Annotated in this window: 50 protein-coding genes, 1 rRNA gene and 1 riboswitch (1 of these 52 running past the window's edge); of the genes, 32 read left to right on the forward strand and 19 right to left on the reverse strand. The window is 37.2% G+C overall.

From position 1 onward, the window contains the following. The first annotated feature begins 32 nt into the window (after positions 1-32). The 4 genes from rrf (at position 33) to qseC (ending at position 2,985) form a co-directional block, all read left to right on the forward strand. Positions 33-148: ribosomal RNA gene (rrf, locus tag EV694_RS06830) — 5S ribosomal RNA — on the forward strand. A 256-nt stretch (positions 149-404) separates the two neighbouring features. Continuing rightward, the gene (locus tag EV694_RS06835; protein WP_132690876.1) at positions 405-824 is read left to right on the forward strand and encodes a YgiW/YdeI family stress tolerance OB fold protein; all 420 of its coding nucleotides are present in this window, start codon (positions 405-407) and stop codon (positions 822-824) included. A 126-nt stretch (positions 825-950) separates the two neighbouring features. Then, a complete protein-coding gene (locus tag EV694_RS06840) occupies positions 951-1,622 on the forward strand; it encodes a response regulator (RefSeq protein WP_132690878.1) in 672 nt (223 codons plus the stop codon). Beyond that, positions 1,606-2,985, forward strand: coding sequence for a quorum sensing histidine kinase QseC (qseC, locus tag EV694_RS06845; protein WP_207859802.1), 1,380 nt, complete (start codon positions 1,606-1,608; stop codon positions 2,983-2,985). Before EV694_RS06840 ends, qseC begins: the two co-directional genes overlap by 17 nt. 98 nt (positions 2,986-3,083) lie before the next feature. Here qseC and EV694_RS06850 read toward each other — a convergent pair whose 3' ends face one another. Beyond that, positions 3,084-4,004: an SPFH domain-containing protein gene (locus tag EV694_RS06850; RefSeq protein ID WP_132690882.1), complete on the reverse strand. Its 921-nt coding sequence runs from the start codon at positions 4,002-4,004 to the stop codon at positions 3,084-3,086. A 331-nt stretch (positions 4,005-4,335) separates the two neighbouring features. Here EV694_RS06850 and EV694_RS06855 point away from each other — a divergent pair, with 331 nt between their 5' ends. From EV694_RS06855 to EV694_RS06920, 14 genes are all read left to right on the forward strand, one after another. Beyond that, positions 4,336-4,566 carry a Flp family type IVb pilin gene (locus tag EV694_RS06855; protein WP_132690884.1) on the forward strand — a complete coding sequence of 77 codons (231 nt, stop codon included), beginning with the start codon at positions 4,336-4,338 and terminating at the stop codon, positions 4,564-4,566. 64 nt (positions 4,567-4,630) lie between these two features. Beyond that, the gene (locus tag EV694_RS06860) at positions 4,631-5,062 is read left to right on the forward strand and encodes an A24 family peptidase (protein ID WP_132690886.1); all 432 of its coding nucleotides are present in this window, start codon (positions 4,631-4,633) and stop codon (positions 5,060-5,062) included. A gap of 28 nt (positions 5,063-5,090) precedes the next feature. Continuing rightward, positions 5,091-5,849, forward strand: coding sequence for a flp operon protein C (locus EV694_RS06865; RefSeq protein WP_132690888.1), 759 nt, complete (start codon positions 5,091-5,093; stop codon positions 5,847-5,849). Positions 5,850-5,852: 3 nt separating this feature from the next. Beyond that, a complete protein-coding gene (locus EV694_RS06870) occupies positions 5,853-7,256 on the forward strand; it encodes a type II and III secretion system protein family protein (protein WP_132690890.1) in 1,404 nt (467 codons plus the stop codon). Further along, the gene (locus EV694_RS06875) at positions 7,253-7,750 is read left to right on the forward strand and encodes a hypothetical protein (RefSeq protein ID WP_132690892.1); all 498 of its coding nucleotides are present in this window, start codon (positions 7,253-7,255) and stop codon (positions 7,748-7,750) included. The genes EV694_RS06870 and EV694_RS06875 overlap by 4 nt, the downstream gene beginning before the upstream one ends. 12 nt (positions 7,751-7,762) lie before the next feature. Next, positions 7,763-8,884, forward strand: coding sequence for a CpaE/TadZ family protein (locus EV694_RS06880; protein ID WP_132690894.1), 1,122 nt, complete (start codon positions 7,763-7,765; stop codon positions 8,882-8,884). A 14-nt stretch (positions 8,885-8,898) separates the two neighbouring features. Continuing rightward, complete coding sequence (locus EV694_RS06885) at positions 8,899-10,176, forward strand: TadA family conjugal transfer-associated ATPase (protein ID WP_132690896.1); 1,278 nt, start codon at positions 8,899-8,901, stop codon at positions 10,174-10,176. Position 10,177: 1 nt separating this feature from the next. Then, complete coding sequence (locus EV694_RS06890) at positions 10,178-11,059, forward strand: type II secretion system F family protein (protein ID WP_132690898.1); 882 nt, start codon at positions 10,178-10,180, stop codon at positions 11,057-11,059. After that, positions 11,056-11,910, forward strand: a complete 855-nt coding sequence (locus EV694_RS06895) for a type II secretion system F family protein (protein WP_243646002.1) — start codon at positions 11,056-11,058, stop codon at positions 11,908-11,910. The genes EV694_RS06890 and EV694_RS06895 overlap by 4 nt, the downstream gene beginning before the upstream one ends. Continuing rightward, on the forward strand, positions 11,900-12,664 hold the full coding sequence (locus tag EV694_RS06900; protein WP_132690902.1) for a tetratricopeptide repeat protein: 765 nt from the start codon (positions 11,900-11,902) through the stop codon (positions 12,662-12,664). Before EV694_RS06895 ends, EV694_RS06900 begins: the two co-directional genes overlap by 11 nt. A gap of 7 nt (positions 12,665-12,671) precedes the next feature. After that, on the forward strand, positions 12,672-13,220 hold the full coding sequence (locus tag EV694_RS06905; protein WP_132690904.1) for a TadE/TadG family type IV pilus assembly protein: 549 nt from the start codon (positions 12,672-12,674) through the stop codon (positions 13,218-13,220). After that, positions 13,195-13,794, forward strand: coding sequence for a tight adherence pilus pseudopilin TadF (gene tadF / locus EV694_RS06910; protein ID WP_132690906.1), 600 nt, complete (start codon positions 13,195-13,197; stop codon positions 13,792-13,794). Before EV694_RS06905 ends, tadF begins: the two co-directional genes overlap by 26 nt. A gap of 10 nt (positions 13,795-13,804) precedes the next feature. Then, positions 13,805-15,391: a TadE/TadG family type IV pilus assembly protein gene (locus EV694_RS06915; protein WP_132690908.1), complete on the forward strand. Its 1,587-nt coding sequence runs from the start codon at positions 13,805-13,807 to the stop codon at positions 15,389-15,391. 440 nt (positions 15,392-15,831) lie between these two features. Next, complete coding sequence (locus tag EV694_RS06920; RefSeq protein ID WP_132690910.1) at positions 15,832-26,577, forward strand: YadA-like family protein; 10,746 nt, start codon at positions 15,832-15,834, stop codon at positions 26,575-26,577. Between the two features lie 122 nt (positions 26,578-26,699). Here EV694_RS06920 and pfkA read toward each other — a convergent pair whose 3' ends face one another. The 5 genes from pfkA to ung form a co-directional block, all read right to left on the reverse strand. Continuing rightward, complete coding sequence (gene pfkA / locus EV694_RS06925) at positions 26,700-27,665, reverse strand: 6-phosphofructokinase (protein WP_132690912.1); 966 nt, start codon at positions 27,663-27,665, stop codon at positions 26,700-26,702. 100 nt (positions 27,666-27,765) lie between these two features. After that, on the reverse strand, positions 27,766-28,662 hold the full coding sequence (locus EV694_RS06930) for a cation diffusion facilitator family transporter (protein ID WP_132691290.1): 897 nt from the start codon (positions 28,660-28,662) through the stop codon (positions 27,766-27,768). Beyond that, the gene (locus EV694_RS06935; RefSeq protein ID WP_132690914.1) at positions 28,659-29,219 is read right to left on the reverse strand and encodes a hypothetical protein; all 561 of its coding nucleotides are present in this window, start codon (positions 29,217-29,219) and stop codon (positions 28,659-28,661) included. The genes EV694_RS06930 and EV694_RS06935 overlap by 4 nt, the downstream gene beginning before the upstream one ends. A gap of 3 nt (positions 29,220-29,222) precedes the next feature. Next, a complete protein-coding gene (gene yaaA / locus EV694_RS06940; RefSeq protein WP_132690916.1) occupies positions 29,223-29,999 on the reverse strand; it encodes a peroxide stress protein YaaA in 777 nt (258 codons plus the stop codon). Between the two features lie 45 nt (positions 30,000-30,044). After that, a complete protein-coding gene (gene ung, locus EV694_RS06945; protein WP_132690918.1) occupies positions 30,045-30,722 on the reverse strand; it encodes a uracil-DNA glycosylase in 678 nt (225 codons plus the stop codon). A 309-nt stretch (positions 30,723-31,031) separates the two neighbouring features. On the opposite strand from ung, the gene grcA reads away from it, so the two are divergent. The 3 genes from grcA to EV694_RS06960 all read left to right on the forward strand — a co-directional run bounded on the left by grcA (position 31,032) and on the right by EV694_RS06960 (position 34,230). Beyond that, complete coding sequence (gene grcA / locus EV694_RS06950) at positions 31,032-31,415, forward strand: autonomous glycyl radical cofactor GrcA (RefSeq protein WP_132690920.1); 384 nt, start codon at positions 31,032-31,034, stop codon at positions 31,413-31,415. 347 nt (positions 31,416-31,762) lie between these two features. Then, positions 31,763-33,154, forward strand: coding sequence for a DASS family sodium-coupled anion symporter (locus EV694_RS06955; RefSeq protein ID WP_132690922.1), 1,392 nt, complete (start codon positions 31,763-31,765; stop codon positions 33,152-33,154). Between the two features lie 152 nt (positions 33,155-33,306). Continuing rightward, entirely contained in the window at positions 33,307-34,230 is a 924-nt protein-coding gene (locus EV694_RS06960) for a Dyp-type peroxidase (protein ID WP_132690924.1), read from the forward strand. A gap of 161 nt (positions 34,231-34,391) precedes the next feature. On the opposite strand, the gene EV694_RS06965 is transcribed toward EV694_RS06960, so the two are convergent. Then, positions 34,392-35,285, reverse strand: a complete 894-nt coding sequence (locus tag EV694_RS06965; RefSeq protein ID WP_132690926.1) for a LysR family transcriptional regulator — start codon at positions 35,283-35,285, stop codon at positions 34,392-34,394. A gap of 136 nt (positions 35,286-35,421) precedes the next feature. Here EV694_RS06965 and EV694_RS06970 point away from each other — a divergent pair, with 136 nt between their 5' ends. Beyond that, on the forward strand, positions 35,422-36,072 hold the full coding sequence (locus EV694_RS06970) for an NAD(P)-dependent oxidoreductase (RefSeq protein WP_132690928.1): 651 nt from the start codon (positions 35,422-35,424) through the stop codon (positions 36,070-36,072). Positions 36,073-36,252: 180 nt separating this feature from the next. Here EV694_RS06970 and purB read toward each other — a convergent pair whose 3' ends face one another. The 12 genes from purB to EV694_RS07030 form a co-directional block, all read right to left on the reverse strand. Continuing rightward, a complete protein-coding gene (purB, locus tag EV694_RS06975; RefSeq protein WP_132690931.1) occupies positions 36,253-37,620 on the reverse strand; it encodes an adenylosuccinate lyase in 1,368 nt (455 codons plus the stop codon). Positions 37,621-37,632: 12 nt separating this feature from the next. After that, complete coding sequence (gene hflD, locus EV694_RS06980; RefSeq protein WP_132690933.1) at positions 37,633-38,262, reverse strand: high frequency lysogenization protein HflD; 630 nt, start codon at positions 38,260-38,262, stop codon at positions 37,633-37,635. 120 nt (positions 38,263-38,382) lie between these two features. Next, complete coding sequence (gene mnmA / locus EV694_RS06985) at positions 38,383-39,534, reverse strand: tRNA 2-thiouridine(34) synthase MnmA (RefSeq protein WP_132690935.1); 1,152 nt, start codon at positions 39,532-39,534, stop codon at positions 38,383-38,385. A 64-nt stretch (positions 39,535-39,598) separates the two neighbouring features. Continuing rightward, positions 39,599-40,561 (reverse strand): lipopolysaccharide heptosyltransferase RfaC, encoded by a 963-nt coding sequence (gene rfaC, locus EV694_RS06990; protein ID WP_132690937.1) that lies wholly within the window; start codon positions 40,559-40,561, stop codon positions 39,599-39,601. Further along, the gene (gene waaF, locus EV694_RS06995; protein WP_132690939.1) at positions 40,558-41,613 is read right to left on the reverse strand and encodes a lipopolysaccharide heptosyltransferase II; all 1,056 of its coding nucleotides are present in this window, start codon (positions 41,611-41,613) and stop codon (positions 40,558-40,560) included. The genes rfaC and waaF overlap by 4 nt, the downstream gene beginning before the upstream one ends. Beyond that, a complete protein-coding gene (rfaD, locus tag EV694_RS07000) occupies positions 41,610-42,539 on the reverse strand; it encodes an ADP-glyceromanno-heptose 6-epimerase (protein WP_132690941.1) in 930 nt (309 codons plus the stop codon). Before rfaD ends, waaF begins: the two co-directional genes overlap by 4 nt. 39 nt (positions 42,540-42,578) lie before the next feature. Continuing rightward, a complete protein-coding gene (locus EV694_RS07005; protein ID WP_132690943.1) occupies positions 42,579-43,397 on the reverse strand; it encodes a Cof-type HAD-IIB family hydrolase in 819 nt (272 codons plus the stop codon). Positions 43,398-43,561: 164 nt separating this feature from the next. After that, positions 43,562-44,863 (reverse strand): MFS transporter, encoded by a 1,302-nt coding sequence (locus tag EV694_RS07010; protein WP_132690945.1) that lies wholly within the window; start codon positions 44,861-44,863, stop codon positions 43,562-43,564. Positions 44,864-44,869: 6 nt separating this feature from the next. Further along, positions 44,870-45,811 (reverse strand): ABC transporter substrate-binding protein, encoded by a 942-nt coding sequence (locus EV694_RS07015; RefSeq protein WP_132690947.1) that lies wholly within the window; start codon positions 45,809-45,811, stop codon positions 44,870-44,872. Between the two features lie 14 nt (positions 45,812-45,825). Then, positions 45,826-46,584, reverse strand: a complete 759-nt coding sequence (locus EV694_RS07020; RefSeq protein ID WP_132690949.1) for an ABC transporter permease — start codon at positions 46,582-46,584, stop codon at positions 45,826-45,828. Next, positions 46,581-47,294: an ABC transporter ATP-binding protein gene (locus EV694_RS07025; protein WP_132690951.1), complete on the reverse strand. Its 714-nt coding sequence runs from the start codon at positions 47,292-47,294 to the stop codon at positions 46,581-46,583. Before EV694_RS07025 ends, EV694_RS07020 begins: the two co-directional genes overlap by 4 nt. An 83-nt stretch (positions 47,295-47,377) precedes the next feature. Beyond that, a riboswitch (TPP riboswitch) is annotated at positions 47,378-47,475 on the reverse strand. A 323-nt stretch (positions 47,476-47,798) separates the two neighbouring features. Further along, entirely contained in the window at positions 47,799-48,437 is a 639-nt protein-coding gene (locus EV694_RS07030) for a TfoX/Sxy family DNA transformation protein (protein ID WP_132690953.1), read from the reverse strand. Positions 48,438-48,847: 410 nt separating this feature from the next. Here EV694_RS07030 and EV694_RS07035 point away from each other — a divergent pair, with 410 nt between their 5' ends. From EV694_RS07035 to lepA, 10 genes are all read left to right on the forward strand, one after another. Then, entirely contained in the window at positions 48,848-49,318 is a 471-nt protein-coding gene (locus EV694_RS07035; protein ID WP_132690955.1) for an FxsA family protein, read from the forward strand. 85 nt (positions 49,319-49,403) lie between these two features. Then, positions 49,404-49,694, forward strand: a complete 291-nt coding sequence (locus EV694_RS07040) for a co-chaperone GroES (protein ID WP_132690957.1) — start codon at positions 49,404-49,406, stop codon at positions 49,692-49,694. A gap of 31 nt (positions 49,695-49,725) precedes the next feature. Continuing rightward, complete coding sequence (gene groL, locus EV694_RS07045) at positions 49,726-51,369, forward strand: chaperonin GroEL (protein WP_132690959.1); 1,644 nt, start codon at positions 49,726-49,728, stop codon at positions 51,367-51,369. A gap of 130 nt (positions 51,370-51,499) precedes the next feature. Then, complete coding sequence (locus EV694_RS07050; RefSeq protein WP_132690961.1) at positions 51,500-52,282, forward strand: TatD family hydrolase; 783 nt, start codon at positions 51,500-51,502, stop codon at positions 52,280-52,282. A 40-nt stretch (positions 52,283-52,322) separates the two neighbouring features. Beyond that, on the forward strand, positions 52,323-52,853 hold the full coding sequence (locus EV694_RS07055; RefSeq protein ID WP_132691292.1) for a DUF1523 family protein: 531 nt from the start codon (positions 52,323-52,325) through the stop codon (positions 52,851-52,853). Between the two features lie 184 nt (positions 52,854-53,037). Beyond that, on the forward strand, positions 53,038-54,354 hold the full coding sequence (paeA, locus tag EV694_RS07060) for a polyamine export protein PaeA (protein ID WP_132690963.1): 1,317 nt from the start codon (positions 53,038-53,040) through the stop codon (positions 54,352-54,354). 110 nt (positions 54,355-54,464) lie between these two features. Beyond that, complete coding sequence (gene yihI / locus EV694_RS07065) at positions 54,465-55,022, forward strand: Der GTPase-activating protein YihI (RefSeq protein ID WP_132690965.1); 558 nt, start codon at positions 54,465-54,467, stop codon at positions 55,020-55,022. Between the two features lie 7 nt (positions 55,023-55,029). Continuing rightward, entirely contained in the window at positions 55,030-55,464 is a 435-nt protein-coding gene (locus EV694_RS07070) for a DUF2489 domain-containing protein (RefSeq protein ID WP_132690967.1), read from the forward strand. Positions 55,465-55,472: 8 nt separating this feature from the next. Further along, positions 55,473-56,864 carry an oxygen-independent coproporphyrinogen III oxidase gene (hemN, locus tag EV694_RS07075; RefSeq protein ID WP_132690969.1) on the forward strand — a complete coding sequence of 464 codons (1,392 nt, stop codon included), beginning with the start codon at positions 55,473-55,475 and terminating at the stop codon, positions 56,862-56,864. A 234-nt stretch (positions 56,865-57,098) separates the two neighbouring features. Then, positions 57,099-57,671, forward strand: the beginning of a protein-coding gene (gene lepA, locus EV694_RS07080; protein ID WP_132690971.1) for a translation elongation factor 4. The gene runs 1,224 nt beyond the window's last position; 573 of the gene's 1,797 nt are visible here — the first part of the coding sequence; the start codon lies at positions 57,099-57,101; its stop codon lies off the right edge, out of view.

Below are 57,671 nucleotides of genomic sequence, written 5' to 3' on the forward strand. Positions count from 1 at the left end.
TGAGAAGAGACGTCAATCATCGAAAGGATTATCTTGGCGGCGATAGTGCGGTGGTCCCACCTGACCCCATGCCGAACTCAGAAGTGAAACGCCGTAACGCCGATGGTAGTGTGGGGTCTCCCCATGTGAGAGTAGGTCACCGCCAGGTTATTAAATTGAAGAGACCCCTGTTGTTAGGCAACAAGGGTTTTTTGTTATTTAATTTATACTTTTTCATAAAAATCCTCAAAACTTACCGCACTTTGTTTAAGAATGTTCTGATAAATATTTCTACTTTAAATTGAAAAGACTATAAAATAGCGATTCTTTTCTATCCCTTAAGATTTCCTTAATATTTTTTTGTTTTAATAGGTGTCAACAAAGCAAGGGACTTTGTGTTTTAAACCATTATTAAAGGAGTTTTTATGAAGAAAGTAGTTTTAGCCTCATTATTAGCGTTATCCACTGCCACTGCAATGGCAAATGAAGCACCAAAAGGTGGTTTTCAAGATCCTGCTGCGCCAGCCGTAGCACATCATCATAAAGGTAAGGATTTTAGACAGGGTGGGTTTGTTAATACACAACAAGAAATCAGTAAAGTCTCAGATTCATCTAAATGGAAAGATGATCAATATATCTTATTAGAAGGTAATATTGTACGCCAAGTGGGTAAAGATGACTTTATGTTTAAAGACAACAGTGGAGAAATTGAAGTAGAAATTGAAAGACGTGCTTGGGCAGGTCAAACCATTACCCCTGAAGATAAAGTAAGACTTTATGCGGAAGTGGATAAATCTTGGAATAAAATTGAAGTTGAAGTTAATCGTGTAGAAAAAATTAAGTAATTCAACTTATTAATTCTTATTAAGGAAGATAGATGAAAATTTATCTTCCTTTTTTCTATACATTGAAATGATTAGAAAATGGCAATATGATAGCCATTTGATGATAAATAAGATTGAATAAAAAATATGCGTATTTTGTTAATTGAAGATGATCCTTTAATTGGTGATGGATTAAAACAAGGCTTAATTAAATCAGGCTTTTTAGTGGATTGGTTTCAGGACGGTAAAACAGGTTTTGAGGCGTTATCTCTCGCCCCTTATGATGTGGTGGTATTGGATTTAACTTTGCCAAAACTTGATGGTTTAGAAGTTTTACGAGGTTGGAGGAAAGCCAATCAAGATGTGCCAGTGTTAATTTTAACCGCAAGGGATACATTAGATGAGCGTGTGCAAGGCTTGCAAATTGGTGCAGATGATTATTTGTGTAAGCCCTTTGCTTTAGCAGAAGTTGTTGCCCGTTTGCAAGCACTAACTCGGCGACGTAATGGGCATATTAATCCCATTATTCAACATGGTTTACTTACCTTTGATCCGATGAAACGTAAAGTGTGGTTACAGCAACAGGAAATTCCTTTGACTTCACAAGAATATCGTTTATTGGCGTTATTTTTAAATCATAAGGAGCGGGTATTATCTCGTTCATTGATTGAAGAAAAATTGTATAGCTGGGACGATGAAGTAAGTAGTAATGCTTTAGAGGTGCATATTCATAACTTACGCAAAAAGTTGGGTAAACAAATAATTCGTACGGTGCATGGCGTGGGATATGCCTTAGGAAATTATGATGAAAAGAACTAGCTTAAGTTTTCGTTTAATTTGTTTATTATCCATAACGTCTCTTTGTATTTGGGCGATTTCAACCACGATTGCTTGGTTTCAGGTGCGTAAAGAGGTTAATGAAGTCTTTGATTCACAACAAATTTTATTTGCTCAGCGTTTGGCTTCAACGGATTTACGCAATTTATTCCTTGAGCGTCATCAACTTGGTGGCTTTCGTGAACAACGTGCTAGACGACCATTGAAACCATTAAAACGTGATGATGATGCCCTCGCTTTTGCTATTTTTACCCCAAACGGCGATATTTTGCTGAGTGATGGCGAAAATGGGAGTAATTTTATTTATGCACCTGCTCGTGGTTTTTCTGAAGCCCAGCTTGCCAATGATGATGATCTCTGGCGTATTTTCTGGTTACCTGTCGCCGATGGCAATAATCGCTTAATGATTGCGGTAGGGCAAGAGCTTGATTACCGAGAAGATTTAATTAATGAAATGGTTTTTGGACAAATGTGGGTTTGGATTGCAGGTTTACCTTTCTTACTCGCTGTTATTGTTGTGGTGATACGTAAAGAATTATCGCCTTTAAAACGTATGAGCAAAAATTTATTACAGCGTTCACCTGATGATCACCAAGCCTTGCCTACGGAACAACTTCCCTTAGAGGTTTTGCCATTAGTACAAAATTTAAATACTTTTTTCCACCGCACTTCAGCGATGTTATTGCGTGAACGCCGTTTTACTTCCGATGCCGCCCACGAATTGCGTAGCCCCTTATCCGCATTGCGTATTCAAACAGAATTAGCACAAATGGCTGGGGACGATGAAACTATGCGTCATCAAGCCTTACAAAATTTAACGCAAGGGATTGATCGGGCAAGCCAATTAATTGAGCAATTATTAACCTTATCACGTTTAGACAGTTTAACGCAGTTAGAGGAATTGCAAGATATTCATTGGAATTTATTATTGCAGTCTATTGTGGCTGATTTTTATTTTCCAGCTCAAAAACGCAAAATGGAAATGACCCTTACCATTGAACAACAGCCTGTAGTTAAACAAGGGCAACCTTTGCTTTTGTCCTTAATGTTAAGAAACCTTGTGGACAATGCTATTCGTTATTGCCCCGAGGGCAGTGAAATTCGCTTAATTTTGCAACAGAATGAAGTGATTGTGGAAGATAACGGCAATGGTGTGGCAGAAGAGGATTTAGAAAAACTCGGACAACGTTTTTATCGCCCAGCTGGGCAAAATGAAAAAGGCAGTGGCTTAGGCCTATCTATTGTTTATCGTATTGCCGAATTGCATCATTACCAAGTGCGGTTAGAAAATCGAAAAAATTCACGAGGAGAAATTGTAGGATTACGAACGAGGATCTTTTTATAGTCCCCTATTTTAAAGTGAGTCGTACTGCCTTATCTTGAAACAGCATACAAGCCCCTAAAGCAAATTTGCCTTAGGGGCTTTTAGCAAAAGAACTTCCCTTATTTTTTATCGCCTTTAAGCAATTCCGCAATGCCTGCCACAGAGCCAATTAAATTGCCTGCTTCCAATGGCATAAGCACGACTTTACTATTTTCCGCCCCACCAATTTCTTTTAATGCTTCGGTATATTTCTGAGCAATAAAGTAATTAATGGCTTTGGTATCTCCGCTAGCAATGGCTTCAGACACCATTTGAGTCGCTTTTGCTTCCGCCTCCGCGGCACGCTCACGAGCTTCTGCTTGCAAAAAGGCTTCTTGTCGCTCCCCTTCTGCTTTTAAAATGCGAGATTGTTTTTCGCCCTCAGCACGCAAAATTTCCGCTTGACGAACCCCCTCAGCCTCTAAAATATCCGCCCGTTTATTACGTTCGGCTTTCATTTGTGCATTCATCGCCGCAATCAGTTCTTGTGGTGGACGCACATCACGAATTTCAATACGTGTGACTTTCACACCCCAAGGATTGGTTGCTTCATCAACAATAGATAATAGACGGCTATTGATTGAATCACGTTGAGATAACATTTCATCAAGTTCCATAGAACCAAGTACGGTACGAATGTTAGTCATAGTGAGATTAATGATGGCTTGTTCTAAATGATTGACTTCATAAGCGGCATTGCGAGCATCAATCACTTGCACAAAACAAACCGCATCAATAGCCACATTGGCATTATCTTTTGAAATCACTTCTTGTGAAGGAATATCTAACACTTGCTCCATCATATTAATTTTGCGACCAACACGATCCACAAACGGCACCACAAAATTTAACCCTGGCGTAAGGGTTTTGGTATAACGCCCAAAACGCTCAATCGTCCAATGATAGCCCTGAGGCACCATTTTTAAGGCAGAAGCAAGAATGGCAATCACCAAAATAATAAAGAAAACCGAGACAATCGGCAATCCATCTAAGTAGCTCATAATATTTTCCTTGTAAATCAGATTGAAGGGAATTGGCAGTTTAGCATAGGTGGGGAGAATACACAGTAGATTTTGAAATTGATGGCTTTTTATAAGGTTTATCGGTAATTTACTGTAAATTTAAGAAAATTATAGAAAATAATGTCGGGGGGGGGGGGTATTTTTGTTTGATTTTATTTCTTATTTGTTTATTATTACGCCCGATTGTCGCTTATGTATACATATTTATGGTTATGTGCTTTTATGTAAATTTACATTTATCAATAAATTTAGTGAAGTATACATACAATCGTTTTATTCGTTAATTATTTTACATTAGGAGAATATTTCAATGTTTGGTTTAACAACAAAAGCATTTATTGCAGTTACAGAGGGTTTACGTCGTTTTAAAGAAGATAAACGTGGGGTTACTGCGATTGAGTATGGTTTAATTGCAGTATTAATTGCAGCGTTTATTATTGTTGTATTTAATTCAAATGAGGGTTTTATTGCAGCTTTAAAAGAAAAATTTGCAGGTTTAGCAACAGATATTAAAGGTGTAAAAACTCAAATCACTAAATAATAATTAATTTATAAGGTGTTTATATTACTATTTTTATATAAATACCTTAATTTTTATTATTACCATGGAAGATTCTATTTTTTCTATTAATTTTACCCTTATTATTTTATTATTAATTTATCTTTGTTATACGGATATACGCTATAGATTAATTAGTAATAAAATAATAGTAATTTTGTTTTTCCCTTTACTATTATTTTCTTGGTTACAATACCAACATATTTTTTTCTTCTCGGCAGCTATTGCGTTAGTAATAGGTTTTCTCTTATTTAGCCTAAATATATTAGGCGGTGGTGATGCTAAACTTATTGCAGTGCTAATGCTGGCTATCCCTTATTCAGGGATAATTTCTTTTTTGTTTTTTGTTTCTTTCACTGGATTGTTTGTTATCCTATTCGGTTGGATTTTTGCCAGAGAGTCAATAAAAAAGAATGGATTGCCTTATGGTGTCGCAATTAATGTTGGCTTTATCATAAATTATTGGTTTTTACATTAAATAAGTTAAATTACATTAAGGATAGAAAATGAATTATAGGCTACTATTTATTATTTCAATATTTATGTTGATTATCGGCTTTTTTGGCTTATTTATGATGCCGAGTAGTTCTAATAATCAACAAACTGATTTGTCAAGCGAAGTTGCAAAGACAGAAAACCAAAAAGAGAAAAAACGAATAACCATAGCAACATTGGTTAAAAATGTTAAAGCTGGAGAGCTACTTCAGGTTGAAGATTATCAGCTTTCAGATCAAGAAGTGGATATTGATGATCATCTTGTTGATTATGATGTTTCTGATTTAATTACCAATCAAGCTAATGGATTACAAGGTTATTTGGTTTCACAAAATATTCAAGCTTCATCATTATTACTTCCTAGCAGTTTAATTGCACCAACAGATCCTCGTTTTTTATCGCATAGCATTGATGCTAAAAAAGAAGTTGGATATAGAATTCCAGTAAGTTTAGACAATGCTTATATTTTAGATAGTTTACATAGTGGGCATTATGTCTCTATCTATGCTCAAAAATATGCCAGTGGGAATGAGACATTGAATCGTAAAGAGGCGGTTTTGCTTCAAAGTTCAGTTCAAGTATTAAATGTTGTGAAAGAAGCAGATAACAATGAAAAACAGGCTGGTTATATTGTTCTAAAATTAAACGGATTAGATGTCGTAAAACTTTATTCATTACCTGAAGATAGTATGTTATTTGTTTTACCAAACTCGAATAAATTATCAGATAAAAATCGTGGAATCTTTATTAGGAAATTAAGAGGTCAATAATCAATGTTAAATAAAATTTTTACTAAAAAATTAATATGTCTAGCATTTTGTGGTATTGCTATTTTTTATTCTAGCCTTGTTTCAGCAAGATCGGTTTACCTAGAAAAAGGACAAAGTAACATTGTAAATACATCGGCAAAAATTGATACCATTTTTATTTCAAATCCTGATGTGGCAGATTATGAAATTATTGATGATAATAGTTTTATCCTTTATGCCAAAGAGGAAGGGGTATCCGAAGTAACCGTCTTTGATCAAGAGGGGAATTCAATATTAGATGATACATTAAGCGTCAATGCTTTGATCAATAATATTAGTGATGCTAACCGACAAATTAAAGCAAGATTTCCTAATAGTAAATTGCAAGTAAAGAAAATTGGAAAGGCCTATGTGATCGAGGGAACCGCAAGCTCTAATGCTGAAAGTGAAGAGGTTCAACATATTGTTGGAGCTGCATTGGGTATTTCTCCAAAAGTAACTGAATTTAGCTTACAAAACTCAAGGGGAGCGGAAGAGCGAATTTCCTTTATGGATAAATATGAATATGAAGGTGTTATAAATAACAGTCATGTGGATGATAATATCCAAATCAATGTTAAATTGACTGTGGTTGAAGTTAATAAAGACTTTTCTGATTCATTAGGGATTAATTGGAGTAATTTATCGGGTAATTTGTTCAATAATATTGGTGCTTCAGCATCTGTGGTAGGGGGAGCTTTTGATGGTGTAACAGGCTCATTATCTATCATTAATGCAAATAATCTTAGACTTTTCATTAATGCCGTAAATAATCAACGTAATGCTAAAATTTTGGCAGAACCTAATGTGTCTATGTTATCAGGAGAAACTGCTGATATTTTGGTGGGGGGAGAAATTCCTTTCGCTCAAAGAGATAGAGAAGGCGCTGCAAGTATTATTTATAAAGATTTTGGTATTAAATTACTCGTAGGTGCCAAAGTTCAAAAGAACGATAGAATTAGATTAGTTTTATCACAAGAAGTTAGTAATATTGCTGGAAGTTATCAATATGACGGAGTAGGGCAAGTTCCTTATTTTAATACTCGGCGTTCTAAATCTACCTTTGAATTGGCTGATGGAGAAAGTTTTATTATTGGCGGATTATTTACTTCTAATGATATTGAACAACTAAATAAGATCCCACTTTTAGGGGATATTCCAATTATTGGTTCATTTTTCCGTAGTGCGAGTACCAGTAGAGATAAAAAAGAATTGGTTATTGTAGCAACGGTAAATTCTATTAAACCAGTTAATGAAGCCGATATTGTTTATCCTAATTTTCAACAAACAGGAACAATGGAACGTTTTTTCAATGTTACTCCATTAAAAGATGTTTATTATAAAACTTTAACAACGAATTTCCTTAAAAATGGTGGGTTTATACAATGAGAAATGTAATCGCTAGTAAAATTCCTTTATTTGTACTTACATTATTAATGAGTAGCTATGTATATTCTGCCTCTAAGGCACCTAATATCGATCAATATAATATCAATGGGACTAGCCAATTTCATTTAAAGTCTTCACGTTATGTATTATCAAGTACACAGGAAAATAATATTCAGGCATTTTTCTTAAAAGTTAAGAAATATGTCGGACAAGATAAGTCAAAAAATATTATCATTTATTGGACTACTCATAATGATAAAGTTATAGCGGAAAGATTAAAACGAGAGTTATTAAGTCAGCATATTTATGCGAATAACATAACCTTAAAACGTGTAGATAGACGTTTATCTTTTTATCCAATTTATGTGGATATAGAGCAATATCAAGGATCGGGTCGTGCTTGTAGAATGATTAGAATGAATCCTGAACCTAGCTATAGAGAGCAAATATCTTGTGCTGTGAATTATAACTCGAATATTCAATTAAAAAACTGAGGATAATTTTTTATGCTATTACTAGATAGTGATAAATTGAGTGTAAGCTCAGTAAGAAAGATCATTGTTTTATCAGATAATGAGGCTGTTCAAAATAAAGTATTGCAATTATTGAGAACAGAAGGATTAGAGAATATTGATATCATAAAAAGTAGTTTTTTAGATGAGAATGTGGTTCTTAGTGCAGAAGAAGCTATTGGTGTAATTATTGATATTCAAGATGAAAGCGATATAACCGTTATTTCTGAATCTATTAGCTCAATTGTTCCTCAAAATATGTGGTGTTGCGTAATAGGATTATCGGATTCTATACGTTTATCACAGCAATTATTAGAACAAGGTATCCTTTATTTTAATTCCGAATCACAGCTTCGTTTAATGGCGAATAAGATTCGCTCTACGGATATTTCTATTCCTTGTACAAGAAATACAACGAAAGTTTGTGTTTTAACTTGTAAAGGCGGTATTGGTGGAAGTTTTATTAGTTCTCATATTGCAGCAAATATTGCTTTAAATAAAAAAGTCCCAGTTTTACTTGCTCAAGGAAGTAATGGTTCACAAGATTTGGATCTCTTATTTGATAAGAAAATACAGGGCGATGTGGTTGAATATATGGATAACTTATTTCTTTTTAATGGGGATCCTAATCATTTGGCAGAAGATATTATTGAGAAATATAATTTCATTATTTACGATAAGCCGATTTTTAATATCAATAAAGATAACTTTTCTGAGTTTTTCACTTATAGTAATAACTTTGTTCTTATTGTTGAACGAAAAGTGGGATCGCTTCGAGTTGCTAAAAAGTTTTTAGAGCAATGCGAACGCGCCCGCCAGCTTAGTAATCAACCTATTAGGACCTTTATTTGTCTTTCTGATAGCCGATATGATTCATCTAAATTGATGGCAAAATCTGATATTGAATCTTTATTAAATCATCCTATAGATGCAATTATTCCATTTATTAAGCAACCTCAAAATAAAACAGTATTAGAGGTTAATTTGAATAAAGCTTCTAAACGTGAATTTCATCAATTATCAATGAAAGTCATTGGTATTTTATCTAGACAAATTAGAAAAAAAGACGATAAGAGCCTATTTAGAAGTATTTATCGTTGGATAATGAATAATTAATTTTATTTTTTATTATGTTAACTAAAGAAAAACAAGCTTATTTCAGAAATCAAATTTTAAGTAATATTGACGTTGAAAGGCTAGATCAAATTCAAAGTGAAAGAGATAAGCTAATTGGCGAACTGTTACAGTTAGTGCATAGGATTTCAGATATTAACAATCAATACATTACGGCGGTAGACGCACAATTTATCGCAGAGTTAATGTCTGATGAAATTTTAGGTTATGGACCATTAAGAGAATTAATGGAAGACGAATCCGTTAATGATATTTTAGTTAATGGACCCGATGATGTTTGGGTTGAAAGGGCCGGTATTTTAGAAAAAACAGATAAATATTTTATAAATAATGAGCAATTAACGGATATTGCTAAACGTTTAGTCGCAAGAGTGGGACGACGTATTGATGATGCAAGCCCTTTAGTTGATTCTCGCTTACCTGATGGTAGCCGATTGAATGTGGTTATAGCACCAATCGCCTTAGATGGAACTTCAATTTCTATCCGAAAATTTAGTAAGTCAAAGAAATCATTACAAGATCTTGTAAATTTTGGTTCTATGACGAGAGAAATGGCTAATTTCCTAATTATTGCTGCTCGTTCTCGGGTAAATATTATTGTATCTGGTGGGACAGGTTCAGGGAAAACAACATTATTAAATGCGTTATCTAACTATATTTCTCATCAAGAAAGGGTAATAACATTAGAGGATACCGCAGAGCTACATTTAAGCCAACCTCATGTTGTTAGATTAGAAACGCGTTTAGCAGGTGTAGAACATACTGGCGCGGTAACCATGCAGGATCTTGTGATTAATGCTCTTCGTATGCGTCCTGAAAGAATTATCGTAGGGGAATGTCGAGGAGCAGAAGCATTTCAAATGTTACAAGCAATGAATACAGGGCATGATGGTTCAATGTCTACTCTGCATGCGAATAGTCCTAGAGATGCTATTGCTCGCTTAGAAAGTATGGTTATGATGTCTAATTTATCATTACCATTAGATGCAATTCGCCGAAATATCGCTTCGGCTGTACATATTATCGTACAAGCATCTCGTTTAAATGATGGTTCTCGTAAAGTAATGAATATTACTGAAATTATGGGAATGGAGAATGGGCAAGTTGTACTACAGGATATATTTACATATCAACCAAGCCAGTATAGAGATAAAGAAGGTAAAATTTTAGGCGAGTTTACTTCTCATGGATTATTATCTCGATCTATTGTTTATCAGAATGCGCAAGTATTTAATTTAAGCTCTGAATTGCAAAGTATTTTTGGAGGGCGGTAGAATGATTTTATATTATTTGATAATTTCTTTTGGTATTTTATTATTGCTTTATGCTTTTAAAAGTATATTTACGCTACGTAAGAAAGTAATAGGAAATGATAAAACGTCATTTAGAATATCAGAAATTTTAAATACTATAAAATCCAATATTTCGTTATGGAAATATTATTTTATTGCGGGAAACTCTAAGAATTTATTTAGAAATATTATTTTAACTTTATGTGTTTTTTTAGTTTTATTCACAATAAATAACTTATATTTGCAAGTAAATAAAACTATTTTTTTGATTAGTGTTATTCTATTGTTTATTCTTATTATTTGGAAAATTGGGCAACATCGAAACAGAAAAATATTTGAAGCATATTTTCCAGAAGTGATCCAAATACTTAACTCATCAACATCCTCAGGGGCAGGATTATTACAAGCATTAGAACGATGTGGTAAAGACATTTCAGGACAGCTTGGTAAAGAGTTTAAATCTATTTATAAACGCCTTTCTTTGGGAGAAGATCCTGTTTCGGTTTTTAATGATAGTTATGTTAGATACCCTTATAAAGAATTTTATTTCTTTATTACTATAATTAAAATTAATTTAGATAAGGGTGGGCAAATGCGAGAAGTGATTAATCGATTAGGAAGGATGATCGCTGATAGTAAAAAAATGGAAAAGAAAAAGAAAGCGATGACTTCAGAGGCAAGAATATCTGCGATCATTGTAAGTTTATTTCCAGTAGTCTTTTTTATTTTTATGAAATTTATGATGCCAGAGAATTTTGATTTCATTATTAATGATGATAATGGTAGATATATACTTTATTACGTTTTAGGTAGTGAGTTATTAGGTATGTTAATTATTTGGTGGTTAATGAGGAAGACAACGTGATATTGAATACAATTTTAATTTATTTATTATGTTTTTCTCTTGGTATTTTAGTACTTTTTATTGCTTTTACAAGAAAGAAAACATTTGATAGAAATAAACAAGTTCTATCGGGTGAAAGACCAAAAGAACATAATATAGAAGATAATTCTAAGAAGAATAAGCAGCAGATTGAGTTAGAGTTATTAATTATCAATAATAATAAATTCTTAAAATTTTTAGGCTTATTAGATAAAAATGTTAAGTTAAAAATAATATTTACTTTATTAGTATCTTTTATTTATTATCTATTTAATCTTAGTGCTGATTCTACTAGTTTAATGCTTGCATTTTCTGTTATATTTATATTAATAGTTATTATACCTGGTATTTTAACAAATGTTATTATAAATAAGAAAATCAAAGGTATTATGGTTGATTTGCCAGGTTTTATTGATCTTGTTGCTGTTTGTATTCAAACGGGGGTAACTATTGATGCCGCTTTAAAAAGAATATCTATGGACTTTAAAACATTAAACCCAGATCTTACTTATGTGATGTTAAGAATATTGCGTAAGGGGGAAATTGCTGGATTACATTCAGCATTAGATGATTTGGTGATTTCTTTGCCAACAAGAGAAATTAGAATGTTTTGTAATACATTACAGCAAAGTTTAAACTTTGGTTCTTCTATTTATTCTAATTTAATTCAGCTTTCTGCTGATATAAGAGAACTTCAATTACTTACGATTGAAGAAAGGCTTGGAACGCTTTCTGCAAAGATGAGTATTCCATTGATTGTGTTTATTATGTTTCCAATTGTAATTTTAATTATTGCTCCTGGTATGATGAGGGTATTTCCAAATGTTTTCTAAATTGAAATTGACTAAAAAAGTATCTTTAATTGTTATAACAACTTTTCTTTCCGCTTGTACTTCTTTTAATTCTCCTGTAATGAGTAAAAGCGATTTTATTTCTAAAGAAAAGTTATATAACTCAACGCAAAATTATAACGCTTTAATTTCTCTATATAGAGATGAATTAAAGGTACAAGAAAATGACGCTATTCGTTATAAACTTGCGGAATCTTATTATAAAAATGGGGATAGTCGTTCTTCCTTATTATATTTAAAACCCTTACTTGGACAAGGAAACCTAGTTTCTGCTGACGCAGGAGTGCTTGAAATTAGAAATTTAATCCAGTTAAATGAATATAGAAAAGCTATTGAAGCCTCTGATAGATTAGTTATTCAATATCCTAACAATGCTGAAGTTTATAATTTAAAAGGCATAGCTTATGCGCAATTAGGTCAATTAGATGATGCTCAAGCGAATATTAATAAAGCAAGAGAGTTTTTCTTAAATGATGTTGTGGCAATTAATAATCTTGCTATGTTATATATTATCAATGGGGATTATTTGAGTGCAGTTAATTTGTTATTGCCACAATATATGAATGGGATAAAAGAATCAAGATTGGTTCATAATCTTGTTTTTGCTCTAGTGAAAAATGGAGATAAAAAGTATGCACTTGATATTATTAAGAAAGAAAGATTAAATACTTCACCAGAAAGTCTTGTAAATGCTTTAGAAAAAACAGAAAGAGTTTCAAATATTGTTGGAAGATAATATCTTTATGAATGTTACTTTAAATCATTTTTGGAAAAATAAGAAAGGTGTATCAAGTATTGAATTTACCTTGACTATTGGCGTTTTCTTATTTGTTGTGTTTTTAATTCTTGAATTAGCACGTATAGTTTTATTGTCAGCTTATTGGGATTTAGCTATTGCTGAAGGAGTAAGGATAACTAAAAATCAAAAAGCGGTTAATGGTAATTATGAAGAGCTATTTAAGAAAAACTTAATTGAACAAAGAAACAAATATGAAAATTATACATTAGCATATTTAGCAGAATCATCAGATAGTAAAATAGAAGTTAAAGTTGAATATGCGGATACCTTAAATGATTTAATTAATGGTAATTTTAGACAGCCAACTAAGGATAAAAATGGTAATTTAATTTCCCCGACAGGGAAAGAAGCGAGTATAGCAAGTTATACTGTGAATTATAATTATAAATTCTTATTACCTTTACCTATGTTGGCTGAGAATTGGGTTAATACATTATTTCAAAGAAAGATATTAATTGTGCAAGAATATGAAAGAACAGAGTATAAGTATTAAAATAAAACAAATTATTGTTAAACAAACAGGCTCTGTTTCAATAGAGTTTGTTTTTATGATAACGCTTTTAGTCTTTATGTTTGCTTTTATGGCTGATCTGGCGATAATGAGATCGACAATGGGAAAGCTAGATAATGCTTCTTATTCTTTGTCTAATATATTGAGAGAGCGAAAACAATTATTTTTAGGCGATGAACGTTTAGATCAGTTGAATCGTAAAGATTTTGATAACTTTAAGCGACTTGCTAATGAAGTTATTTTTCCTAACAATGAAAGTAGTAAAGTCTATGTAGTATTAGAATCTTTGACCTTTACAACGACATCATCTAAACCTATTGCTAATTATACAGTAATAGGGGATACACAATATTGCCAACCTTATAGAGAACTTAGTAAACAAGAACATCTTTCGCCTTATTCAGAAGGTTCAACAACGAATAAACCAAGAAAAGTGCCTTTATATCAAGTAACACTTTGTTTAGACGTGCCAAGTTTCTTTAAATCTATGGTATTGAATAATTCTCAATATGATGGAAATAAATTGCGTTCATCCTCGATTACTGTAGCAAGATAATGGGATAAGTATGATAACGTTAAAAAAATCTTTAATACTACGCGTAGTAACCTTTTATAAATGCCAGTCGGGTGTATATGGCATTATGATGGCAGTAATGAGTTTTGTGTTAATAGGCATCATTGCTTTAGCGGTAGATGGTTCTGGTATATTGCTTGATAAAGCAAGATTTGTTCAAGGTATGGAGCAAGCTGGGTTAGCTTTAGTTACAGAAAATAATCAGAATAGAAACGCTAATAATTCACATAGTGATGTGAGCCGACAAAGTGTGACTAAAAAAGATGAACAACAATTTGGTACTAAATTAGCCGCTCAGCAAGATAAAAGAAATCAAGAAATCATTCGTGGTTTAGTAAGAAGTTATTATCTTCCTAATACTTATTTGGCAAATGGCGAGGATGCCATTACTGATAGATACCAATATTATTGTGCAAGGGTTAGAAACAATAAGGGAGAATTGTTAAAGTCTGTGGCTTGTGAATTATCTGGAGATTTTGACCGCCCTTCTTGGATTTATTTGGGGAAAAATAAAGGCTTTTCTTTAACATTCGCAGAAACGGTAAATATTGATTCTGGCTCTATTTTTGTGCAAAAGGAAATTGGTGAGAAATATCCTATTGATATTATGTTGGTGACGGATTTGACTGGATCAATGGATGAATATATAAATGGCGTGAAGAAAATTACAAGTTTAAGAAATGTGGTTGGATCTATTTCTAATACAATATTAAATTCACCAGATCAAAGCCCTTATAACAGAATGGGATTTGTCGCTTTCTCTTTTGGGGCTCAACAAACACAAAACATTAGAAAATGTTATTTTCCTTATATTATTAATAAAGATAGGAATTCTGCACTTTGGGAGTATATGACTAAAACGATGGATAATAATACATCTGATTGGATATTGTCAGAATATATTATGGATTTTAATAAGTTAGTTAATTATTCTGCATCTATTAATAAGATTGATACTTTTGTTGGTAAAGATATTGAAGATTACCCTTCTTTTAATAAAGATGGTCGTTGCTTATATTATAATAGTAATAGGAATACAACTAGTTTTTGGTATACGCAAGGAAAAAATTCTAACTTAGTTAGAGATTTTAATGCATTAAGACCTGGAGGTGCTACATTGACCAGTTCTGGTCTTTTAATTGGAGCAAATTTATTAATGAATAAAAATGAAAATTATAAAGTTTCAACTAGTGAATTGGCTACTAATACTAAACGATTTTTAATAGTTTTATCTGATGGATTAGATCAAATTTCTGCTAGAGTAGAAAGTGCATATGGTATTAAATTAGAAGTTACTAATAAATTATTAAACTTAGGAGCTTGCGATAGAATACGACAACGTATAGATTCTTTACAGGATAATAAATACCCTAAGCAAGATACTGTGATTGCATTTGTTGCATTTGGTTATGAATTATCCATAGCTGATAGAGATTCTTACAACGCTTGGATTAAATGCGTTAAACAAGAAAATTACTATGAAGCAAAAAATGAAGCAGAGTTATTAGAAACTTTTCAGAATATTCTTGGTATTAATGAAGAAGTTGGTCGCTCGCTTAATCAAAGACCTAATTTCTAATTTAAACAATTATTAATAAATAGAACCTAGCACTTTATATTAAAGGCTAGGTTTTTTTATTTATTACTTATACTTATCTTATTTTAAAGGGAAGCGATAATCTTTAATATATTACTAACATTTCTTATTTTTTAGTTATTTTTATCAATAGGTTATTTCTATCAATATAGGGCTTTTTCACTATGTATCATATATTTTTTCTATTTTTTTGTCTTTTTTCTTAAAATGTCTATTTTGTTGATAGTTATTGGCTATTATTGCGGGGGGGGGGATTGTAAAAAAATAATATAAAAAATGTTGTGGTCCGACCTTTTTTCTATATAATTAACGCTTTCGTATTTATATATGAAATATTTGCTTTTTATTAAAGTGATAGCAGTAAATAAGGTTTATCTTTATTGGTTAAATTAATATAAATTAATCTCAGGGATTGAAAAATTATGAATAAAGTATTTAAAGTTATTTGGAATAAAACAACAAATTCTCCAGTCGTTACTTCAGAGCTTGCAAAAGGTAATGTTAAAGCGAGTAGCCAATCATCAGTACAACAAACAGTAAATACTCAATTAACTATTGGAAATCATCAATTTATTTTGTCCTCTATTACTGTTGCAATTATGATGTTTGCTTCAGTAAATAGTTATGCTGCCGTACAAATCGGTTCTACCTCTACTTCAGCAATTTCTTCTGAAAATGCAGCTGCTTCCTACGCAAATGGGAATTCTATTGCTATTGGTTCTGGTTCAGTTGCTAATGCTAGATCTAATACTTATACGCCAACTGCTCCAGCAACAGGAACTCAAACGGTTTTATCAGCAGTTGCTATTGGTGAGAAGGCTAATGCGACAGGGGCTCAAGCTTTGGCTTTAGGGGCTAATACCTTGGCAAATGGTGAAAATTCCATAGCCTTGGGGGCTAATAGTGCTTCTTCAACGAATTCCATTGCTATTGGTCGTGGTGCTAATGCAGATAATCAAAATGGTAGTGGTGGGACTATTAGTAATGCCCGTTCTATTGCTATTGGGGATTTATCCTATGCAGCCTCTAACCAATCCCTAGCGATTGGTAGTAGTACTAAAGCAAATGGAAGACAAGCGACTGCTATAGGGAATGATACCACTGCTGATGGTTATGCTTCAGTTGCTATTGGTGGCGATGATATGGAAGGCGTATCAGCAACAGCAAAAGCTTTATATGCATCTTACATTGGTTCTGCATTAATTGATACAACAAATAGTACAACAAGATATGTTGCTACTCATGCTAAGGGTGGGGCAAGCGTTGCTGTTGGGGTTGCAGCCCAAGCATTAGGTGAAATTTCTACCGCTGTTGGTGCTAAAGCTAAAGCTGATGGCGATATGGCTATGGCACTTGGTGTGGGATCTAATGCTACTGGACAGGCGGCTTTTGCTGCCGGTGTAAAAGCACAGGCATTGGCAAATAAATCAATGGCATTTGGTGTTAATGCTTTAGCAAATCAAGAAGGGGCTATTGCTTATGGTACAGATACTAAAGCAACGGGTTTAAATGCAGTGGTTTTAGGTGCGAGTAGTACTGCTAGTGGTCAAAATGCAATGGCGTTAGGGACAAATGCAATTTCAGCAAATCAAACTTCTATCGCAATAGGTGCAAATGCGCTTGCGCAATTAAGTTCTACTGCGACAAAACAAGAGGGAGAAACAGGATTAATTGCTATTGGTGAGAATTCCCAAGCCATTGGCGATTTAGCGATTGCTATTGGTAAACGTGCACAGGCAGCAGGTGCGTGGTCGTTAGCAACAGGACATACAGCACAAGCTACTGGTGAATCTTCCACTGCCTATGGTTATGCGGCTAAGGCAACGGCGAATAATGCTTCGGCTTTTGGTGCTTTGGCTAATGCTAATGGGATTTATTCTGTGGCATTTGGGCGTAGTGCCACAGCAAATGCAAATGGAACAACGGCAATTGGTTACAATACAAAAGCGACTTCCGCTGATTCTACAGTAATTGGTAGAGAGTCTGTTGTTACAGGAGCAAGAGCGGTGGCTATTGGTTACAAATCTAATGCTAATGCTGAAGATGCGTTAAGTATGGGATCAAATGCTATTGCTAATGCGATAAGCACTGTCGCTTTAAGTACTTCAGCTATTGCTAGCGGTGCTAATGCGATTGCTATTGGTAATAAAGCACAAGCCACTGGCACAAACGCCATTTCTATTGGTGTTGGTAATGTAGTGAGTGGCAATAATTCGGGAGCAATAGGTGATCCTACTACAATTACAGGTGATAACAGTTATAGTTTAGGGAATAATAATACGGTTAATGCTAGCAATGCGACTGTGGTGGGGAATACAAATACATTAAATACAGTGGCAGGCAATAGCCATGTCATCGGTAATAATAATACTGTCAATGCAGGTAGTTCTTATGTTTTGGCTAATAATGCTAATGTTGGAGCAGATAGTACAGGAAGTGCAGATTCAACAGGGAATATTGCTATTGGTACGAATGTAGTCACCAACTTAAGTAATGCAACAGCGATTGGTACCAATGCAAAAGCAGAAAATTCACAGGCAGTTGCAATAGGTACCGGAGCAAATGCTAATGCGATAAACTCAATGGCGTTAGGTTCTGCATCTTTGGCACAAGGAAATAGCGCAGTTGCGATTGGTAATGGCGCACAAGCAATCAGTAGTAATTCTTTTGCTGGTGGTAATGCCGCTTATGCTAATGGTAATAGTGCAACTGCTTTGGGATCTTTGGCAAATGCTAATGGGAAATCATCGACAGCGTTAGGGACCTCTGCGAGAGCAAGTAAAGAGCAGGCAACAGCGTTAGGTTCTACTGCTAATGCAAATGGGACATCCGCAACAGCGATTGGTGCTGGTGCAAATGCCTCGGCGGATAATGCAACAGCATTAGGGGTAAATGCTATTGCTTCACAAAGTAGTAACCTTGCATTAGGTAGCAGTGCAAATGCGTCAGGAAGTGTTTCTATTGCTGTGGGAAGTGCTGCGACAGCATCAGGGAATGCAGCAACTGTTGTAGGGCAAAATGCGAGTGGAGCAGGTGCATCTACTGTTGCAATAGGTTCTGCTGCTAATGCTTCAAAAAATAATGCGGTGGCTATAGGCTATGATGCAAAAGCATCAGACTCAAGTGCCGTGGCTTTAGGTTATGGTGCGAATGCAAGTAAAGCGCAAGCGACGGCATTAGGGACAATGGCTGTTGCTAGCGGGAGTTATTCTACCGCACTTGGTAATAATGCGATTAGTTCGGCTAAAGATGCTTTAGCTTTGGGATCTAATACTTCTGTTAGCGTAGAAAATAGTGTTGCTTTAGGGGCTAACTCATTAGCTACTAGTGCAGTTATAGGAACAAGCAGTGCTTCTATCAATGGAATTAGTTATGCTACTTTTGCAGGCGTAAAACCAGTAGGTACCGTTAGCGTGGGATCAGCTGGCAATGAGCGTACTATTACCAATGTTGCTGCAGGACGAGTGAGTGCCACCTCTACTGATGCCATTAATGGTAGCCAGTTATATTTAGTCGCAAATACGGCAGGCAATATTGCTAACAGCGTAAAAAATATTCTTGGTGGTAATGCAGTAGTGGGAAATGATGGCACTATTACTATGACGAATATTGGTGGAACAGGTCTGAATACCATTGATGGTGCTGTTGCTGCGGCAAAAACTGAGGTTATTGCTGGTCGCAATACCGTAGTAAATAGCGGAACAGGAGAAAATGGACAAACTGTTTATACTGTCAGTGCCAATACTGCCTCAGTGGCCGTTAACCCAGAGAGCCTAAAAGTCGGTAGCATATTAACAACCGATGACAAAGGCGTGGAAAATATTGAGTACAATTTAGATCTTTCTGATAGTACCAAAGATCGTTTAGCCAAGGCGGACAGTGCGATGCAAAGTATTGTGGCGAAAGTGAATGGTTCAGAGGTTAAATCTTTAGATCAAAATAATAATCAGCTTAACTTTGTCAATGGCACAGGTACAACAGCACAGGTTAAGGTGAATGAAAATGGTGTATCAGTACAATATGATGTGAATACGGCGACTTTATCTACTAATGAATCGGGTGTAGTGTCTTCTGATAAAGAAGGAAATACTTTTGCCACAGCAAAAAATGTCGCGGATAACATTAATAATGTAGCGAATGCTTTAACGACTAAAGGATTAACTTTTGCTGGAGATAGTGGTAGTAATGTTCAGCGTGATTTAGGCGAAATTTTAACCTTAAGGGGGGGGGTAACCGAGGATAGTACACTTACGGATAATAATATTGGTGTTATTGCCGATGGTGAAGATACGCTAACTATAAAATTAGCAAAAACTTTAACAGGCTTAACCAGTGTATCTGCGAATACCTTTGTTGCAGGTAATACAACTATTACGACAAATGGTGTAACCATTGGTAATGGAGAAAAACAAGTTAGCTTGACAAGCACAGGACTGAATAACGGTGGTAATCAAATTATTAATGTTGCTAGCGGTTTAGGAGATAATACTACATTAGCAGAAGCAGTTGGCGATACTTTAACCAATGCTGCGAATATTGGCGATTTACAAAATGCCATTAATGAGTCAACAACACGCTATTATAGTGTTAATGATAATGGTACACAGAAAGGAAACTATAATAACGATGGTGCAACGGGAGAAAATGCTTTAGCAGCAGGTGTAAATGCTCAGGCAGCGGGTAATAATGCTGTTGCAGTGGGAAATAATAGCCAAGCTAATTCCGAAAATGTGGTTTCTGTGGGATTAAATGCTGGGGAAAACTCCACAAACAATCAAGGCTCGGTAATGATTGGTAATAATGCGGGCAAAAACAGCTCCACCTCAGGAGAGCAAAATTATTCACAAAATGTATATATTGGGGAAAATGCCGGCTTAAGTGCGCAAGGTTATTGGAATACCTTTGTTGGAGATAGTAATACTGGCGCTAATACTGTGGGAAATATGAATGTTGCTTTAGGTGGTAAAGCTCTTTATGACATAAAAGGTAGTGAGAATACAGGATTAGGGGTTTATGCAGGGCAACATTCTACGGGAGATTATAATTCTTCCGTAGGAGCACAAGCGGGGCGTTATGTTAATGGCGATTATAATATTGCTTTTGGTTATGATGCAGGCTCAGTGATCTCTGGTAATGGCAATGTGAGTATTGGTAAAGGTGCTAATTCTAATACAGGGCAAGATCCTTTATCTGTGAATAATACTGTTGCGATAGGTAATGAGGCTAAAGCGACTAATGATAATGATGTGGCCTTAGGTGCAGACTCTCAAACTAAAACAGCAGAGGGGACGACAGAGGCAACCATAGGTTCTCTTACTTATGGTAATTTTGCAGGCTCTGTGCCGATAGCGACAGTGAGCGTGGGCTCGGAAGGTAATGAACGTACTATTACCAATGTCGCCGCTGGGCGTATAAGTGCGACTTCAACGGATGCGATTAATGGTAGTCAGTTATATTTAGTGGCGAATACAGCAAGTAATATTGCGACCAGTGTAGAAAATATTTTGGGTGGTAATGCAGAATTGGGAACTGATGGCACTATTACTATGACGAATATTGGTGGAACAGGTCTGAATACCATTGATAGTGCTGTTGCTGCGGCAAAAACTGAGGTTATTGCTGGTCGCAATACCGTAGTAAATAGCGGAACAGGAGAAAATGGACAAACTGTTTATACTGTCAGTGCCAATACTGCCTCAGTGACCGTTAACCCAGAGAGCCTAAAAGTCGGTAGCACATTAACAACCGATGAAAAAGGCGTGGAAAATATTGAGTACAATTTAGATCTTTCTGATAGTACCAAAGATCGTTTAGCCAAGGCGGACAGTGCGATGCAAAGTATTGTGGCGAAAGTAAATGGTTCAGAGGTTAAATCTTTAGATCAAAATAATAATCAGCTTAACTTTGTCAATGGCACAGGTACAACAGCACAGGTTAAGGCGGATGAAAATGGTGTATCAGTACAATATGATGTGAATACGGCGACTTTATCTACTGATGAATCGGGTGTAGTGTCTTCTGATAAAGAAGGAAATACTTTTGCCACAGCAAAAAATGTCGCAGATAGCATTAATAATGTAGCGAATGCTTTAACAAGCAAAGGATTAACTTTTGCTGGGGATAGTGGTAGTAATGTTCAGCGTGATTTAGGCGAAACCTTAAAAGTAGCAGGTGGCGTGACAGAGAATGATAAACTGACTGATGGGAATATTGGTGTTGTTGCTGATGGCGAAGATACGCTAACCATAAAATTAGCGAAAACCTTAACAGGCTTAACCAGTGTATATGCGAATAGCTTTGTTGCAGGTAATACAACTATTACGACAAATGGTGTAACCATTGGTAATGGAGAAAAACAAGTTAGCTTGACAAGCACAGGACTGAATAACGGCGGTAATCAAATTACTAATGTTGCTAGCGGTTTAGGAGATAATACTACATTAGCCAAAGCAACGGGCGATACATTAAATAATGCTGCTAATATTGGCGATTTGCAAAATGCGGTGTCTAATGTGACAGAAGCTGCTAAGGGCGGTGGTTTTATCTTGTCAGATGATAATAATGCCGAAGTTAAACAAGATTTAGGCAAAGCTATTCAGTTAACAGGAGAAAGTGGTGTTACAGTAACAGCAGATGTTGACAATAATAAACTGACCATCGGTTTAGATAACGAGGTTACAGTAGGTAATGATACTGAGGCTGGAACCATTACGGTCAAAGGTAATGCTAATACTTCAGGTGTGGTACTAAATGGTGCCGAGGGTTCAATTACCTTAAATAATGGCGATACGCAGTCAACCTTAAGCATTCGTGAGGGCGAAAGCAATTTAGCAGACGATGCGACAAATCGTATCCAATATACGCAAGCAGATGGCAGTGTAAGTGAAGTTGCAACCCTTGATGATGGCTTGAAGTTTAAAGGTAATCAAGGTGATACCATTCGTAAAGCCTTAAATGACACCTTAACCATTAAAGGTGGTTTAGCGAATGATGATGATGCTTCCTCAGAGAACTTGCGAGTAGATAGTGAGGATGATGCATTAGTGATTAAATTGGCAAATACCTTAACCAATTTAACCGCTGCGAACTTTGTTGATTCAGATGGCAACACCACAGAGATTACAGGCTCGTCAATCACCACATCTAACGCAGAGGGAGATGTGCTTGCGTTGCGTACCGCAGAAGGAACGGTTTTCTTTGGTGGTAACAATGACATAGTGAGCTTAACCAATAATGGACTAGATAACGGCGGTAATCAAATTACCAATGTAGCGAGTGGATTAGGAGATACCCCATTAGCCAATGCTAAAGGAGATACTTTAACCAATGCTGCGAATATTGGCGATTTACAAAATGCGGTAGCGAATGTGACAGAGGCTGCTAAGGGCGGTGGTTTTATCTTGTCAGATGATAGTAATACCGAAGTTAAACAAGACTTAGGCCAAGCTATTCAGTTAACGGGTAAAAGTGGTGTTACAGTAACAGCAGATGCTGACAATAATAAACTGACCATTGGTTTAGATAACGAGGTTACAGTAGGTAATGACACTGAGGCAGGGACTATTCGAGTCAAAGATGGTAACGGTACTGATGGTGTAGTATTAAATGGTGAACAAGGTAGTATTAGTTTAAGTCATGGTGAAACAAAATCTACATTAATGGTAGAAAAAGGAACGAACACCTTAAATAATGAAGAAACTAGTCGTATTATTTATACCCAAAATGATAATACCCCAGTAGAGGTAGCAACGCTGAATGATGGCTTGAAGTTTGCAGGTAATCAAGGCGAAACGATTAATAAAGCCTTAAATGACACCTTAACCATTAAAGGTGGTTTATCGAATGATGCTGATGCCTCCTCAGAGAACTTGCGTGTAGATAGTGAGGATGGTGCATTAGTGATTAAATTGGCAAATACCTTAACCAATTTAACCGCTGCAAACTTTGTTGATTCAGATGGCAACACCACAGAGATTACAGGCTCGTCAATCACCACATCTAACGCAGAGGGAGATGTGCTTGCGTTGCGTACCGCAGAAGGAACGGTTTTCTTTGGTGGTAACAATGACATAGTGAGCTTAACCAATAATGGACTAGATAACGGCGGTAATCAAATTACCAATGTAGCGAGTGGATTAGGAGATACCCCATTAGCCAATGCTAAAGGAGATACTTTAACCAATGCTGCGAATATTGGCGATTTGCAAAATGCGGTAGCGAATGTGACAGAGGCTGCTAAGGGCGGTGGTTTTATCTTGTCAGATGATAGTAAGACCGAAGTTAAACAAGACTTAGGCCAAGCTATTCAGTTAACAGGGGAAAGCGGCGTTACAGTAACAGCAGATGTTGACAATAATAAACTGACCATCGGTTTAGATAACGAGGTTACAGTAGGTAATGATACTGAGGCTGGAACCATTACGGTCAAAGGTAATGCTAATACTTCAGGTGTGGTACTAAATGGTGCCGAGGGTTCAATTACCTTAAATAATGGCGATACGCAGTCAACCTTAAGCATTCGTGAGGGCGAAAGCAATTTAGCAGGCGATGCTACAAATCGTATCCAATATACGCAAGCAGATGGCAGTGTAAGTGAAGTTGCAACCCTTGATGATGGCTTGAAGTTTAAAGGTAATCAAGGTGATACCATTCGTAAAGCCTTAAATGACACCTTAACCATTAAAGGTGGTTTAGCGAATGATGCTGATGCTTCCTCAGAGAACTTGCGAGTAGATAGTGAGGATGGTGCATTAGTGATTAAATTGGCAAATACCTTAACCAATTTAACCGCTGCAAACTTTGTTGATTCAGATGGCAACACCACAGAGATTACAGGCTCGTCAATCACCACATCTAACGCAGAGGGAGATGTGCTTGCGTTGCGTACCGCAGAAGGAACGGTTTTCTTTGGTGGTAACAATGACACAGTGAGCTTAACCAATAATGGACTAGATAACGGCGGTAATCAAATTACTAATGTTGCTAGTGGTTTAGGAGATAATACTACATTAGCCAAAGCAACTGGCGATACCTTAACCAATGCCGCTAATATTGGCGATTTGCAAAATGCGGTAGCGAATGTGACAGAGGCTGCTAAGGGCGGTGGTTTTATCTTGTCAGATGATAGTAAGACCGAAGTTAAACAAGACTTAGGCCAAGCTATTCAGTTAACAGGGGAAAGCGGCGTTACAGTAACAGCAGATGTTGACAATAATAAACTGACCATCGGTTTAGATAACGAGGTTACAGTAGGTAATGATACTGAGGCTGGAACCATTACGGTCAAAGGTAATGCTAATACTTCAGGTGTGGTACTAAATGGTGCCGAGGGTTCAATTACCTTAAATAATGGCGATACGCAGTCAACCTTAAGCATTCGTGAGGGCGAAAGCAATTTAGCAGACGATGCCACAAATCGTATCCAATATACGCAAGCAGATGGCAGTGTAAGTGAAGTTGCAACCCTTGATGATGGCTTGAAGTTTAAAGGTAATCAAGGCGAAACGATTGATAAAGCTTTAAATGAAACCTTAACCATTAAAGGTGGTTTAGCGAATGATGCTGATGCTTCCTCAGAGAACTTGCGTGTAGATAGTGAGGATGGTGAATTGGTACTAAAACTTGCGACTAACTTAACAGGTTTAACTAGTGCGAGTTTTAATGATGAATCAGGTAATAATACCACTATTACTGGCAACAATATTGTAATGACAGACAGTGAAAATAATATTGCCTATCGTTCAGCGACGGAAACTAGCTTTACTAACGCAAATGGTTCAACGGTAAGTTTATCTGCGGAAGGACTTAATAATGGCGGTGCGAAAATCACCAATGTCGCAGCAGGAACAGAAGATACTGATGCGGTAAACTTAAGCCAGTTAAAAGCTGCTCAAGCTGCCGCAACTACCAAGGTCATCGAAGGGGATAATATCCAAGTTAATGCCTTGCAAAATGATGATGGTAGCTATATCTATCAGGTTTCAACTACACCAGATCTGAATGTGAATACTGTAACTACAGGCGAGACTGTGATGAATTCTGAGGGAGTTAAGGTTGGCGAAAATGTCAGTTTAACTCAACAGGGATTAAAAGTAGATAAGATTGAAATTCAATCAGACGGTATAAATATGGCGGATAATAAAATTACTGGTGTCAAAAATGGCGATATTTCAGCGACAAGCACTGATGCGGTAAATGGTCGTCAGCTTAATAAAGTCTATAATTTTTCTGATGATATGATTACTTTATTAGGTGGCAATGCGACGATGAATGAGCAAGGTAATATTGCGATGAGTAATATTGGTGGTACTGGCTATGACAATATCAATGATGCCGTTGCGGCAGCGAAAACCGAAGTAAAAGCAGGTTCGTCTAATGTTAATGTAACAGCGGATAAAGGCGAGAATGGACAGGCTGTTTATACGGTAGATCTTGCCAGAGATATTGACGTTGATAGTGTAACCGCAGGTAACACCCTAATAAATAATAATGGTGTCACTATTGGTAATGTGAGTTTATCAGAAAATGGCTTAAACAATGGTGGTAAAAAACTAACCAATGTTGCAACAGGAACAGAAGATACTGATGCGGTAAATGTGGCTCAATTAAATAAAGCGGCAGCAGCGGCAACCACCAAGGTTACCCAAGGCGATAATATTGAGGTTACGGCAAGCACCAATCCAGACGGTAGTACCACTTACCAAGTTGCTACAGCAAAAGACGTTAACTTTACTTCTGTTACTGTGGGTAATGTGGCGATTAATGAGTCTGGTATTAATGCAGGTAATAATAAAATTACCAATGTTGCCGCAGGAGAGGTATCAGAAAACAGTACTGATGCTGTAAATGGTAGTCAATTACACGCAACAAATCAGCAGGTGAATAATAATACTAATGCAATTAATCATCTTGCCAATGATTTACATCGTACAGATCGTAAGCTACGTGCAGGTGTGGCTGGTGCAGTGGCCACCGCTGGTTTACCACAGGCTTATTTACCAGGTAAGAGTATGGTGGCTTTAGCTGGTGGTACTTATAGTGGAGAAAGTGCGATTGCGATTGGAGCGTCTAGAATTTCGGATAATGGTAAAGTGATTATCAAATTAACAGGAAGTTCTAATACGCGTGGTGATCTCAGCGGAAGTGTTGGGGTTGGCTATCAGTGGTAATTAGCTTATATTCTTAATTAAAAAACCTCACTTATGTGAGGTTTTTTTATAGGTGGATGTAATGGACAAAATAAAACCGCTCAAAAGAGCGGTCAGTTTTTGAATTATTTTTTGATTGATAATTAGAATAAACGCTCAGAAGTTTTTAATAAATCATATTTGAAAGGGCGTTTCATATTGTTTATGGCGTCAATAATATCATGATGAACCAGTTGGTCGTTTTGGATACCAACACAATAGCCTGCTTTACCTGCTAGCAGTAAATCTACGGCATAAACCCCCATACGAGAAGCAAGAATTCGGTCAAAGGCACAAGGGGAGCCACCACGTTGGATATGACCTAATACGGTGGCTCTTGTTTCGTGATGTACACGAGCTTCAATTTCTTTGGCTAATTCATTGACGTCAGTCATTAATTCTGTAATGGCGATAATGGCGTGGCGTTTGCCTTTTGCAATGCTAAGTTCAATTTGTTGAATAAGTTTTTCACGATCAAAAGGCGCTTCAGGGACGACAATATATTCACAGCCCCCTGCAATAGCTGCGGCTAAGGTGAGGTCGCCGCAATGTCTTCCCATAATTTCTACAATGGAAATACGTTGGTGTGAACTACAAGTATCACGTAAACGATCGATGGCAGACATAGCGGTTTCTAAGGCTGTTTGGTAGCCGATGGTGTAATCCGTACCTGCAACATCATTATCGATGGTGCCCGGAATACCAATACAAGGAAAGCCATGTTCTTCGGTAAGCAATTTTGCTCCCATATAAGAACCGTCTCCGCCAATAACAACAAGGGCATCAATACCATGTTGGCGTAAATTCTCCGCACATTTTGCCCGCACTTCAGGGTTTTTAAATTCTGGGAAACGGGCTGAACCTAAGAAAGTGCCACCACGGTTAATCACATCAGAAACGCTAAAACGGGTAAGTTGTTTAATTTTGTTGTTGTATAAACCTTGGTAGCCATCATAGATACCAAAAACGTCTAATCCTTCGGAAAGTGCGGCACGGACAACGCCACGAATAGCGGCGTTCATACCAGGTGCATCACCACCACTGGTTAATACTGCAATAGTTTTTATCATAAGATCATTCCTTGTTAAATTTAAATGAAACCGTGATTCAATAAGTATAAATAAATTTTCTAATAGGCGTATTCTAACAAAATTTATTGCGTTTGTTATGTCAAATTTTATGTTGTTGTTCCGCTTGCACTACACTTGTTGGTTCTTGATGAATCATAATATCTGCTTGACCAAAGGCTTGGGCAAGTTGTTGTTCAATATGATCGGTAATATTATGCGCCTCAAGTAGCGAAAGTTCATCGGCTAATTCAAGGTGTAATTGGATAAAACGTACTGATCCTGCTCGTCTTGTACGAATATCATGTAAACCAATCACTCTTTTGTCAGCTAAGGCAATCTGTTTGATTTGCTCAATTTCTTGTGTGGGCAATGCCACATCCAATAATAATTGGGTAGATTCTATCAAAATTTTGACCGCACTTAATAAAATGTATAGGGCGATGATAATGGCAACAATACCGTCAATATAAATAAAGCCCGTAAAACTTAATGCGAATGAGCATAAGATCGCAATATTCATAAATAAATCCGTTTGGTAATGCAAACGGTCAGCTTTTATCGCAGGGCTATCGGTGATTTTTATGACTTTTGCTTGGTAAGTGATAAGTAATAAGGTTACAAGAATTGAAAATAGGGTAACTATGATACCGATTTCACTATTGGCAAGCGGTTGTGGCGAACTTAGGCGTTGTATGCCTTGTAATAAAATAAAAATGGCGGAGCCTGAGATAAATGCACTTTGGGCTAAGGAGGCGAGAGATTCCGCCTTGCCATGCCCAAAAGAATGGTTGTGATCCGCAGGCATTAAGGCAAAGCGTAAGATGACTAAATTCATTAACGAAGCCACCAAATCCAATAAGGAATCTGTGATAGAAGCCAGCATACTGACGGAGTCAGTTAGCCACCAAGCAATCCCTTTGACGATAATCAACATAATTGCTGTGATTACCGCCAGTATTGAGGCACGTTTGACGTAATGAGAATAATTTTGTGTCATTGCTGACATTTCCATTGCCAAGGTAAGGCTTGCAGATGGCGTAATTCTTTATTTATCGCATATTTTTTAAAATAAGAACGTAATTTTTGTTCGTTCATATTATGCAATTTTTGGGTTTTTTCCAGTTTTAAGGAATATTGATATTGGATAAAGCCACAATTCTCTACATTTTTTCCTTTGGCAATATCAATTTGCCAATTTGGATTTTGTTGAGTAGGAGCATAAATAACATAATTATATAAAAAGCCTTGTTGTTCGTAGGTGCTAAAATCAGTAATGGATTGATTAGCATAGGCTTTTTTTCTTAGGGCAATACGTTCATCGAAGCTACGCTGTTGATCGCGATCTAATAATATTTCAATGGCGGTATCCCAGTTAGTCGGGCTTTTTCCCTGCCCCACATAAAGGTAACGCACCACAGATCCGAGATCATTTTGGCTGATAAGATAATAATTTTTATTATTGTAATCAATGGATTGTGGTGCGACTAATTGTGTTGGTGGCGTTAATTGAGCACAGCCAGTGAGCAATAACAGGAGTAGTAAAATTTTTTTCATACTTTATTCACTTATATCACGTTTAAACACAAATTCAGTTTGACTTGATTGTGTGGCATCAAACCAATATCCACCGAGATCAAAATCTTTTAATTGCTCAATGTCGGTTAAACGATTTTGAATGATATAGCGACACATTAATCCGCGTGCTTTTTTGGCATAAAAGCTAATCACTTTGTATTTGCCATTTTTATTGTCTAAAAAAACAGGTTTAATAATTTTAGCCCTTAATAAATCAGGTTTAACGGCTTTATAATATTCGCCAGAAGCAAGATTGACTAAAATATTATCCTGTTGTTGATCTAAATCCGCTTGAATAACTTGAGTGATTTGTTCCCCCCAAAAGGCGTAGAGATCTTTGCCTTGTTTATTCGCCAGTTTGGTTCCCATTTCAAGACGATAAGGTTGCATTAAGTCTAAAGGGCGGAGCAAACCATATAAGCCCGATAACATTCGGAGATGTTGTTGTGCAAAATTCACATCGTCCACCGATAAACTTTCTACATCAAGTCCAGTATAAACATCGCCCTTAAACGCATAAATCGCTGCCCGGGCATTTTGTAAATGATGTTCTGTTTGCCATTCTTCAAAACGTGCGGCATTAAGACCAGCTAATTTATCACTAATGTGCATTAGTGAAGCAATATCGGCAGGCGAAAGTTGGCGACAAATTTGGATAAGTTGCTCACTTTGCGGAATCAGTCGTGGTTGAGAAAAATTTAAATTTGGCACCGCACTTTGATAGTCTAAGGTTTTTGCGGGAGAAATAATGGCTAACATAATTTGTGTATCCTATTTATATTCTATTACTGAATGTTTTTGTCTTTATGATGTAATTTGTAAGGGTAATTGCCAGTTAATTGGCAGAATATGTTGCTGTTGTAAGTATTCATTCGCTTTGGAAAAATGTTTACAACCCCAAAAGCCACGATGGGCAGAAAGTGGCGAGGGATGTGGTGCGGTTAATACGCAATGTTTTTGACGATCAATAAATTGCCCTTTTTTTTGAGCATGGCTACCCCAAAGGAGAAAAACCAAATGTTCACGTTGTGAATTTAAACAAGCAATGACCTTATCTGTAAAGGTTTCCCAACCAAAATTGGCATGGGAATGAGCTTGACCACGTTCAACGGTTAAAACTGTATTAAGTAATAATACTCCCTGTTTTGCCCACTCAACCAAATAACCATGTGTAGGCACAGTAAATCCTGCAATATCGTTCGCTAATTCTTTATAAATATTGACTAAAGAGGGCGGTGGTTGAATACCGGGCTTTACGGAAAAGGCTAACCCATGAGCTTGGTTGGGGCCATGATAGGGATCTTGCCCTAAAATCACCACTTTAACTTGAGAAAACTCGGTGAGTTTAAAGGCGTTAAAAACATCAGCTTGTGGTGGATAGATGGTTTTTCCACTATTTCTCGCTTGTTGGACTTGCTGTAATATCCGTTGAAAGTAAGGTTGATTTTTTTCCTCACTAATGGCATCTTTCCAGGTTTTCATTTTTAGCCTCCAAGCAATAAAATAGAGCGGTTATTATAAAGAACCTGAATAGAAATTCCTAGCATTTAAACTTTTCTTTCCACAGATTATTTGTTAATAAAATGTATTAATTTGTATCTTTTGTGATAATAAGAAAAGATAGGAATCATATTTTTATTGATATAAATCAAATTTAAGGACGGTATTAGAAAAAGTTGATTTGTTATACAACAAAACCTTGTAAAATAATTTGAAAAGATAAAATCTTTTGATAAACTTAATTCGATAAAGGTTAATTAACAAACAATTTTTTATTATTTGGAGGACACAATGATTAAAGGTATTCAAATTACACAAGCGGCTAATGACAATTTATTAAATTCATTTTGGTTATTAGACAGCGAAAAAGGTGAAGCACGTTGTTTATGTGCAAAAGGCGATTATGCGGAAGATCAAGTGGTTGCGGTTAGTGAATTAGGTCAAATTGAATATCGTGAATTGCCAGTTGATGTTGCACCTACAGTAAAAGTTGAAGGTGGACAACATTTAAATGTGAATGTATTGCGTCGTGAAACCTTAGAAGACGCAGTAAACAACCCAGAAAAATACCCACAATTAACTATTCGTGTTTCTGGTTATGCTGTGCGTTTTAATTCTTTAACGCCAGAACAACAACGTGATGTGATTACACGTACTTTCACTGAAAGTTTATAAGATTTACATAAAGGGGAAGATGTCATCACTTAACCCTGTTCATCAACATTATTGCCCACTTATGTGATAACCTAAGTGGGCAATTTTTATTGTTGTCCTCCTTTAAAATAATACTGTATTGGCACATTGCCTTATTTTAAATTGAAACGACCATATTATTTATCTCACCTATTAATCCGCTTTTCTCCAAGTTTATTTGTTGGAAAAAATAACAAATTCATAAAAAATCTTTGCGGAATATCACATATTTGAAAAATTCATTTAAGCAAGAATTAACAATATAAAAAGTTCTTGCTATATTGCCTATGCCTGAAGGCTTTTTCTTTTTCGTGATTAAGGAATGTATTATGAGTTCAGTACCTATTCAAGAGAAAAAAGTGTTTGATAAAAATGCGATGATTTTTATTTTAGACGTGATGATTTTTCTCGTTTTATTAAATGTTTTACCTTTTGATCATAAAGTTAATCAAGGGTTAGCTTTATTGGTTTTTGTGGGAATTTTATGGCTTACAGAAGCCTTACACGTTACGATTACCGCCCTTTTAGTCCCTATTTTAGCCATTGCATTAGGTATGGTGGGTACCAAAGAGGCGTTAAGTGGATTTGCTGATCCCACTATTTTTCTATTTTTTGGTGGCTTTGCTTTAGCCACAGCCTTACATATTCAAAAACTCGATAAATTAATTGCTAATAAAATTATGGCAATGGCAAAAGGAAATTTATTGCTAGCCGTACTTTATTTATTTTTAGTTACCGCTTTTTTATCTATGTGGATGAGTAATACCGCAACGGCTGCAATGATGTTACCGCTCGCTATGGGGATTTTGAGCCAATTAGATCGTAAAGCGTATCACAATACCTATGTATTTGTGTTACTTGGGATCGCTTATAGTGCCAGTATTGGTGGAATGGGAACATTAGTGGGAAGCCCGCCAAATGCGATTGTTGCTTCTCAATTAGATCTTAGTTTTTCAGACTGGTTAAAATATGGCTTACCTATTATGCTGATTTTATTACCATTAATGATCGCCACCCTTTATATGGTCTTTAAACCTAAGCTCAACTTCCAGTTTGAACAACATTTTGAAAAAATTGAGTTAGATACTAAACGTATTATTACCTTAGCCATTTTTATTTTGATCGCATTATGCTGGATTTTTAGTTCCTCAGTGAACCCTGCGTTGTCTCATTTATTAGGATTAGAGAAAAATATTGCTAGCTTTGATAGCATTATTGCTTTATTTGCGGCAACCTTAGTTTGCATTACCAAAGTCGCTTCTTGGAAACAAATTCAAGAAAATACTGAGTGGGGCGTACTATTATTGTTTGGTGGTGGCTTAACCCTCAGTGAAGTATTAAGAAATTCAGGGGCAAGCAAAGTGATGGCTGATGGTATTGTCTTTTTAATTGAAGGAGGACATTTTTATCTTATCGGTTTAATTGTGGCTGCCTTTATTATCTTTTTAACTGAATTTACCTCTAATACAGCCAGTGCAGCTTTATTAGTCCCTATCTTTATTTCCATTGCTCAAGCATTAGGTATGCCAGAATTAGGGCTTGCATTAATTATTGGTTTAGGGGCTTCCTGTGCCTTTATGTTACCTGTCGCAACACCGCCTAATGCTATTGTATTTGGAACGGGAGAAGTTCAACAAAAAGAGATGGTTAGAGCTGGTGTTATACTAAATATTCTTTGTATCTTTGTTATTGCCACTTTCGCTTATATTTTCTGGTTTTAACCCATATAAAACGAGATTTCTTCAAAGATTAGCCCTAGCAATGCCTAGGGCTATTTTATAGTCGTGCCACTTTAAATTAAAACGGCGATAATAGAAAATGAAAATAAAGGTGTATAATAAACCCATTTTTAATCAATAATAATGAGGAAAATATGAATTTACACAGCCAAAATGTACTTGATGAACCAAATCATAATACCATTTTTATGGTATGGAATTTTAAACCAGAGATTGATGTGTCTAAACATTTCAAACGGTTATGCACCCTCATCATTAACCTTAACCATACTGCACAAATTCGTTTTCCTGATGCTCATGCCAGTGTTGTCATGGGAATAGGTTATGAGGCTTGGCAACAGTTGGATTTACCAACACCTTTACCAAAAGAATTTTCACCATTTAGAGCTATCAAAGGAAGTAAGCATACCGCAGTATCAACCAGAGGGGATTTACATTTTCATATTCGTAGTGATGAACAAAGTTTTTGTATTGATACTGCGGCGGTTATTACGGATTTATTGCAAGAGGTAGCAGATAGCGTGGAAGAAGTTCATGGCTTCCGTTACTGGGATGGACGCAGTATCCTCGGTTTTGTGGATGGCACAGAAAACCCACAAGGCGAAGATCGTAAACGTTTTGGTATGATTGGCGAGGAAGATCCTGTTTACCAAGGGGGAAGTTATTTATTTGTACAAAAATATCTCCATGATATGCAGGCTTGGCGAGCTTTGCCAGTGGAAGAACAAGAAAAAGTCATTGGACGCAGTAAAATTGATGATATTGAAATGGACGAAGACACCAAGCCAAGTAACTCTCATTCCGCATTAGCCAATATTGGCGATGACTTTAAGGTGATCCGCGATAATATGCCCTTTGGCAATGTTTCCAATAATGAAATGGGGACATATTTTATCGCTTATGCCAATTCATTTAGCACAGTACGCCGTATGCTATCTAATATGTTTATTGGTAGCCCAAAAGGGAATTATGATCGCATTTTAGATTTTAGTACCGCCAAAACAGGCACATTATTTTTTGTTCCAACCTTAGATATGTTAGGCGAGTTTGCTGAGTAGTAAGTGCGGTGGGTTTTTTTGAATAAATATAGGCTTGCTTTCTTTGCCTCAAAGAGAGTAAGCTCATTATGAAAAATATCATCGTCCCACGTTAAAATAATATCGCGCTGGCACGCCTTGTTTTTGAAGCGACTATAATTCAAAAAACGACCGCTCTTTTCTTAAGCGGTTTTTAATTGGGCAAAATATTGCTCTATTAGCTCACAAATAATACGCATTTTTTCCGATTGAATACGTTGTAAACGTACTAAATATAAGGGATAAAGGGGCAATTTCCATTCAGCACAAAGCTGAATTAAGTTTCCTTGTTGTAAGTGAGCCTGCACATCTAATTTAGGTTGCATAGACACACCAAAGCCATTTAGTGTGAGAGAACGGCTATTATATACACTATTACATTGCACGCGATAATTAGGTGTGATCGTAGTTTGTTGTTGTCCACGTTGAAAATGGATAGACATTTGCGATTGATGACGAAAATTGATCCAATCTAATGCAGCGAGTTCATCAAGATTGTTAGGTAAAGCCTGTTGAGCTAAATAATCAGGGCTTGCACATATTACCATTTCAATATCAAAGAGATGTTTAGCGATCATATTATTTTGCAAGCTATTTTTCCCTACGCGTAATGCAATATCAATACGTTGTTCAACTAAATCAATCAGTTTATCCTCAAAATATAAATTGAGATTCATCGCAGGATATTGAGCAAGAATTTTTTTAAAGGTTTGCATTAATAAGCTATCTACAAATCCCGTTACGCAAGCAATATTTAATTGCCCCATCGGCTTATGGCGTAAGGCATCAATGGCATTAATGGCATTATCCGCCTGCTGTTGCAAATGAGCAATATGTTGATAAAACACCTCTCCCGCTTCTGTCAGAGAAAGTTTTCTGGTTGTACGATGAAATAATTTTATTGCTAATTGTTGTTCTAATTTTTTAATGGCTTGAGTTACGGCAGGCGAGGTCATCATAAGTTGTTCCGCCGCTTTCGTCATTGAACCTGTTTCAACAACCTTAATAAAAATAAGCATATTTCTAAAATCATACATAGTGTATTACCTGCGATTATTAAGTTTTACTAACAAGTGTATTGAGCTTTCAAGTAATGATCAAGCTATTATTTCTTACTATAATATCAATCACTTACCACAACAGTTATAAATAACCCCAGAATAAGGAGTAAATATGAAAGTATTATTAATTGGTGGAACAGGTTACACAGGTAAAGCCGTCTGTGAGGAATTATTACAACGAGGACACCAAGTTATTCTTGTGACACGTCAACCAGAAAAAATTCAAACCACAGAACAATTACAAGCCATAAGTCTTCCATTAACAGATATTGCCAGCTTAACTCAGCAATTTGCTGAAGTTGATGTGGTGGTTAATGCGGCGGTACCTGATCGTCATTGTTCCGATTTTGTTGAACAAGTGTGGCAAATAGAACGAGCCTTAGTGGAAGCCGCTAAAATGACAAAAGTACGTTTATTCTTACTTGGCGGAGCAGGTAGTTTATATGTTGCTCCTCAAGTTCAGCTAGTGGATACGCCAGAATTTCCCGCTGAATTTAAACTTGAGGCAGAGTTATTTAAAGAGATTTTAGCTTGGTTAAAACAACAAAAGGACGTAAATTGGACAATGATTTCTCCACCTCCTGTTTACTTTAATGGCTCACCTTTTACACAACGCAAGGAACAATACCGCATTGCTAAGGACGAAGTGCTTATGCTAGACGGAGAACCAACAGGTATTAGTAACTTTGACTTAGCTATTGCCATTGTTGACGAGTTAGAGCAACCTAAATTTAGCCAACAACGTTTTACGGCGGGATATTAAAGTGCGGTCGGTTTTTTTATTATTTTTAAACTAATTAATCCTTTCCCTTAAATGTTAAGTAACAAAATACCCTTAGTCATTATTACTAAGGGTATTTTTTATACAGAGATGCCCATAAATGGAAACGGGCATAAAATATACACTTAAATCCTAAAATGTTCTAAGTGCAGATCTATGGCGTTACAGTTTTTCCACCAACTCAACCGCTGCACCGATATAGCTTGCTGGTGTGAGTTGTTGTAAGCGTGCTTTTTCCTCCTCAGGAATAGCGAGTTTGCTGATAAATTCTTGCATCGCTTGAGCATCTACACGTTTACCACGAGTGAGTTCTTTTAGTTTTTCATAAGGTTTTTCAATACCATAGCGACGCATTACGGTTTGAATTGGTTCAGCGAGGACTTCCCAGTTTTGATCGAGTTCATCGATAAGATGTTGTTGGTTGACTTCTAATTTGCTGATACCTTTGCGAGTGGCGGCGTAGGCGATTAAACAGTAACCTAAGCCTACGCCGAGATTGCGTAATACGGTTGAATCGGTGAGATCACGTTGCCAACGAGAAATTGGTAATTTACTGGCTAAATGGGAAAGAACGGCGTTAGCTAGCCCTAGGTTACCCTCGGAATTTTCAAAATCAATAGGATTGACTTTATGTGGCATGGTTGAAGAGCCAATTTCGCCTGCGATAGTGCGTTGTTTAAAATGGTTTAAAGCAATATATCCCCATAAATCGCGATCAAAGTCAATTATGATGGTATTAAAGCGAGCAATATTATCAAATAATTCGGCAATGTAATCATGAGGCTCAATTTGGGTGGTATAAGGGTTCCAAGTGAGTCCAAGACTTTCTACAAATTCTTGGCTGAATTTGTGCCAATCAATGTTTGGATAAGCGGATAAATGGGCATTATAGTTACCGACAGCCCCATTAATTTTGCCGAGAATTTCTGTTTGTTGTAATTGTTTGAATTGACGGCGTAAACGGTAAACCACATTTGCCATTTCTTTACCAATGGTAGAAGGGGAGGCTGGTTGTCCGTGGGTACGAGAAAGGAGAGGAACGGCTTTGTATTGTTGTGCTAATTCAGTAATTGCTTCGATAAGTTGTTGCCATTCAGGTAGAAGAACTTGCTCTCGAGCAGTTTTTAACATTAAGCCATGAGATAAGTTATTAATATCTTCTGATGTACAAGCAAAATGGATAAACTCACTGATGTTCGCTAATTCTGCGATATGTTCACTTTTTTCTTTTAGGAAATATTCTACTGCTTTCACATCGTGGTTTGTGGTGCGTTCAATATGTTTGATCCATTCCGCATCCGCTAAGCTGAAATTTTCGACAATTTGGTTGAGGTAATCGTTTGCTTGTGCGGATAAAGCTGGGACTTCTTGGATTTCTGCGGTTGAGGCTAACTTTTGTAACCAGCGTACCTCTACGGTAACTCTGAATTTTAATAAGCCAAATTCAGAAAAAATCCCTCGCAATGCGCTGGCTTTATCTTGATAACGTCCGTCAATAGGTGAAATTGCGGTTAGTGCGTTGAGTTGCATACTAGCTCCATATTAATAGTTAATCGATGATAAAAGTTGTTGTGCTTGATTGATAATTTTACGGCGTGAAAATAAAATTTGCCATTTGGTACCGCCTACTTGGCGCCATAATACCGCCGAACGAATTCCTGCGAGTAAGCAAGCACGAATTTTGTGTTGGATTAAAGGTTGTTGTAGATAAAGAGGGTTGCCTTTTACTTGAATTTTATTACCTAAAGGGCTAATAACCTCCACATAAATGGCGGCAAGACTGGCGAGCATTTGTTCATCAAATAAATCAAAGTAGGCAAGTTGGTTGGGAATGCGTTGGATTTTATGGGCTAATTCCGTTTTAGCTTGCTCTGATTTATTGAGTTTACTTTCTAACGCTAATAAGCTCATCCAATAACGGCTTACTTCTAAATCATTTTCGCCTTTTACCCCACCAAATTGTTCTAATAAGGTGGTTAAGCCTAATTCTAAATGTTCAATTTTATCGCCAAAAACCGCAAGGGTATGTGTTGGGGAGGTTTGTAATAGGCTTTGGATTGAATATTGTTGCGCCTCTTTCTCGGCATCGCCATAATGGGCGAATTGTTGTACCAATTTTGTGGCTTGACATAAGCCTGCGAGGGCAAGAGTAATATCGTAATAATTGGCCATGAATAAATCAACGTGATGAGGTTAATAAAGCTGACAGAAATATACCATTTCTCTATACAATTTAAAAGGCGATCAAAAAACAATCCTAATTTTGACCGCACTTTTCTGAGGAAGTGATGATTATTTCAAGGCTTGCTCAATAATTCCTCCCCCTAAACAGACTTCGCCTTGATAAAAGACAGCAGATTGTCCTGGAGTCACCGCCATTTGAGGTTCATCAAACATCACACTAATGCAATCTTGATTGATTGGCTCAATGGTGCAGGTGATATCTGTTTGACGATAGCGGGTTTTGACGCTACAGCGTAAAGGTTGTTGCAAGGCTTGGCGATCAACCCAGTGTAATTGTTGAGCAATCAAGCCTTTGGCATAGAGTCTTGGGTGGTTATGCCCTTGGGCAACAATGAGTTCATTATTGGCAAGATCTTTTTCTACCACATACCAAGCTTCATCGCCTGCATTTTTTAAGCCACCGATACCTAAGCCTTTGCGTTGTCCTAGGGTATGGTACATTAACCCATCGTGGCGACCAATGATCTCGCCGTCAACGGTGCGAATATCGCCCGGTTGAGCGGGCAAGAAACGGGCGAGAAAGTCTTTGAATTTACGTTCGCCAATAAAGCAAATGCCAGTGGAATCTTTTTTCTTGGCGGTCACTAAGTCAAGTTCTTCGGCAATTTGACGCACTATCGGCTTTTCTAATTCGCCAATAGGGAAAAGGCTTTGGGCGATTTGTTGGTGGCTTAGGGTATATAAAAAATAGCTTTGATCCTTGTTGCTGTCTAATCCACGTAATAATTGTGCTTTGCCTTGATGTTCGCCACGTCTTACATAATGCCCTGTGGCAATATAATCTGCTCCAAGATCCTCTGCGGCATAATCTAAAAAGGCTTTGAATTTAATTTCCTTATTACACAAAATATCAGGATTTGGGGTGCGTCCTGCTTTGTATTCATTTAAAAAATGTTCAAATACATTGTCCCAATATTCGGCGGCAAAATTGATTTTATGTAAGTGAATACCAAGTTTATCGCATACCGCTTGTGCATCGGCTAAATCCGCAGCGGCGGTGCAATAATCCGTATCATCATCTTCTTCCCAATTTTTCATAAACAAGCCTTCTACTTGGTAGCCTTGTTGTTGTAATAAATAAGCAGAAACGGAAGAATCAACGCCGCCAGACATACCGACAATCACTTTTTTAGCTTGATTAGCAAGGCGTTGCTGTTCACTGATTGGGGTTACATATTGTTGATAAGTTGTTGATTTCATAATAACTCTGTTGTTGTAAAAGTGCGGTCTATTTTTAACAAAATTCTCTTTGCAGATAGCTATATTAAGCAAATAACGCAAGTTGCTCAAGTTTTGTTATTACTTGTGAAACTTGAATATCCGCCATTGTGTTGCCTTGTAAATAATATTGTTGTTGTCCATAACAGCCGATAAGTTGGGGATCCGTTGCCCCATATAAACTAATATTGGGAACCGCTAATGTCGCAGTTAAATGGGCTAACCCCGTATCTACCGAAACCACTGCCCGAGCTTGAACAATAATTTGGGCTAATTGGCTTAAACTTGTTTTGGGCAAAACCTCTACTAAGGGAGCTTGTTGAGCGAGACGTTCCGCTCGGGCTTTTTCCTGTGGTGTGCCCCAAGGCAGTTTGACCTTAATGCCTCGTTGATTGAGTTGCTGAAATAATGCTGCCCAAGAAGATTCAAGCCAATGCTTATCCGCCCTAGTGGTGGCGTGAATTGCCACAACATAAGGCTCGGCAGGGGGATTTTGCGAGCCAAAATGGGAGAGAATACCATAATCTCCCTTTGTTGTCGGCAAAGGATAGCCTAAACTGGCAGCGAATAATTGCCTAATCCGCTCTACGGCGTGTTGTTGGTAATTAATGGCATAGGTATGATCATAAAATAAGCTCGCAAGAGGTTCACGAATAGAATGACGATCATAGCCATATTTACGCCCTTTTGCCCAATAAGTGGCGAATAACGCACTTTTTAATAGACCTTGCGCATCAATTACCGCATCATAATTTTGTTGCTGTAATTGCTGTTTATAGGCTCGCCATTGTTGCCAACTTTCGGCTTTAAAAAGCTGTTTCCGCCAACGGCGTAGCCCAATGGGAATAACCTGTTTTACTGCCGAATGCCAACTTGGGATCTCGCAAAAATTTTCCTCCACCACCCAATCTACCTGCAAATCTTTGATCGCCATTTGGGCGTCAGTTAATGCCGGTAGGCTGTGTAAAATATCGCCCATTGAGGAGGTTTTAATTAAACAAATTCTCATTGTGAAGATTGCTCGGCCAAAAGTGCGGTCAATTTTTGCAAAACTTTTTCAGGTTGAATATCAATTAAACTTTGATGATAACCTTCTTGGCTATCCTTGCCTTGCCGAATTTTGATTAAGCCACCTTCAATTAAGCGGATAATACAGGCGTTATCAGATAAAGGCGGTGTATATTGTGGACTGGTCGGCCCATAGCAAGCCACTAAGGGGCGTTGCAAAGCGGCGGCGATGTGCATTAAACCGCTGTCATTACTCACAATCGCACGACAATCCGCGATCAAATCCACCGCTTGATTTAAGCTCGTTTGCCCTGCTAAATTAATGCAGTAGGGCTGCAACTCAGGGGCAAGGCTGTTACGAATTTGTTCGCCAACGGCAAAATCTTTGGCAGAGCCAAATAGGCGGATACTATAATGCTGTGCAATTAATTGCTCGGCAAGTTTAGCATAATGATAATGCGGCCAACGTTTAGCTGGGCCAAATTCTGCCCCTGGGCAAAAACCAATAGCAGGGCGTGCTTCTGTCAGGGCTAATTGATGTTGAAAAGCCTGCTTCGTTTGAGCAATCTCTGTGGGATTGGTTTGCAAATAAGGGGTAGGAATGGTTAATTGCTGTGCTGTTGGAACTTGATTAGCCGGATAAGCCAACGCCACATAGCGTTGCACCATCATTGGATAATCTTGCTTATTACGGCGGAGATCATTGAGTACGCCATAACGGCTTTCCCCTTTCCAACCTCGACGTAACGGAATCTTGGCAAAATAAGGAATTAACGCAGACTTAAAAGAGTTCGGTAAGACGATTGCCATATCATATTGATTTCTCAATGATTTCCCAATGTGATAACGGGCTTTCAAGGCAAACTCGCCATGCCCAATGGGCATACTCATCGCCTGTCTGACTTCAGGCATACGTTGTAATAATGGCTTGCACCAATCAGGGGCAAGCACATCAATTTGACATTGCGGATATAATTGAGCCAAGCCTTGATAAAGGCTATGAGACATCATCATATCGCCCACCCAAGAAGGGCCAATAATTAAAATATTCATGATTTGCGATTTAACCATTGCATATATTCAGCCACACCTTGAGCCACGTTTTTGAAAGACTTATCGTAGCCTGCTTGGCGTAACTTGGTAAGGTTGGCTTGGGTATGTTCTTGATAGCGAGATTTTAAATGCTCAGGGAAAGGAATGGTTTCTATTTCCCCCTTGCCATGGTATTGGATTACCGCTTTAGCCACTTCTGCAAAGGACTCCGCATTGCCTGTACCACAATTATAAATCCCCGAAATACCCTTTTGCCACGCCCAAATGTTCACTTGTGCCACATCTTCCACATACACAAAATCCCGTAAAAAATGGCTTGAGCCAGCGAATAATTTCGGATTTTCGCCATTTAACATTTGCTTATTCAAATGAAAAGCCACACTCGCCATACTGCCTTTATGCTGTTCTCTCGGCCCATACACATTAAAATATTTAAAGCCACACACAGGGGATTTGACTTGAGGCAAAATGGCTCTTACATATTGATCAAATAAAAATTTAGAATAACCATACACATTTAAAGGCTGTTCAAATTCACGTTGCTCAATAAATTCAGTTTTATCGCCATAAGTAGCAGCACTAGAAGCATAAAGGAAAGGAATACGACGATCTAAACAGTAATGCAAAAGCTCTTTAGAATATTCATAGTTGTTTTGCATAATATATTTACCGTCCCATTCTGTGGTAGCTGAACAAGCCCCTTGATGGAAAATGGCATCAATTTCACCAAAGTCATCACCAGCAATAATTGACGCAATAAAATCTTCTTTATCACAATAATCCGCAATATCTAAGTCCACCAGATTAACGAATTTTGTGCCGTCTTTAAGATTATCTACCACTAAAATATCTTTACGCCCTAACTGGTTTAAGGCTTTCACAATATTGCTACCAATAAAACCTGCACCACCTGTTACAATAATCATCTTCTTTCTCCTTCATCAATTTGTTGCATTATTTTAGCATTAATAAATAGCAAAAGTCGCTCGAATATAACTGGCTACCGCCTCATCTTTATTTAAGCCAATTTGTTCTAGTTGCGGGCAAGCGGTTTTTAAACGAGGATCCGCATTAAGCATAATACAACCTTTGCCTACCAGACTTAGCATTTCCACATCGTTCATACCATCACCAAAGGCAATACAATCTTGCAGTTGATAATCTCGCTGGGTTAATAAATAAGAAAGTGCGGTGCCTTTTGACACATTTTTATTCATCACTTCTAAACATTGTGGCGTAGAAAAGGTAATCGCCGTCTGCTCGCCAAATTGCTGACGTAATCTTTGTTCTAGCGGGATCAAATCCGCAGGTTCTCGTCCAATAAAAAAGACTTTTTCCGTACCGCGTCCATGATGTTGAGTAAAATCCACCACTTGATACATAAAGCCAGAATCTTGATGATATTTGTGTAACTCGGGAATATCCTTGTTAATAAACCACCCCTCATCTTGATAGCTATTTACACAAACACGCTCAGGATTACATTCAATATTCATAATTTGCCAAGCCAAATTTTCATCAAGGCTATTATGGTATAAAAGATTACCTTGTAAATCATGTATTCTTGCCCCATTTGAAGTAATCATCACCGCATTATCTAGCTGAGCCTTGGCTAAAATTGCACTGACATCCGTATAATTTCGCCCAGTAGCAAGAATAATATCTACTTTTCGCTGAGCAACTTTCGCCAAAGTTTGCAAGGTAAACTCGCCGATAATATGATTCGCATTTAACAATGTACCGTCTAAATCAGATACGATTGCTCGAAAAGGTAATTTGTTCATTGTGATTCCTATTTGATGGATAGAGGGGGAGATCATAGCAAAAATGGCGTATTTTGGGAATTTTAGCTGTTGGTTAATGTAAATAAGTGGTACGCCTCGCTGTACTATTTGTATTGCCTTCGGCGTATCACTTTGTCTTATTCTAAATTGAAACAACGATCTATTTACAAACTCTCCCCTTTGGTTTCCTTAATCCAATATAAGGCAAGTAAACTTAATAGTGCATTAAGGGTTAAGTAGATGCCTACTGCCATGAGTCCATAATGGGCGTTCAGTGGTAAAGTCACTAAGGTGGCGACACTTGCACCGAGAATGCCAGCGCCGTTATAGGCTAATGAGGCTCCAGAATAACGGGCGGAGGTGGGGAAGAGTTCTGGTAGAAAACTGGCGAGTGGTCCATATCCCATACCGATGAGTGCCATACCTATCATAAGGAAGTAGAATAAACTTGTGGTGGTGCCATTATGTAGGAAAAGGGGTAAACATAATCCAAATAATGCGACACCAACGGTTGTCCATATTAACCAAATACGGCGACCAAATTTATCAATGGCAATGCCTGATAGTAAAATTGTGCTTGCCAATGCAATGGCACTACACATTAATAGTGCGGTAAAAATTTGGGTAGAAATACCAAGCCCCATTGGGTGTCCTGCTGGTGATAAGCTGGCTGGGGATTTGGCATAAATTTGGCTAAAGGCAATCATAATATAGAATAGGACATAACCTGCTACGCAAATTAATAGCCCTAAAATTAGCGGTTTATAATGGCAAGTTAGCACTTGCCAGATTGGAAGTTTAACGGGTTTATGCTGTTCTAAAGCGGAAAGAAATACGGGAGTTTCTACTAATTTTAGCCGTACATAAATGCCGATACCAATTAATACCACAGAAAAAAGAAAAGGCAAACGCCAAGCCCATTCCAGTAATGCTTGTTCGCCAAAGATATAGCCTATCAATAAAAAGACAGCATTAGCCAGTAATAGCCCTATTGGGGCGCCAAGCTGAGGAAAAATGCCATACCAACCTCGTTGTTGTGCGGGGGCATTTTCAATGGCAACTAACGCCGCACCGCCCCATTCGCCGCCGAGACCGATCCCCTGTCCAATTCGGCATAAACAGAGCAATAAGGTTGCCCAAATGCCAATGCTTTGGTAGGTGGGTAATAAGCCGATGCAGACCGTTGCACCGCCCATTAAGAGCAGGGACATCATAAAGGTTTTTTTGCGTCCAATGCGATCGCCAAAATGCCCGAAAATTACTGCCCCTAAAGGGCGAGCGATAAAGGTTAAGGCGAGGGTTGAAAGTGCGGCGAGTTGATTGGACATGGGATCGCTGCTAGAAAAAAATTGTTGGTTAAAAATTAATACCGCAGCAATGGCGTAAATATAATTGTCAAAATATTCTATGGCGGTGCCAATCATTGTGGCACTTGCCACTTGCACTTTGCTATTTTTCTGTTCCATGAGGTTTTACTCCACTTGAATGGCGTAGTCTGCTAAGGCAGGCATTTGTTTGATTAATCCTTGTTGTTGCATAAAGGTTGCCATTGCTTGATAGCGTGCGTTATCTAATGCGCGTGGGCGTAAGGTAAGTCTTGGTAAGGTATCTCGCCAAGCAAGACGGTTAAGCTCATTATCAAGCTCTTGTGGTTTATAGCTGACAAAATCTTGCCATGCTTGTTGAGGGTGATTAATCAAATAAAGTGTAGCTTGTTCAAGGGCGGTTAAAAATGCGGATAATTTTTTTGTATCAAGTTGGTTTTTATTGGCGACTAAAATGAGTTCATCATAAACAGGCACGCCATGCTCTTCAGGATAAAAGGCACGTCCTGGGCGATTTTCTAATGCCATTTGGTTCAGTTCAAAATTACGGAATGCCCCGATGACGGCGTCCACTTGTCCACTAAATAAAGAGGGAGAGAGCGACCAATTGACGTTGATCAGTTCCACATCTTGTGCGGATAAATTGGCGGACTTTAACATCGCAGATAACAACGCACTTTCAAAACCACTGACCGAATAGCCGACTTTTTTGCCTTTAAGATCCGCTAATTGTTGGATATTGCTATCCGCTAACACCACTAAGCTATTTAAGGGGGTGGAGACTAATGTTCCGATACGCACTAAAGGTAAGCCTTCCGCTACTTGCATTTGTAAATGTGGTTGATAGTCAACGGCAAGATCCGCTTTGCCAGCGGCAACCAATTTAGGTGGCATAGAAGGATCGGCTGGCTCAATAATGTCTACCTCTAAACCATTTTCAGCAAAAAAGCCTTTTTGCTGTGCCACGATAATGGCGGCGTGATCAGGGTTGACAAACCAATCAAGCATTAAACTGACTTTCTGTTTGGCACTTAATGATGAACTAAACATAGTGAAAAGTGCGGTCAAAATTAACAAATATTTTTTCATAGTTGCTCCTTTGTTTAAGGTAAATAATTTGCCCAAGGAATTAGGCGGTTAAGTAATTTATCAAGGGTAAAATAAAGCACTAATGCCATCGCCATCAGCATAAATAAGGCAGCGAACATTAGGCTTACTTGCATTCGGGCATTGGCTTGTAGCATTAAATAACCTAGCCCTTGTGATGAGCCTACCCATTCGCCCACAATCGCCCCAATAGGGGCGACGGAGGCGGCAATACGCAAACCTGAGGCGAGGGCAGGCAACGCCGCAGGTAATCTCATTTTGATTAACATTCGCCAAGGCGAGGAAGTCAATGTACTGGCTAATTCTAGCCATTGCTTAGGCGTATGGCGTAAACCGTCGTAGCAAGTGGCGGTAACGGGAAAATAGATGATTAAGATTGTCATCACGATTTTAGAAGGTAAACCATAGCCAAACCATAAAACTAATAAAGGAGCAATGGCAAAGACAGGAATGGCTTGGGATAGCACTAATATGGGCAGTAATAAGCGGGCGAGGGCGGGAAATAGGCAAAGTATTAAGGCAGAAAATAAGCCTAATAAAAAGCCGATAACCAAGCCGAGGAGAATTTCGACTAAGGTAATTTTGCTATGTAATAATAGCAATGGCCATTGCTCTATCAAGGTTTTTCCAACGCTAAAAGGGGGTGGTAATAAATAATGGGGGAGCGAGAAATAATGGACTATTGCTGCCCAAATGGCGATTAACGCTAAGGCTAATAAAGTGATTTGTACGAGGTAACGCAAGGAGGTTTTCATGATGTCTCCATCAGTTGCTGTAATAATTGTTGTTGTAATTGCCATAAGGTTTGCTGATTGAGCTGGCGAGGTTTTTGCCCTTGCGGTTCAATGGCATAAGATAGCTGTACGGGTTCGCCATTGAGTACATAAATTTTATCCGCAAGGCGTAAGGCTTCTTGGGGATCGTGAGTAATTAATAATAAGGTTTTATCCCGAAAGAGTTGATAGGTCAGATCTTGTAGTTGTAAGCGAGTAACGGCATCTAAGGCGGAAAAGGGTTCATCCATTAAAATAATTTCCGCTTCTTGCATTAAGGTTCTTGCTAAGGCAACACGCTGTCGTTGCCCGCCAGAGAGTTGATAACAAGGTTTATGGCGATGTTCAGCCATATTCACCGCTTCTAATAATTGATAGGCTCGCTGGCGAGTTTGGGCGGTTTTATTACCGTTCAAATATTGGGCTAACTGCACATTATCCTCAAGAGATAACCAAGGATAAAGGCTATCTTGTTGGGCTAACCAAGCGATTTTGCCTGTGCAACAAATGCGACCTTGTGAAATAGCCGCCTGCTCTAATCCAGCGATGGCGCGCAATAATGTGGATTTCCCAATGCCAGAAGTGCCTAATAAAGCAACCCATTCTCCTTGTTCTAAGCTAAAATCAAATTGATGAAACAACCGTTGTTGCCCAAAAGACAAGGTAAGTTGGTGAATATCAATGGCTTTCATTGCGAATCAATCTCGTTGGATTAATCACAATATTTTGCTTTTATAAGAAAAAAGGTAAGAAAAGATAAGAAGATAAAAGAGAATAAATGCATAATTTAGTTTCCTACGTCAGTATTAGCTGTATCAGGTTCACGGGTATCATCTCAGCTCGGCAATCACCTAAGCACCCCGACTAATGCAATGACTATAACTTAGCTTATGAAAAAAAGCAAAAATTTTGTAAAAATAGACCGCACTTTGGGGAAAAATGGTTTTCTTCTAGTCTATAGCCTCTCCATTTTAAAAATACTGTGTTGGCTTGTTGTACTATTTGTACTGCCTTTGGCGTGCAGCCTTGTATTCTTTTAAATTGAAATGACTCTAATATTTTTATTTAATGTTAAAAACAGCTTATTTTATCTTAGGCATTTCAAAGGTTTTTAATATATAGGAAGCCTGATTATTAATAATCAGGCTTAACTGAGTTGGAATTAAGTCATTTAGAAATATTTTAAACTCATATTATTATTTTTCTTTTACTGGTTTTAATCCAGCATTAGATAAAGAAATATTAAGTAAAGATAAAGCTTGCTTTTTCTCAAATGCTGTTAACAATGATACATGTTTATTTTTCAATGCAGCTACAAATAACCAGAAAAGATTTATATTTACAGAAAATGAAGCCTTTTTTAATCGTACATAACTATTTTGAGCTCCCACAGAATTAAACTCTTTAACATTTTTAATTCCAACTTTTGATAACAATCTTTCATGTTTTATCGTTAGATTTGCCATTTCTCTTATACGCTCCTTTTTACTCAAGATCTCATTAAGTTTCTGTAGTTTTACTTGTTGAATTGAAGCGATTATTAATTTTCTATAAAGATCATGATCATTCATCACACTAATAGGCAAACGATAATATTTATAAATAGATAAGCCTGGAGAAGCATGGGCCCATCTAACCGCTCCTAAAGATTCTAAATACTTCGCGAGTTCATTTTCAGCTCTAAGATAAAACATACTACTTCTACAAATACCAAACATAATTGTTTTATCATAAAATATTCCATCTGCAGCAAATAATTTTTTTGCTGTAACATTACCAATTAATTTGTTTAATAATGTAACAAATTCAGATGTATCTTTGAAAATAATAGTCATATACCATTCCTTATACTTGACAATATTTACACTAATTTAACACCAGCAATATTCTTATAACATACAAATACAATAAAACACAAAGCAATTAAAAATAATTGTGTAAAAGTTGTGATCGTTATCGCAAAATAAGGGTATTTTTAACAAAAAATACTATATAAAACTTATTCAGATTGCATAAAAATCAGAGTTGATCTGATAATTTATGATAAAAATGTGAGCTTCAATTTAACTTTGGATACAAAACAATACGACGTTAGTATGCCTTTGCTACTATTTACATTGCTTTAGTGCTGCTGTTTTGTCTTACTTAAATTGAAAAAATATAAATTTCCAATTTAACATTGATCTTTCTAAACTCACCCCCATTTAATCAATTCAAGGTTGCTTAATACATAAAAGGGGAAATTATGCCTTTACTTTTATTTTTTCTTTGTGCTTTTTTATTTGTTTACATTGAATTTTCGTTATTAATCTGGTTTGGGGCTAATTTTGGTGTTTTAGCCTTAATTGGGTTACTTATTTTATCTTCTCTAATTGGGCTAACAATGATCCGAGCAAGGGGGTGGTACACTTTACTTAATGTACAAAAACAATTATCACAAGGGGAAATTCCCGCCGCTTCTCTGCTTAAATCAGGCATTTGGATTTTTGCTGGGGTGTTATTTTTTATTCCTGGTATTTTAACGGATCTTGTTGCTTTATTTTTGCTAACCCCTATGGCAAGTTTATGGATTGAGAAGTTAATTAGTAACAAAATTAAATTTTTTGCTTCTGGTTTTCGCTTTCGTCGCCAACAGGGTTTTCATTCTGAACAGCAACAAGATATTTTTGAAGCGGAATACGAAAAACAGCAAGATCAAGACAAGCGATTAAAATAACTACAAATTGCCTCTTGAAATCATAAAATCGTTCCCCATATAGTGAAAGAACATTTTTTTAACCACTTAAAAAGGAAAATAAAATATGAATATTCGTCCATTACATGATCGTTTAATTATCAAACGTGAAGAAGTTGAAACCAAATCTGCTGGCGGTATTGTGCTAACAGGTTCGGCGGCGACTAAATCTACTCGTGCTAAAGTATTAGCGGTAGGTAAAGGTCGTATTTTAGAAAATGGTTCGGTGCAGCCTTTAGATGTTAAAGTTGGCGATACTGTCATTTTTAATGAAGGTTATGGTGTAAAAACAGAAAAAATTGATGGCGAAGAAGTGTTAATCATTTCTGAAAATGATGTATTAGCTATCGTAGAATAATCAATCAGTTTAAATAGAGAGGAAAAGAACAATGGCAGCAAAAGATGTAAAATTTGGTAATGACGCTCGTGTAAAAATGTTAGCAGGTGTGAATATCCTTGCTGATGCAGTAAAAGTGACTTTAGGTCCAAAAGGACGTAATGTCGTTTTAGATAAATCTTTCGGTGCACCTACTATTACTAAAGACGGTGTGTCTGTGGCTCGTGAAATTGAGTTAGAAGATAAATTTGAAAATATGGGTGCGCAGATGGTGAAAGAGGTTGCCTCTAAAGCCAATGATGCTGCGGGTGATGGTACCACCACAGCAACGGTACTTGCGCAAGCGATTGTCAACGAGGGTTTAAAAGCCGTTGCCGCAGGTATGAATCCAATGGATTTAAAACGTGGTATTGATAAAGCGGTAAGCGCGGTAGTGGCTGAGTTAAAAGCTTTATCTAAGCCTTGTGAAAGCTCAAAAGAAATTGAACAAGTGGGTACAATTTCAGCTAACTCTGATCAGGTTGTGGGGCAATTAATTGCTCAAGCGATGGAAAAAGTGGGTAAAGAGGGCGTTATTACCGTTGAAGACGGTACAGGTTTAGAAGATGAATTAGCGGTTGTTGAGGGTATGCAATTTGACCGTGGCTATTTATCCCCTTACTTCGTGAATAAGCCAGAAACAGGCACAGTAGAGTTAGATAATCCTTATATTTTATTAGTGGATAAAAAAATCTCTAATATCCGTGAATTGTTACCAGTGTTAGAAGCGGTTGCTAAAGCAGGTAAACCATTATTGATCATTGCCGAAGATGTTGAAGGCGAAGCCTTAGCCACATTAGTGGTAAATACTATGCGTGGTATTGTGAAAGTGGCAGCAGTGAAAGCGCCGGGCTTTGGTGATCGTCGTAAAGCTATGTTACAAGATATTGCGATCTTAACTGCGGGTACAGTGATTTCTGAAGAAATTGGTATGGAATTAGAAAAAGCGACATTAGAAGACTTAGGTCAAGCGAAACGTGTGGTTATCAATAAAGATAATACGACTATTATTGACGGTATCGGCGATGAAGCTCAAATTCAAGGTCGTGTGGCACAAATTCGTCAACAAATTGAAGAATCTACTTCTGATTATGACAAAGAGAAATTACAAGAGCGTGTGGCGAAATTGGCTGGCGGTGTGGCTGTAATCAAAGTCGGTGCAGCAACTGAAGTTGAGATGAAAGAGAAAAAAGCTCGTGTTGAAGATGCGTTACACGCAACACGTGCTGCGGTAGAAGAAGGTATCGTTGCTGGTGGTGGTGTTGCCTTAATTCGTGCAGCAAGCAAAGTAGCTGGCTTACAAGGCGATAATGAAGAACAAAATGTGGGTATCAAACTTGCCTTGCGTGCAATGGAAGCGCCATTACGTCAAATTGTAACTAACGCAGGTGAAGAGGCCTCTGTGGTTGCAAGTGCGGTGAAAAATGGCGAAGGTAACTTCGGTTATAACGCGGGTTCAGAGCAATATGGCGATATGTTAGAAATGGGTATCTTAGATCCAACCAAAGTAACACGTTCTGCCTTACAATTTGCAGCTTCTGTGGCTGGATTAATGATTACCACAGAATGTATGGTAACTGATCTACCAAAAGAAGATAAAGCCGATTTAGGTGCTGCTGGTATGGGCGGCATGGGTGGAATGGGCGGAATGATGTAAATTCTGTCTATATCAAAGTGCGGTCAATTTTGACCGCATTTTTTATACGCCATATAGCCCTCCCCCTTTCTCTATGTTACACTCTAACGCTTTTTTATAGATTTATTGATTAAGGAAAGTAAAGAAAACTATGTTTATTGTTGATTCTCATTGTCATCTTGATGCCTTAGATTATGAGCAAATTCATCAAAATATTGATGATGTTATTGATAAAGCGAAAGCTCGTGGGATAAAACATTTATTGTCTATTGGGGTTACACTGAGCCGTTTTGAAAAAATGCGTGATAGTTTGGCACATCGTGATGAGGTGTCTTTAGCTTGTGGGGTTCACCCTTTGGATCTTGATGATGAGCCCTTTGATTATGAGCGTTTATTCACCTTAGCCAGTGATAAGAAAGTGGTAGCCATTGGTGAGACCGGGCTAGATTATTATTACAGCATAGAAAATAAGGCGTTACAGCAAGATATTTTTTCGCAACAAATTGAGATTGCAAAGCAATTAAATAAGCCTGTAATTGTGCATACACGTTCTGCACGAGAAGATACCATTCAGTTGTTAAGGGATCATCAAGCGGAAAAGTGCGGTGGGGTTTTACATTGTTTTACGGAAAACCTACAAATGGCACAACAAGCCCTTGATCTTGGTTTTTATATTTCTATTTCGGGCATTATTACCTTTAAAAATGCCGAGGAATTACGCGAGGTGGTACGCCATATTCCTTTAGAGCGTTTGTTAGTGGAAACTGACTCGCCTTATCTTGCTCCTGTGCCTTATCGTGGTAAACAAAATCAACCTGCTTATGTGCGAGAAGTTTGTGAATATGTGGCAACATTAAAGGGATTGTCTATGGCAGAATTCGCTGAAATTACTACTCAAAACTTTATGAATTTATTCAAAATCAAATTAGTATAGTGTATGATATTTGCTCATTTAATAAGGATCAATTATGGCTATTAGAAAATATATTAAATACTTTTTACTTCTTGTTACCCTCGCTTTTCACCTTTTTCTTTTTGCAGTCGTGAATTATGTTACCCCTCATTATGAAATTACACGAGTAACTGGGGTAGAAGTGAAACGTGTGGATAAAGACGGCCCAATTACCAAAGCGAACCCTGCAGACGGCCCAACTCGAGATGTTTACTATATTTATACTCAGCAATCAAATAGTAGCGGTCCTATGGTTTATCGTAACGAAGATACCCGTTGGGGCTTTCCGTTTTACTTTAAATTTGGTTCTGCTAATTTACAAGCACAAGCCTCTGCCTTTGCCAGTGAGCCTGAACAATTAGTGCAAGTAAAATACTATGGTTGGCGTTTAGTGATGTTTGATGAATATCGTAACATTACCTCTATTAAAGCCGTATCCGCCGAGGATACCCCTGCCATTCCGCTATTAAGCTATATTTTATATGCCTGCTTGGCACTAACATTATTCTTATCCATTCAGCTTATTCGTGGTTGGTTTGATAGCGAAAAATAGCCAAGTCTAAACGGATATAGTCGTTTCAATTTAAAAATGAGATAAGGCGGTACGCCGAAGACAGTACAAGTCGTACGGCGAGCCGTACCAACGCTGTATCATTTTTAACGTGGAATGACTATATTGAAATTTTTCTTGGGCGATTAATTTAATCGCCCAGCTTAATTAATCATGGAAATATATTATGGGATTAATTGAAGCGATCATTATTTTAATGATCTTAATTTTAATAAGTGCGGTCATTTCTTCCGCTGAAATTTCCTTAGCTGGCGCCAGGAAGTTAAAATTACAACAATTAGCCAATGAAGGAAATAATAAAGCCTTAGAAGTGCTGAAATTGCAAGAACAACCGGGCAAATTTATTACGGTGGTGCAAATAGGGCTAAATATGGTGGCAATTTCTGGGGGGATTGTGGGCGAAAGTGCGATTCGTCCTTATTTACAAGAATTATTAGCCCAATATTCAAGTTCAGCTTGGCTTGAAACCTTTGCTTCTTGGCTTTCCTTTATTTTGGTGACAGCGTCCTTTATTTTGTTTGCGGATTTAATGCCTAAACGTGTGGCTATGACCAAACCTGAGCAATTAGCGATTGCCACTGTTCGCATTATGAGTATTTCCATTTTTATTTTTAAACCCATTGTTTGGATTTTTGATTGGATTGCTAATTTACTTTTCCGTTTATTCAAAATCCCAACGGTACGTCAAGAAAGTATGAGTTCTGAAGATATTGTGGCGATGCTTGATGCGGGGGCTCAAGCTGGGGTATTTAAAGCCCAAGAGCAATATTTAATTGAAAATATCTTTGATATGCAAGCTCGTACTGTTACTTCAACCATGACAAGCCGAGAATACATTGTGTTTTTAGATAAAACCGATGATCGACAAAAAGTGGTGGAAACCCTAAGTCAAAATTCCCATTCAAAATTATTAATTTGTGATAATGGTATTGATAAGATTTTGGGCTATGTGGAATCGCACAACCTATTAACCCTGTTTTTGCAAAATGAAGACCCTGTGGCATTGACCGATAATCGTATTTTGCGCAAACCTTTATATATTCCTGATACTTTATCTTTATATGAAGTTTTAGAATTATTTAAATCTTCGGGCGAAGATTTTGCGGTGATTGTCAATGAATATGCCTTAGTGGTGGGCATTATTACTCTTAAAGATGTGATGAGCATTGTGATGGGTGAATTGGTTTCCAATGAGGAAGAACAAATTGTGCGACGTGATGAAAATTCTTGGCTTATTGATGGGGCAACACCTCTGGAAGATGTGCAACGTGCTTTAGATATTGAGCAATTTCCAGATGATCAGAACTATGAAACCATTAGTGGTTTTATGATGTATATGTTACGCAAGATCCCGAAAAAAACCGATTTTGTGATGTATGATAAATATAAATTTGAAATTATTGATACCGAAAATTTCAAAATTGATCAGTTGATGGTGTCGCTACGCAAAGAGTTTAGTCACAAACCTCAAACAGAGGATTAAAGAACAAAGTGCGGTCTATTTTTTGAATTTTTATTCTCACTAAGAGAATAGAGAGAAAAAGAATATAATGATACAATTCGTCACAATTTTTGATCAAAAAGGTAAAACACATGGCACGCAAGAAAAAAAGCCGTAAAGTCACAGATATTATGCCTGCTCGCAAGGCGGATAAAAAGCCCTTAGCAGAAAAACCTCGTCGTGGTAAAAAACTGACCCGTTATGAGTTAGATGCTAAAGCAAGGGAAGAAAAACGTAAAAGAAAACACAAGGGATTACCTTCTGGTTCTCGCCATAGTGTTGCAAGCGACAATAACAAACCGGAAAATACACTTCGCCAAGATCCTCGCCTTGGTAGCCGTAAAAAAGTGCCGTTGGTGGTGGAGTTTGTAAATAAAGAAAATAAAGCTCCAGAGAAACAATATCAGCCTATGGATCCTGTTCTAGAATTAGAACGGTTGGAAAATAATGAAATTTTAAATAAATTATTGGATCAATTAGAAGCAGGGAAAACCTTAAAACCACAGGATCAAGCCTTTGTTGATGAATGCTTACAACGTATTGATGAGCTAATGCAGCAACTTGGTATGTTAGAAGACGAGGACGATGAGGAAAATGCGGAAGATTTATACCGCACTTTTGCGCGTATTGATATTAACCAATTTAAGTAAATAGACGATGTTAATCACTTGGCTGGCGATTATCGCCATAATCATTATTTTGGCTTTGCTGAGTTATGCAGTGAGCTTATTGCTCTCATTGCAGAAACAGAAAAAAGCCTTTACACAGGCACGATTAGCCCGTAAAAACCGCTTAAAAGAAAGTATTGTGATTATTGCTAAAGCAATGCAAAACAATGATTGCAATCATTCTGAGGGGGTAATTCGCTTAAAAATGCTACTTGAACCCCTTGGGCATAAATTAGATCGCTATCCTGCTATGTTTGAGCTTTATCAAGTAGTACAAGATATGCCGACCCATGAAGCACGACGAGCTTTAGTTAAAAATGAGCGTATGCGATTAGATTTAGATCGCGAAAGTGCAGAAGCAAAATTAGAACAAAAAATTATGTTGGAGTTGCCTCAGTTATTGGCTGAGGTTGAAAAAATTTAGGGGAAATTATGTCAGCATCTATCGCCAATCTTACCCCAGAGGTAAGTTGGAATTTGGATCTTATTCAAAAATATAATCATTCTGGGCCACGTTATACTTCTTATCCTACGGCTTTAGAATTTAGCGAGTCTTATGGTAATGAAGACTTTGAGCGAGCCGCACAACGTTATCCACAACGCCCACTTTCGCTATATGTACATATTCCTTTTTGTCATAAACTTTGTTATTTCTGTGGCTGTAACAAGGTAATTACACGTCATCAACATAAAGCCGATATTTATTTAGACTATTTAGAAAAAGAAATCAAAACACGCTCCCAGTTGTTCAAACAGCGCCAAGTTAGCCAAATACATTGGGGTGGCGGCACGCCTACTTATTTAACAGAACAGCAATCACAACGCTTAATGACAATGTTAAGACAACATTTTAATGTGTTAGCCGATGCGGAAATCAGCATTGAAATGGATCCGCGCGAAATTGAGCTTTCTATGCTAGGGCATTTACGTCAATTAGGCTTTAATCGCATTAGTATGGGGATCCAAGACTTCAACAAAGATGTGCAAAAAGCCATTAATCGTGAACAAGATGAAGACTTTGTTTTTGCCTTGGTAAAACGTGCAAGAGAATTACAATTTAGCTCTATTAATCTTGATTTAATCTATGGTTTACCCTTACAAAGCGTAGAAAGTTTTATGTTTACCCTGCAACGTGTTATTGAACTTAATCCAGATCGATTAAGCGTCTTTAACTACGCCCATTTGCCAAGCCGTTTTGCGGGACAACACAAAATCAAAGAAGCTCAATTACCTGCCCCACAAACAAAGCTCACCATCTTGCAAAAAACCATTGAAACCCTCGCTCAAGCGGGCTATAAATTTATCGGTATGGATCATTTTGCCAAGCCCAATGACGAATTAGCTATCGCTCAGCAACAAGGCGTATTACATCGTAATTTCCAAGGCTATACCACACAAGAAGAATGTGATTTACTTGGATTAGGGGTTTCAGCCATTAGTTTATTAGGCGATACCTATGCACAAAATCAAAAAGAATTGAAGCATTATTATGCCGATGTGGAACAGCGAGGTATAGCATTACATAAAGGCTTAGCCATGACAGAGGAAGATTGTTTACGGCGAGATGTGATCAAGCAACTTATTTGTAACTTCAAATTAGATTATTCGTTTATTGAAGATCTTTATCAAATTGATTTTAAACAACATTTTGCAGAAGATTTAGCCCTGTTAGCCCCTTTAGCCGAAGATGGGTTAATTGAAATTAATCATAATGGATTACAAGTTACTCCACAGGGACGCTTGTTAATTCGTAATATTTGTTTATGTTTTGATACCTATTCTCGCCAACAGGCAAGACGGCAACAATTTTCTAGGATTATATAGTTTAGAGACAGAAGACGGAAAACAGAGGACTGAAACAATTACTTTTGTTTATCATCTTGAGAAATAGAAAAATTTTTCCAAAATCTACCGCACTTTTTACTCCAAATGCACCAGTAGCTTAATTTTCAGTTCTCGTCCTCTGTATTCTGAGCAGAATATATAGCACTAAAACAAATATTCAGGTAAAATTTGCCGATTAAATAATGACTGGCATTAGATATAAAACCTTAATTTATGCAAAATATTAGAAATTTTTCCATTATTGCTCATATTGACCATGGTAAATCCACCTTATCTGATCGTTTAATTCAAACTTGTGGCGGTTTAAGTGATCGTGAAATGGCGGCGCAAGTTTTGGATTCAATGGATTTAGAGCGTGAACGTGGTATTACCATTAAAGCGCAGAGCGTTACCTTAAATTATAAAGCCAAAGATGGGCAAACTTATCAACTGAACTTTATTGATACCCCGGGACACGTGGACTTTTCCTATGAAGTCTCTCGCTCTTTAGCCGCTTGTGAGGGGGCGTTATTGGTGGTTGATGCTGGGCAAGGCGTGGAAGCACAAACCCTTGCAAATTGTTATACTGCCATTGAAATGGATCTCGAGGTTGTGCCTATTCTTAATAAAATAGATTTACCTGCCGCCGATCCTGAGCGTGTTGCGGAAGAAATTGAAGATATTGTTGGCATTGATGCCATGGAGGCTGTACGTTGTTCCGCTAAAACAGGTGTGGGGATTGAGGATGTATTAGAAGAGATTGTCGCTAAAATTCCAGCACCTGAAGGCGATCCTGATGCCCCATTA

It is taken from the genome of Volucribacter psittacicida, from assembly GCF_004339025.1.
Lineage (GTDB): Bacteria > Pseudomonadota > Gammaproteobacteria > Enterobacterales > Pasteurellaceae > Volucribacter > Volucribacter psittacicida.

Bases quoted from the DNA above. Each gene is read 5' to 3' on its own strand.
- EV694_RS06900 (WP_132690902.1), top strand. From the start codon at position 11,900: ATGTTTTCTAAATTGAAATTGACTAAAAAAGTATCTTTAATTGTTATA.
- EV694_RS06870 (WP_132690890.1), top strand. From the start codon at position 5,853: ATGTTAAATAAAATTTTTACTAAAAAATTAATATGTCTAGCATTTTGT.
- purB (WP_132690931.1), bottom strand. From the start codon at position 37,620: ATGCAACTCAACGCACTAACCGCAATTTCACCTATTGACGGACGTTAT.
- EV694_RS06850 (WP_132690882.1), bottom strand. From the start codon at position 4,004: ATGAGCTACTTAGATGGATTGCCGATTGTCTCGGTTTTCTTTATTATT.
- EV694_RS07035 (WP_132690955.1), top strand. From the start codon at position 48,848: ATGCCTTTACTTTTATTTTTTCTTTGTGCTTTTTTATTTGTTTACATT.
- EV694_RS06855 (WP_132690884.1), top strand. From the start codon at position 4,336: ATGTTTGGTTTAACAACAAAAGCATTTATTGCAGTTACAGAGGGTTTA.
- EV694_RS06890 (WP_132690898.1), top strand. From the start codon at position 10,178: ATGATTTTATATTATTTGATAATTTCTTTTGGTATTTTATTATTGCTT.
- mnmA (WP_132690935.1), bottom strand. From the start codon at position 39,534: ATGAAATCAACAACTTATCAACAATATGTAACCCCAATCAGTGAACAG.
- EV694_RS07050 (WP_132690961.1), top strand. From the start codon at position 51,500: ATGTTTATTGTTGATTCTCATTGTCATCTTGATGCCTTAGATTATGAG.
- yihI (WP_132690965.1), top strand. From the start codon at position 54,465: ATGGCACGCAAGAAAAAAAGCCGTAAAGTCACAGATATTATGCCTGCT.
- yaaA (WP_132690916.1), bottom strand. From the start codon at position 29,999: ATGTTAGCCATTATTTCTCCCGCAAAAACCTTAGACTATCAAAGTGCG.
- EV694_RS07040 (WP_132690957.1), top strand. From the start codon at position 49,404: ATGAATATTCGTCCATTACATGATCGTTTAATTATCAAACGTGAAGAA.
- hflD (WP_132690933.1), bottom strand. From the start codon at position 38,262: ATGGCCAATTATTACGATATTACTCTTGCCCTCGCAGGCTTATGTCAA.
- rfaC (WP_132690937.1), bottom strand. From the start codon at position 40,561: ATGAGAATTTGTTTAATTAAAACCTCCTCAATGGGCGATATTTTACAC.
- tadF (WP_132690906.1), top strand. From the start codon at position 13,195: ATGAAAGAACAGAGTATAAGTATTAAAATAAAACAAATTATTGTTAAA.
- EV694_RS06835 (WP_132690876.1), top strand. From the start codon at position 405: ATGAAGAAAGTAGTTTTAGCCTCATTATTAGCGTTATCCACTGCCACT.
- EV694_RS06955 (WP_132690922.1), top strand. From the start codon at position 31,763: ATGAGTTCAGTACCTATTCAAGAGAAAAAAGTGTTTGATAAAAATGCG.
- EV694_RS06865 (WP_132690888.1), top strand. From the start codon at position 5,091: ATGAATTATAGGCTACTATTTATTATTTCAATATTTATGTTGATTATC.
- EV694_RS07005 (WP_132690943.1), bottom strand. From the start codon at position 43,397: ATGAACAAATTACCTTTTCGAGCAATCGTATCTGATTTAGACGGTACA.
- waaF (WP_132690939.1), bottom strand. From the start codon at position 41,613: ATGAATATTTTAATTATTGGCCCTTCTTGGGTGGGCGATATGATGATG.
- EV694_RS07020 (WP_132690949.1), bottom strand. From the start codon at position 46,584: ATGAAAACCTCCTTGCGTTACCTCGTACAAATCACTTTATTAGCCTTA.
- rfaD (WP_132690941.1), bottom strand. From the start codon at position 42,539: ATGATTATTGTAACAGGTGGTGCAGGTTTTATTGGTAGCAATATTGTG.
- EV694_RS07010 (WP_132690945.1), bottom strand. From the start codon at position 44,863: ATGGAACAGAAAAATAGCAAAGTGCAAGTGGCAAGTGCCACAATGATT.
- groL (WP_132690959.1), top strand. From the start codon at position 49,726: ATGGCAGCAAAAGATGTAAAATTTGGTAATGACGCTCGTGTAAAAATG.
- EV694_RS06905 (WP_132690904.1), top strand. From the start codon at position 12,672: ATGAATGTTACTTTAAATCATTTTTGGAAAAATAAGAAAGGTGTATCA.
- EV694_RS06875 (WP_132690892.1), top strand. From the start codon at position 7,253: ATGAGAAATGTAATCGCTAGTAAAATTCCTTTATTTGTACTTACATTA.
- paeA (WP_132690963.1), top strand. From the start codon at position 53,038: ATGGGATTAATTGAAGCGATCATTATTTTAATGATCTTAATTTTAATA.
- EV694_RS06935 (WP_132690914.1), bottom strand. From the start codon at position 29,219: ATGAAAAAAATTTTACTACTCCTGTTATTGCTCACTGGCTGTGCTCAA.
- EV694_RS06960 (WP_132690924.1), top strand. From the start codon at position 33,307: ATGAATTTACACAGCCAAAATGTACTTGATGAACCAAATCATAATACC.
- EV694_RS06840 (WP_132690878.1), top strand. From the start codon at position 951: ATGCGTATTTTGTTAATTGAAGATGATCCTTTAATTGGTGATGGATTA.
- EV694_RS06880 (WP_132690894.1), top strand. From the start codon at position 7,763: ATGCTATTACTAGATAGTGATAAATTGAGTGTAAGCTCAGTAAGAAAG.
- hemN (WP_132690969.1), top strand. From the start codon at position 55,473: ATGTCAGCATCTATCGCCAATCTTACCCCAGAGGTAAGTTGGAATTTG.
- EV694_RS07070 (WP_132690967.1), top strand. From the start codon at position 55,030: ATGTTAATCACTTGGCTGGCGATTATCGCCATAATCATTATTTTGGCT.
- EV694_RS07025 (WP_132690951.1), bottom strand. From the start codon at position 47,294: ATGAAAGCCATTGATATTCACCAACTTACCTTGTCTTTTGGGCAACAA.
- EV694_RS06970 (WP_132690928.1), top strand. From the start codon at position 35,422: ATGAAAGTATTATTAATTGGTGGAACAGGTTACACAGGTAAAGCCGTC.
- qseC (WP_207859802.1), top strand. From the start codon at position 1,606: ATGATGAAAAGAACTAGCTTAAGTTTTCGTTTAATTTGTTTATTATCC.
- pfkA (WP_132690912.1), bottom strand. From the start codon at position 27,665: ATGATAAAAACTATTGCAGTATTAACCAGTGGTGGTGATGCACCTGGT.
- EV694_RS07030 (WP_132690953.1), bottom strand. From the start codon at position 48,437: ATGACTATTATTTTCAAAGATACATCTGAATTTGTTACATTATTAAAC.
- EV694_RS07015 (WP_132690947.1), bottom strand. From the start codon at position 45,811: ATGAAAAAATATTTGTTAATTTTGACCGCACTTTTCACTATGTTTAGT.
- EV694_RS06860 (WP_132690886.1), top strand. From the start codon at position 4,631: ATGGAAGATTCTATTTTTTCTATTAATTTTACCCTTATTATTTTATTA.
- EV694_RS06930 (WP_132691290.1), bottom strand. From the start codon at position 28,662: ATGACACAAAATTATTCTCATTACGTCAAACGTGCCTCAATACTGGCG.
- EV694_RS06965 (WP_132690926.1), bottom strand. From the start codon at position 35,285: ATGTATGATTTTAGAAATATGCTTATTTTTATTAAGGTTGTTGAAACA.
- EV694_RS06885 (WP_132690896.1), top strand. From the start codon at position 8,899: ATGTTAACTAAAGAAAAACAAGCTTATTTCAGAAATCAAATTTTAAGT.
- EV694_RS06915 (WP_132690908.1), top strand. From the start codon at position 13,805: ATGATAACGTTAAAAAAATCTTTAATACTACGCGTAGTAACCTTTTAT.
- EV694_RS06920 (WP_132690910.1), top strand. From the start codon at position 15,832: ATGAATAAAGTATTTAAAGTTATTTGGAATAAAACAACAAATTCTCCA.
- grcA (WP_132690920.1), top strand. From the start codon at position 31,032: ATGATTAAAGGTATTCAAATTACACAAGCGGCTAATGACAATTTATTA.
- ung (WP_132690918.1), bottom strand. From the start codon at position 30,722: ATGAAAACCTGGAAAGATGCCATTAGTGAGGAAAAAAATCAACCTTAC.